Consider the following 56,111-nt stretch of genomic DNA (forward strand, 5'->3'; position numbering starts at 1 on the left):
CGGGTGGTCGAGCGGGAAGCCGTAGGAGCGCGGGTGGTCGCCGACGTCGTCCAGGCGCAGCGGTCTCGGGTCGTTGATCAGCACGCCCAGCACGCCGCGCCCGCGCGGCAGTGCGCCGATCGCGCCATGCGCCTCGGGCGGGATCCCGACCGTCAGGAAGCGCTCCAGTTCGGTGCGGTCGTCGTCGAGGATCCCGAGCGCCGCGTATCTCGCGCCCGTCAGCGCTCGCGACTCCTCCAGCACGCGTTGCAGCAGCGTCTCCAGATCCAGCTCGGAGACCACCGAGCGGCCGACTTCGAGGATCCGCCGCAGGCGCTGTTCGTCGAGCATCGTCGCTCACTCTACGCGCGTGCACGCGGCGATCAAGCCGCTTCACCGAACGTTCGCGCGGTGATCGCGCCGCGGCTGCGTAGTTCACCGGATCGCATGCGGATCGTTGCGGATGTGCGGGGCGGCGGCGCGCGGCGAGACTTGCCGTGATGCCGGAGACCGGAGCTTCTTCAACCCGCATTCGCCGGGCCGCACCGGAATCGGCTGCAGCGGCCGCGCTGGTCGGTACCGTGGCGGGAGGCCTCTGCCATCTCGCAAACGCGTCCGACGCCGGCGACGCGCTGTGGACGGTCACGATCGCCGCGACGCTCGTGCCGCTGACGTGGTCCGTCGCGCGGGCACTGCTGCACGGCGACGCGGGCGTTGACGTGATCGCGCTGCTGGCGATGGCCGGCGCGCTGATCGGCGGTGAGCTGCTCGCCGGCGCCGTCATCGCGGTGATGCTGGCCGGTGGCAACGCGCTGGAGGCCGATGCCGACGGCCGTGCGCGGCGGGAGCTGACAGCGCTGCTGCGGCGCGCGCCGCAGATCGCACACCGTCACGACGGCGAGCGGTGGGTCGAGATCCCGGTCGAGACGGTCGCTCCCGCTGACGTGCTGCTCGTGCGCGCGGGCGAGCTGGTCCCGGTCGACGGGGTCGTGCAGAGCGAGCGCGCGTCGATCGACGCCGCCGCGATCACGGGCGAGGCGCTGCCGATCGCGGTGGCGCGCGGCCAGGCCGTTCGCAGCGGCACGGCGAACGCCGGCGACGCATTCGAGTTGCGCGCGACCCGCGGCGCGGCCGACAGCTCGTACGCCGCGCTGGTGAGACTGGTGCGCGCGGCGGAGCGCGAGAAGCCGCCGTTCACACGGCTGGCGGACAGGTACGCGCTGATCTTCCTGCCCGTGGCGCTGACGCTGGCGGGGCTGGCGTGGGCGCTGAGCGGGGAGGCGGTGCGCGCGCTCGCCGTGCTCGTCGTGGCGACGCCGTGTCCGCTGATCCTGGCGGCGCCGATCGCGCTCGTCTCGGGTCTCTCGCGCGCCGCCGCCGAAGGAATCGTGCTGAAGGGCGGGACCGCGTTGGAGCGGCTCGGCAGCGCGCGCACCGTGCTGCTCGACAAGACCGGGACGCTGACGCGCGGCCAGCCGGCGGTGGAGCGGGTGCTCGCGTATGACGGCCGCTCCGACGACGAGCTGCTGACGCTCGCCGCGTCGGTCGATCAGCTCTCGGCGCACGTGCTCGCGGACGGGATCGTGCACGACGCCGAGCGGCGCGGCCTGACGCTGCCGGCGCCGCACGATGCGCGTGAGCAACCCGGCGACGGGATCGTCGCGCAGGTGGACGGCCGACGCGTCGGTGTCGGCGGCCGCGCCTGGCTCGTCGCACAGGGCTTTCATGCGACGAACGGCTCCGCTGCCGTTGGCACCGCTGCCGCGAGCTCCGCTGCCGCATCGGCTCGGAGCGTCGCGCGCGCCGCGTCGGTGCGGGAGCCGCCGCACGCCCCGCCCGGCCGCGCGCTCGTGCACGTCGGCGTCGGCGACCAGCTCGCCGGGGTGCTCGTGATGGCCGACCGGCTGCGACCGGATGCGGCGAGACTCGTGCAGGACCTGCACGCGGCGGGCGTGCGACAGGTGGCGATGGTCACCGGCGACGTCGCTGCCGTCGCCGAGGCGGTCGCCGAGCAGGTCGGGCTGGACCGCGTCTACGCCGAACAGTCGCCGCAGCAGAAGCTCGCGGTCGTGCGCGCGGCGCGCGAGCGGCCCGAGCTGCGGCCGGTCGTGATGGTCGGCGACGGCGTCAACGACGCGCCCGCGCTGGCGCTCGCGGACGTCGGGATCGCGCTGGCGGGGGAGAGCCGCACGGTCTCCAGCGAGGCGGCCGATGCCGTCATCACCGTCGACCGGATCGACCGCGTGGCGGAGGCGGTGCGGATCGGCCGGCGCACCATGCGGATCGCGCGCCAGAGCGTGATCGCCGGGATCGGGCTGAGCGTCGCCGCGATGGTCGTCGCGGCGTTCGGCTATCTGCCGCCGGTCGCCGGAGCGCTGCTGCAGGAGGCGATCGACGTCGCCGTGATCCTCAACGCGCTGCGGGCGCTGCGGCCATGACGGCCACCGCGCAGCCGTTGCCTGCGGCGGTGCGGGCGCTGCTCGATCCCACGCTGCACGGCTGCGATCCCGCCTCGGTCGCGCTGCGCGAGACGCACGCCTCGTGGGTCGTGCTCGCCGGCGAGCGGGCGTACAAGGTCAAGAAGCCGATCCGTTTCGCGTTCCTGGACCAGAGCACGCTCGCCCGGCGGCGAGCCGCCTGCGAGGCCGAGCTGGCGCTGAACCGCGCGCTGGCGCCGGACGTCTACCTCGGCGTGTGTTCGCTCGCGCCGACCGGTGACGGGGAACGGCTGGGGCTCGGGCCCGCCGCGCAACCCGCAGCGGTCGAGTACGCGATCGAGATGCGGCGCTTCGACGAGTCCGCCACGCTCGCGGGACTCATCGACGGCGGCCGGCTGGAGGAGCACCACGTGCGCGCCGTCGCCGAACGACTCGCCGCATTCCATCGCGCAGCGCCAGTCGCGGCTGACCTCCCCGCGACGCCGGCCGACGCAGCCGTCGCGGCGCTGCGGCTCCTGGACGGCAACGCCGAGGAGCTGATCGAGGCGCTCGGCGACGAGCGCTCCGGCGTGCGCGGACGCGGGATGGTGGTGGCGCAATGGCGCTGCGCCTCCGCATGGGCGAGCGCCCACGCCGCGACGCTCGCCGCGCGGGCGGTCGACGGCCACGTGCGCGAGCTGCACGGCGACCTGCGCGCCGAGCACGTCCTTCCGGGGCCGCCGGTGCGGATCGTCGATCGGCTCGAGTTCAACCGCGACTGGCGCCAGATCGACGTCGCGGACGAGCTCGCGTTCCTCGCGATGGACCTGACCGCGCTCGGCCGCCCGGACGCGGCACGCGCGCTGCTCGACGCCTACCGCGGCGCTGGGGGAGACCTCGGCGCGCCCGGTCTCGTCGCCTTCCACGCGATCCACAAGGCTCACGTGCGCGCGAAGGTCGCGCTGCTGCGCGCGGCGCAGTCCCGGCCGCCGGAGGCCGTCGCGGCACGCGCGTTGGCCGAAGCCCTGCTGGCGGTCGCGGAGCGGTTCGCGTGGCGGCTGCGACTCCCGCAGGTCCTCGTGGTCTGCGGGCCGTCGGCGAGCGGGAAGAGCTGCCTTGCGAGCGAGCTGGCGCGACGCAGCGGCCGGCCGGTGCTGTCCGCCGACGTCGTGCGCAAGCAGCTCGCCGGCATCCCCGCGACGTCGCGGGCCGACGACGCGGCCTACACACCGGAGATGAACCGCCGCACCCACCGTGCGCTCGCACGTGCTGCGACGGCGGCCTCGGAGGGCGCGATCGTCGATGCGACCTTCCGCAACCGCGTCGACCGGGCTGCGTTCGCCGAGGCGCTGGGCGGCGACACCGGCACCGTCGTCCACATCGAGCTGACGGCGCCCGCGGCGGTCGTGCGCGAGCGCGCGCAGCGACGGCTCGCCGATCCCGGCCGCATCTCCGACGCGACGCCCGCGCGTGCGCTGTCGCAACTGGCCGAGTTCGAGCCGCTCGCCGAGGTCACGCCGGAGCGTCACCACCTGCTGCGCAGCGATCGTCCACCGGCGCAGATCGCTGACGCGCTGGCCGCGGCGCTCGACGGCGCGGCAACGTGACGACGCCGTCCTCGTCTTGCCAGCGCGCTCCGTAGATTCCCGCGTCGGTACGGGCTGTCGCTGCGGATGGCGGGGATCGGCGGACGGCTTAGCGTGCGAGCGGTTACGTGATCGATGCGGGATGTCGGCGACCTGCGGCGTCCGCACATCCGCCCGACCCGCAAGGAGGAGCCATGCTGAGAGTGATCGTGACGGGCGTCGACGGAGCCGAGGGCGGGCGCGACGCGGCTGTTCTGGCGACCGCGTTGGCGTCCGCCGACGACCCGCTGGTGCTGCTGACCGGCGTGTGGCGCGAGTCGCTGCTGCCGCTGCCGTTGCTGCTCGGTCCGCAGGTGAAGCCGCTGGAGGACGTCGAGCGGACGCTGCTCGCGGTCCGCGACGAGTATGCGCCGCGCGCGGTCACGCGTCCGCTGAGCGACCTCTCGCCGGCGCGCGCGCTGCGTCGCGCCGCGCGCGAGGAACACGCCGACCTGCTGGTGCTCGGCTCGGCGCCGTCCGCCGCGCGCGGCCACGCGCGCGCCGGTCGTGACGCTCGTCAGGCGATCGACGACGCGACGTGCCCGGTGGCGCTCGCGGCCCACGGGCTGGCGCACCTGCCGCTCGTCGTGCGGCGGATCGTCGTCGGAATCGACGGCGGCCCGGAGGCGGACGCGGCGCTTGCGCTCGCCAGCCGGCTGGCGGCATCGCTGGGCGCGCACCTGAAGGCGGTCGCGGTCGTCGACGACAAGCTGCCGCTGCGCTTCGGCCGCTTCAGCGAAGGACTCGAGCTGCTCGAATGGGACGAGCTGATCGCACGCCAGCGTGAGCGCGCCGACGAGGTCGTCGCGCGCGCGTCGCAGTCCGACGAGGTCGCGGCGGCCGAGGTGCGAACCGGGGATCCCGACGCCGAGCTGGCGCACGCCGCAGCGGACGCCGATCTGCTGGTGATCGGCTCGCGGCACTGGGGTCGCTTCTCGCGCGTGGTGATCGGGAGCGTCGCGGAGTCGCTGCTGCGCGACGCACCGTGCTCGCTGCTGCTGGTGCCGCGTCCGGCGGACGAGTCCGAGAAGGCGCGATGACCGCGGCGCCGCACCCGGCTCCGGTACCCCCGCGGCCGTCGTCGTCGGCTCCACCGGCCGTGCCCGCGATCGAGCTGCGCGGCGTGAGCAAGCGCTACGGGCGCCAGCAGGCGCTCGCCGCGATCGACCTGCGGGTCGAGTGCGGGGAGGTGTTCGGCTTCATCGGTCCCAACGGGGCGGGCAAGACGACGACGATCCGGCTGCTGCTGGACCTGATTCGGCCCAGTGGCGGCGACGTGCGCGTGCTGGGGCTGGACGCGCGCCGCGACGGGGTCGAGGTGCGCCGTCGCGTCGGCTACCTGCCGGGCGAGCTGGCGTTGTACGAGGACCTGACCGCGGCGCAGCTGCTCGGTCACCTCGCCGCACTGCGCGGCGCCGGCGCGGCTGCGATCGCGCCGCTGGCCGAGCGGTTGTCGCTGGAGCTGGAGCGGCCGATCCGCACGCTCTCGAAGGGCAACAAGCAGAAGGTCGGGCTGGTGCAGGCGTTCATGCACCGACCCGAGCTGCTGATCCTCGACGAGCCGACCGGCGGCCTGGACCCGCTCGTGCAGCGCGAGTTCGGGCGGATGCTGGAGGAGGCGCGCGAGCGCGGGCAGACCGTCTTCCTCTCCTCGCACGTGCTGAGCGAGGTCGACCGGCTCGCCGACCGCGTCGCGCTGGTGCGCGAGGGGCGGGTCGCGCTGGTGGACGACGTCGCGGCGCTGAAGGCGCGGCTGACGCGCCGCCTGGAGCTGCGCTTCGAGCAGCCGCCGCCGGCAGGCGCCTTCGAGCGGCTGCCCGGCGTCGCCGGCGTCGAGCATGCCGGCGCGCACGTGACGCTGACGCTCGACGGCCCGGCGGACGCGGTCGTCAAGGAGGCGGCGCGCCATCGCGTGCTGACGCTCGCCAGCCGCGAGCCCGACCTCGACGACCTGTTCCTGCAACTGCTCGACGACAGCGGAGGATCCGATGCTCGCTAGCGTGTTCGCCAAGACGCTGCACGACCGTCGCCGCAGCCTCGCCGGATGGAGCGCCGGGCTCGTGGTGCTGACTGCGACGATCGTCGCCTACTGGCCGTCGGTGCGCGACAACCCGCAGCTGCAGTCGTTCTTCGACGACCTGCCCGAGGCGGCGCGCGCGCTGACCGGCGGGGCCGGCTACAGCACCCCGGCCGGCTATCTCAACACCGAGCTGTTCGCGTTGATGATGCCGCTGCTGTTCCTCGTCGTCGCGATCGGAATGGGATCGCGCGCGGTCGCCGCGGAGGAGGAGCGCGGCACGATCGACCTGCTGATGTCGATGCCGCTCACGCGCCGGCGGATGCTGCTGGAGAAGGTCGCCGGCGGCGTCGCCGTGCTGTTCGCGCTCGGGCTGGTGCTGTTCGCGTCGCTCGCGCTCGGCTCGCTGCTGAGCACGCTCGACGTCCCGCTCGGGCGCCTCGCGCAGATCTCGCTCGCGACGGTGCTTGTCGCGCTGCCGTTCGGGGCGCTCGCGCTGGCGATCGGCTGCGCGACCGGGGCGCGTGGGCTTGCGCTCGGCCTGACGTCGGCTGCGGCTGTCGCCGCGTACATGCTGAACGCGCTCGCGCCGCTGGTCGACAGCCTCTCCTCGCTGCGCGACCTGTCGCCGTTCGCCTGGTACGCCAGCGACAGCGTGCTCGTCGGCGCCGGACTGCAGCTGTGGCGGGCGGCGCTGCTGGTAGGCGTCGCGCTGCTGCTGGCGGGCGTGGCCGCGCTCGCGCTCGAACGCCGTGACCTGCGTAGCTGAGCGCCGGCTCGGCATCCGTCGTTTCTACGGATCGGGTCTGCGGCGGGCGGCTGATGGAGCGGCGCGAGTGCGGGCGTAGCGTCGTCGTCACACATGCTGCCGACCCGCGAACCCGGAGACGAACGATGCACAAGATCCTGATCGGCTACGACGGCTCCTCCCGTGGGGAGGACGCGCTGGCGCTCGGACGCGTGCTCGCGGACGCGGTCGAGACGCCCACCGTCGTCGTCGCGAACGTGTACGACGCGCTGATCCCCAAGAACGGGCGCGGCGAGCCGAGCCTGCGCGAGCAGCGCCTGCAGGCTGAGGCCGAGGAGCTGCTCGACGGGGTTCGCCGGAGGCTCCCGGACGCCGCCGAGTGGGGCTTGCGCGCGGTCCGCGGGACATCGCCGAGCGCCGGTCTGCACCGTCTTGCGAGCGAGGGCGACTTCGACGTGATCGTCGTCGGGGCGAGCCATCGGCACGGGCTCGGGCGCATCTTCGGGGGCAGCGCGACGGAGCAGACGCTGATGGGCTCGCCGCGCGCGGTCGCGGTGGCGCCGCCCGGGTACGCCGACCGCGCGGGCGAGGGCGCGCTGCGCCGCATCGGCCTCGCCTACGACGGCTCGACCGAAGCCCGCCAAGCGCTTGCGCTCGCGGCGGAGCTCGCACGCGGCAGCGCGGCGATGGTCGTCGCGATCGACGTCGCCGACACCGTCGGCCCGCCGCTGGTCGACGCCTACGGCTACGGCAGCTACGCCGACGACATGCTCGAGCTCGCCAGCCAGCACCTCGACGGCGCGGAGCGCGAGCTGTGGCGGCACGGCATCGAGCGGATCGAGATCAAGCGTCCGGAGGGTCGCGCCGCGCACGAGCTGATCGCGGCGACCGAGCAGCTCGACCTGCTCGTGCTCGGCTCGCGCAGCCATGGGCCGTCGCTGCGCGTGCTGCTGGGAAGCGTCAGCACGGCGGTCGTGCGCGACGCGGCCTGCCCGGTGCTGCTGCACCCGCGCTCCGCCGCCCCCGACGAGCCCGCGGCGGCATCCGACCACGCGCACTCCGCGATTGCCGCCGGCGAGCGCTCGACGGCGCCCGACGGCGCGCGGTCGGTGCCAGACGTCGCGGCGACGACATGAGCGTCGCGCCGGCGAGACGGATCGTCGTCGCCGGCGGCGGCGTCGGCGCGATCGAGGCGCTGCTGGCGCTGCACCGCCTGCTCGCCGGCGCGGTCGAGTTGACGCTGCTCGCGCCCGAGCGGGCGTTCGTCTACCGCCCGCTCGCGGTCGCCGAGCCGTTCACGGGCGCCGCGCCGCCGTCGCTGCCGCTGGCCGAGATCGCCGCCGAGCACGGCGCGGCGTTCGTCCACGACGCGCTTGAGGAGGTCGACCCGCAGCATCGCATCGTGACGACGCGCGACGGCGCGCGGCTGCCGTACGACGCGCTGGTGCTCGCGCTCGGCGCCCGTCCGCAGCCGGTGCCGCGCGGCGCGATCCGCTTCGGCGACCCGCGCGACGTCCCGGCGGTGGCCGCGGTGGTCGAGGGCGTGCGCGCCGGCCGTGTCCGGCGCATCGCGCTGACGGCCGCGGGCGGGGAGGGCTGGACGCTGCCGCTGTACGAGCTGGCGCTCGGCCTGGCCGCGGAGCACGACCGCCAGGGCCGCGCGCCGGCCGTCTTCGTCGTCACGCCGGAGGAACAGCCGCTCGGCGTCTTCGGCGCCGACGCTGCGCAGCGCGTGACGGAGCTGCTCGACGAGCACGGGGTGCAGGTGCTGACCGCAGGGGTCGTCGAGCGCTTCGACGAGGGCGTCCTGTGGATCGAGTTCGAGGGTGCGCTGGACGTCGACGCGGCGATCGCGCTGCCGCGGCTGCACGGCCCCGCGCCGTTCGGGATCGTCCACGACGGCGCCGGCTTCGTGCCGGTCGACGAGCACAGCCGCGCGCGCGGCCAGCAGCACGTCTACGCCGTCGGCGACATGTGCGCCGATCCCGTCAAGCAGGGCGGGCTCGCCGCGCAGCGGGCGGACGCCGCGGCCGCGCACATCGCCTGGCGCCATGGCGCGGCGCCCGCGCCCGCGCCGTTTCACCCGATCCTGCGCTCCGTGCTGCTGACCGGAGGGCGGCCCCGCTACCTGCGCGCCGACCTGACCGGTGCCGCGCCCGAGGACGGCGTCTTCGAGCAGCCGCCATGGTGGCCGCCCGCGAAGATCGCCGCTCGCGAGCTGGCGCCGTACCTCGCTGAGCGGCTGCTCGAACGGAGCGCGTAGCGGCTTGCGAGCGGCTCCCCGAGCTGCGTGCGTACTTTCGCGCAACAGCCATGCGGGCCAGTGCCGAAGACTGCGCCACCGCGTCGGCGTAGCGTGCTTCTCAACCTCTTCCCACGCGCCGCGGCCGACCGATCGGCGCGGCGTGTGACGACACCGGAGCCGATGACGATGACCCTGATCCGCGCCGCCGAACCGAACGACCCCAACTGCTCCTCCCACGTCCGCAAGGCGATGCCGGGAGATCCGCTCGAGCAGCCCACGTCGACCCGCCCGCTCTCGCAGCTGTCGTTCGCCGACGGGGCCTTCGCCGGTGGCCTCGGAGCGCGACTGAGCGAGCGCGCGCGCACCGGCATCGACCGGACGCCCGGCTTCGTCGTCGGCACGCCGGCATACGCCGCGCTGTGCGATGCGGGCGACCTGAGCCGGCGGCTCGCCGCCGCGCTCGCCGATGTATGCATCGAGGAGCCCGAGCGGCTGATGGCGGCCGCGGCCGTCGCCCGCAGCCTGATCGCGTGCGAGCCGACTCCGAGCTGGATCGACGCCGAGATCCATCAGGCGTACCACGCGTTGACACCGAGCGCTGCCGAAGGCGCCCGCGTCACCGTAAGCGCCTCGTTCGTCGAGCACGAGCTGTCAGACCTGGAGCCCGGCAACGACGACGTCGCCTGTGACGTCCAGGGCACCGGCGCGGTCATCCAAGCCGTCCGGCACTGCTGGTCGGCGCTCTACGATCCGCGGCGCGTCTACGAACGCGCCAAGCTCGGCCTGCCGCAGCTCGGCCTCGACGTCGCGGTCGTCGTGCAGCTGCAGGCCGAGAGGTAGCCGCCGCCCAGCACATGCCTCCTGGGCGGCGGGGCTCGGACCTACAAGCCCGGCACGACGCGCGGCATCAGGCCCGCTGCGTCGTCATGTTGAGCGTTCTGATCCCGCGCATCGTGCCGAAGTCGACGTAGTCGATCTGGTCCTCCGTCACCTCGTAGGCGGAGAACCAGTCGAGGAATCTGTTCATCACGGTCGTCGCCTCCAGGCGCGCGAGCATCGCGCCGATGCAGAGGTGCATCCCCTGCGAGAAGCCGAGATGGCGGATGTCGCGGCGCTCGAAGTCGACGGTGTCGGGGTCTGGGAACTGCTCCGGGTCGCGGTTGGCGCCCGGCACCGAGGTCCAGACGACGTCGCCGACCGGGACCTCGTAGCCGTCGAGCTGCAGCGGTCTCTCCATCACCAGCCGCGGCTGCGCGTAGTGGACGGGACCGGAGTGGCGGATCATCTCCTCCAGCGCATCTGGCATCAGCGCGCGGTCGGCCCGCAGCTTCGCCTGCTCGGCGGGGAAGCGCGAGAGCGTGTAGGCGGCGCTGGTGACGAGCTGCGTCGTCGTGTCCGAGCCGGCCGACAGCGCGAAGATCGCGAGCGCGATCAGCTCCTCCGAGCTGAGCACCGCCTCGTCGCCCTCGGAGGCGCGGATCATGACGCTCAGCAGGTCGTGCTCGCCGGGTGCCTTGCGACGCTCGGCCACCAGCCCCGTCATGTAGTCGCGCAGGCCGACGAACGCCAGCTCGATGTCCTTCGCGTCGTCCTCGTTGACGACAGCTCCGGTCGCAGGCGCGCTGCGGCGCGTCCAGTCGCGGAAGATCGGCACGTCCTCGCGCGGCACGCCGAGCACGCTGCACATCACCGCGACCGGGATGTGGTCGGCGAAGTCGTTCATGAAGTCGAACGAGCCCATCTCGGCGCATCTCGCCAGCACGTCGTCGACGAGCGCGTCCAGTTCCGGCTGGCGGTGGACGACCGCCTGGCGCGTGAAAGCGCCGCGCATCAGCCGCCGCTGACGCATCGTGTCAACCGGATCCTCGAAGTAGAGCATCGTCGGCGCCATCAACTGGGCGGCGACCACGCCGGCCGCCGCGTCGGCGCGCATGCGGAAGCCGAGGTCCATCGTCGGGTGACGCAGCGTCGCGAGACAGTCGCGATAGCGCGTCACCACCGTGACGCCGTGTCTGCTCTTGAAGATCGGCGCCTGATCGCGCAGCGCGCGATACATCTCCCACGGTGTGTCGTCGCCGGGAAGCGCAAGCGGCGCGCGATGCATCATCGCGTCGACGATGTCCTCGGGATCGCTCAGGTCGACGGCTTCCGCGAGCGCAGGGATCGTCGTGCTCATTCGGTCGGTTCCTCTCCTCGACGTTGGTATTCAGGATAACAGTTATCCTGGGCCGCGTCGAGGGTCTCAGACGACTCCCGACGCGTCATCTCACAGCCGTTGGCGCTGGTGTCAGGTCTGGCGCTCGGGCAGTCGCACGACCAGCCCGTCGATCGCGTCGGAGACACGCAGCTGGCACGACAGCCGGCTCGTCGGCTGCCGCGGCAGGACCGTCTCGTCGAGCATCGCGTCCTCGTCGTCGTCGGCCTCGGGGATCCGCTCGGCCCACGCTTCGTCGACGTAGACGTGACAGGTCGCGCACTGCATGTTGCCGCCGCACTCCGCGACGATCTCGGGCACTTCGCCGGCGACCGCGGTCTCCATCACCGAGTCGCCGACGACGCCGTCGAGCGTCGTCGTGCGCGCGTCCGGGTGGACGTAGGTGATCTTCGGCATCGTCAGTCCTCTCCGCTCTTGCGCTGTCCGGCGAGCTGCAGGAAGCGCTCCTGCCGCACGACCTTCACGCGCGGGCGTCCGGCCGGCGCGCCCGCCTCGCGCTCGTGCGCGTCGATCAGCTCCCAGCCGGCGTAGTCGACGACGTCCGGGTTGCGCGCGTGCAGCAGGTCGAGCAGCTCTTGTGCGCCGGCCTGCGGCGTCGGCAGTAGGCCGGCGGCGTGGTCGGCGAGCAGCTCGGTGACCGTCTCCTGGGCGCACTTCTTGTTCGTCCCGATGATCCCCGACGGCCCGCGCTTGATCCAGCCGGCGGTGTAGGCGCCCGCAACCGGCGCGCCGCTGGCGGGGTCGACGACGCGGCCGCGCTCGTTGGCGATCGTCGCGCGCCGCTCGTCGAAGGGGAGACCGGGGACCGGCTCGCCGCGGTAGCCGACCGAGCGCAGCACGAGCCCGGCCGCGAGCGTCTCCTCCCAGCCGATCGGTTGCGCGCGCTGCTGCGCGTCGAGCGCGTTGCGGCTGATCCGCACGCCCTCGACGCGCCCGTCGCCGACGATCTCCAGCGGCGAGGCGAGGAAGCGCAGCTCGATCCGCTTGCGCCGGCCCTGCGGCACGCGACCGGCCAGCTCACGCAGCAGGGCGACGTTTCTGCGCGCCGTCTCGGAGGCCGCGTCGGAGTCGAGCCAGGCGGCGCTGGCCGGGTCGAGCGCCAGCTCCTCGGGGCGCACGATCAGGTCGACGTCCGCGAGCGCGCCGAGCTCCTCCAGCTCGGGATCGGTGAAGGCCGCCTGCGCGGGACCGCGGCGGCCGAGCACGACGACCTCTTCGACGGCCGAGCGGCCGAGCAGCTCCAGCGCGTGATCGGCGACGTCGGTGACGCCGAGCGCCTCGCGGCCGAGCACGAGCATCCGCGCGACGTCGAGCGCGACGTTGCCGTTGCCGACGACGACCGCGCGTCTGCACGAGAGGTCGGGATCGAGGTCGGCGTAGTCCGGGTGGCCGTTGTACCAGCCGACGAACGCGGTCGCCGCGAGCGAGCCGGGCAGCTCCTCGCCGGGGATGCCCAGACGCCGATCTGCGGGCGCGCCGACCGCGTAGAGGACGGCATGGCAGTGCGCGGCCAGCTCGGCGTGCGAGACGTCGCGGCCGACGGTGACGTTGCCGTGGAAGCGGAAGCCCGGCTGGCTCGCGGTCTTCTCGAAGACGCGCGTGACCGCCTTGATGTTCGGGTGGTCGGGGGCGACGCCGGCGCGCACGAGCCCCCACGGCGTCGGCAGCCGGTCGAACATCTCGACCTCGGCTCCGGGCAGCGCTCTCAGCAGCTGTCCGGCGGCGTAGAAGCCGGCCGGACCCGATCCGACGACGGCGACGCGCAGCGGGGCGACAGGGCGCTCCATCTCAGCGTTTCCTCCTCAATTACCTGATAACCAATACTAGGTTTGTGGCCTGTCAGGTGTATCACACCGCCGCCCGGAGCGGGAGGTGCGATGAGGGAAATCATTGACATTCATGCGAAGGGTAATAGGCTCTCGTCCGAGCCATCGAAGGAGAGCGATGTCCAGCCTTTACCGCATGCCCGTGGGCTTTGGCCCCTCCCTGGGTCCGCGGCAGGGACCCGACGGGAAGCGCTTCACGGGGGAGGTCTCGCGCTCGACGCTGATGTCGAACGCGTTCGTGACCGAACCCGCGGCGCTCGCCGCTGTGCTGCCCGCCGGCTTCCGCCCCGCGGAGGTCCCGCTCGTCACCGTGCGGATGCACTACAACCACAACATGCCGTGGCTGGCCGGCCGCGCCTACCACTTCGTCGAGGTCGACTTCGCGGTCGTCTTCGAGGGCGAGCGCGACCGTGTCGAGGGCGACTTCGTCGCCGTGATGTGGGAGAACATGGCCGACCCGATCATCGTCGGGCGCGAGGAGTGCGGTCACCCGAAGCTGTTCGCCGACATCCCCGACCCGATCGCGCACGGCGGGTCGAGCTACGGCTCGGCGTCCTGGGAGGGATTCAGATTCCTCGACATGACGTGGGAGGGGCTGGAGCTGACCGCATTCCCCGACGGCATCGAGCGCGACAGCGAGGCGACGACGAACGCCGGCGGGCGACCGCGCTTCAACTACCAGTACCAACCGAGCACGGCGGGCCTGGAGCAGGCCGACATCGCGCGCGTCGTGATGTTCCCGCCCGGCCAGAGCGAGCAGCGCGTGCTGCAGACGTGGAGCGGCGAGGGCCGCTGCGCCTTCACGCCCGCGCGCTGGGAGGACCTGCCGACCTTCGCCCAGATCGTCAACGCGCTGCACGCGCTGCCGGTCGCCGAGTGGCGCCCCGCGCAGATGGTCCACGTCGCGCGCGGCTTCAACGACCTGCGCGACACGATGCAGGTGCTCGCATGACCGTGGCGCCGCCGCAGCCCGACCTGCGCGATCCCGAGGCGGTCGTGGACGTGCTGCTGCACGGCCAGCCGCTGGCGCGCGACGACGTCTTCGAGCTGTACGCCGCCGTCCGCCGCGAGGCGCCGTTGTTCCGCAGCGAGCACGGCATGTGGGTGATCAGCCGCTTTCAGGACGTGCACAGAGCGCTGCGCTTCGCCGGCGCGAGCACCGGCGCGACCTCGCGCTCGGACCCGCGCTACGCGACCAGCCCGACGCTGCAGACGTTCGCCGAGTCGATGCTCCACTTCGACGAGCCGGCCGACCACGCGCGCCAGCGGCGGTTGGTGCGCCAGGCGTTCACGCAGCAGACGGTGCAGGGGCTGCGCCCGTTCGTCGAGGGCCTGGTCGGCCAGCTGCTCGACGAATGCGCCGAACGCGGTGAGTTCGACGCGATCGCCGACTACGCGGATCGCATCCCGGTCGCCGTGATCTGCCACATGCTCGGGGTGCCGGCCGCTGACGTCGAGGTCTTCCACGAGTGGAACTTCGCGATCACCTCGACCAGCGCCGCCTCGGTGCCGCCGGAGCGAATGGCGGCCGCCGACGCGGCGATGCTGAAGCTGCGCGCCTACATCACCGACCTGCTCGACGCGCGCCGCTCGACACCGTCGGACGACCTGCTCAGCAAGCTGATCACCGCACGCGACGAGGACGACCAGCTGAGCGATTCGGAGACGATCGCGCTCGCGGTGCTGCTGCTGGCGGCAGGCTCGGACACGACGACCGCCTTCCTCGGCGCCGCGCTCGCGGCGCTCTACGAGCATCCCGACCAGCTCGCGCTGCTGCGCGCCGAGCCCGCGCGGATCCGCGGCTCGGTCGAGGAGCTGATGCGCTATGCGGCGCCGGTCCACTTCGGCATCACGCGCCTCACGAGAGCGCCGCTGCAACTCGGCGGCGTCGAGATCCCGGCCGGGGAGCGGCTGTGGACGCTGCTCGCAGGCGCCAATCGCGACCCGGACGAGTTCGAACGGCCCGAGCAGCTCGACCTGACGCGCGAGCACGTCCGTCACCTCGGCTTCGCGCAGGGCATGCACATGTGCCTCGGCGCGATGCTCGCGCGGATGGAGACCGGCACCGCGCTGGAAGGGCTGCTGCTGCGCTTCCCGCGCCTGCAGCTGCGCGAGTCGTCGACCCCGTGGTACGACCACGGCAACCTGCGCGGCGTGCGCCGCCTGGCGGTCGCCGGGTGAGCGGCTGGGCGGCGCTGAGGTCGGGCGCCGACCCGCGCGCCCATGCCCGCGCGCTCGCTCGCACCCGCGAGCACGTGCTCGCCGGCGGTACCGCGCCCGCGACCGTGCGCCCGGTGATCGCCGCATCGTGGCGGCGCGCGCTGCGGCGCGGCATCGACGCCGACGGCGGCCTGCCGACCGACGCCGTGGGGTCGGAGGAGGCCGCCGCGCGCTGGGAACGGCACCGGCTCGCGCCCGCGCTGCCGGCGATCCGCGCCGTGCTGTCGGAGGCGCGCCGCCAGACCGGCCACGTCGCGCTCGTCTGCGATCGCGACGGGACGCTGCTGTGGCTGGAGGGCGAGGCGCAGGCGCTGGAGATCGCGCGCGCCGTGCGGCTGGAGCCCGGGACCAGCTGGAGCGAGCGCTCCGCCGGCACCAACGCGATGGGCACGGCGCTCGTCGCCGGCCACCCGCTGCAGGTCTTCTCCTCCGAGCACTTCCTGCGCGCCGCCGGCAGCTGGGTCTGCAGCGCGGCGCCGATCCACGACCCTGCCGACGGCGCGCTGCTGGGCGTCGTGGACCTCTCCGGGGATGCCCGCACCGCCCACCCGCTGACGCTCGCGATCGTGCGCGCGGCGGCCGCGGCCGCCGCGGCGGACCTGCGGCGGCTGGATGCGCTGCGGGCAGCGGAGCCGGAGCGTCGCGGCGTCGTCCCCGAGGCCGCCGACGGGCGCGCGCGCCGCCTGCGCGGCGAGTCGCCGGGCGAGGCGCACGCGGCCGCGGTCGCGGGTGAGCTCCGCATCGAGGCGCTCGGACGCGATCGCGTCCGCCTCGGCGGCGCCGTCGCGCCGCTCGAGCTGTCCCCGCGCCAGGGCGAGCTGCTGATGCTGCTGTTGCTGCGGCCCGGCGGATGGTCGGCGGAGCAGCTGGCGCTCGAGCTGCTCGGCGAGGGCGGCAGACCGGTCTCCGTGCGCGCGGGGCTGTCACGCCTGCGCCGCCTGCTCGGCGAGCGGCTCGGCGCGCGTCCCTATCGGCTGCGCGGCGGCGCGTCGGTGGATCTGTTCGAGGTCGAGGCGGCGATCGAGCGGGGCGACCTCGAGACGGCCCGCGCCCGCTGCGCCGGCCGGCTGCTGCTGCCGCAGTCGCACGTGCCGGCGATCGTCGCGGCGCGACGGCGGCTGGAGCTGCGCCTGGGTGTCGCGACGGACGGCGATCGATCTTGACAAACATACAAATCATAGGCAGGGTTATCTGATGGAACAACATGATGGTGGGACGACCGCGACGGCGACGAAGCCGATCTACCGGATGCCGTACGGGTTCGGGCCCTCGGTCGGCCCGCGCCAGGGCCCGGGCGGCCGCAGCTTCAACGGCGAGTGGGCGCGCACGACGACCGTCGGCGTCGCCTATCGCACCGAGCACGACGCGCTCGTGCCGCTGATGCCGCCGGGCTTCGAGCCGACCGCCGACCCGATCGTGCGCGTCCAGTGTCACTTCAACACGGACTTCGCGTGGCTCGCCGGGCGCGGCTACAACTTCGCCGAGGTGCTGTTCTCGGCCGTCTACCGCGGCGAGGAGGACGAGGTCGAGGGCGATTTCGTCGCGGTCATGTGGGAGAGCAAGGCCGACCCGTGCATACCGGGCCGCGAGGAGATCGGGCTGCCGAAGCTGTACGCCGACATCCCGGACCTCGAGACGGGCCAGCCGTCGACGAGATTCCACTGCAGCTGGGAGGGCTTCAGATTCCTCGACCTCGAGGTCGAGGGGCTCTCGCTCAACCCGTGGCCGTACGACAGGGAGGCCAGCGCCGAATCGGCCAAGCTCGGGATCGGCGGCTCCGCCGGCCGCAGCCGCATGTACTACAAGTACATCCCCAAGACCGGCGACTGGGGCGAGGCCGACGCCGCCTACGCGACCGTCTCGCCCCCCGGCAACTACGACATGAGAGTGCTCGAGGGCTTCTCGGGCACCGGCAGCGTCGAGTTCCACAGAGCGCGCTGGGAGGACCTGCCGACGTTCGTCAACGTCGTCAACAAGCTCGCCGACCTGCCGGTGCTCGAAGTGACCGACGCGATGATGGGCCGCGCGATGGTCGCCTTCAACGACCTGCGCGACCAGCGCATCATGCGCTAGGAGGGCGAGACGATGGGTGAGCGCTCCAACGACGAGCTCGGCCGGCGCCTGCGCCGGCTCGAGGACCGCGCCGAGCTGCACGACCTCGTCGTGCGCTACTTCTTCGCGTGCGACGACGACGACTGGGACGCGCTCTCGGAGGTCTTCTCCAACGACGCCGAGTTCGCGGGCGCCTTCGGCCGCGACCAGGTCGTCGAGGTGATGGCCGAGAGCCGTTCCGAGATGGGTCCCACGATCCACACGCCGGACGGGATCCTGTTCACCTTCGACGAGGGCGACGACGACGTCGCTCACGGCGTGATCGGCGCCCACTGGGAGCTGTCGGTCGACGGCAGAACGCTCTACGGCGCCGTCCGCTACGAGGACGAGTACGTGCGCGAACGCGGGAGCTGGCGGATTCGCCGCCGCTCGCACCGCGTGGCGCACATCGGGCCGTGGGAGGAGGTCGCCACGTCGCTGACGACCGAGACGCCCGTGCGCTGGCCGGGCAGAGCGCCCGCAGCCGCCGATCTGCCGGTGTCGGGCTGACCACAGCCCTCCGCCGGTGGGCGGTGTCGGTCGCCGGGCGCAGCCTCGCCCGGCGGCCGGCGCCTCTAGCGGCGCTGGTCGAAGGAGCGGCCGAGCGTCTCGGCCACGATGCGCGTGCGCTGCATGCTCGGGGTGCCGCCTGCGAGCGCCCAGCCGTGCGCGTCGCGGTGCAGGCGCTCGATCCCGTAGTCCTCGGTGTAGCCGTTGCCGCCGTGCAGCTGCATCGCCAGGTCGCTGACGCGCTTGGCCATCTCGTTGGCGGTGCACTTCGCGAGCGAGACCTCGAGCGGGTCCGGCAGCCCGGTCCCGGCCGAGATCGCGGCGCGGTAGAGCAGCAGCCGCGCGGCCTCGACCTGCAGGATCATGTCGGCGAGCGTCATCTGCACGCTCTGGAACTCGATCAGCGGCTTGCCGAACTGCTCGCGCTCGAGCACGTACTCCTTCGTGCGGTCGAGCGCCGCCTGGCCGATCGCGAGGCTCATCGTCGCGTTGCCCAGCCGCTCGACCGAGAAGCCGGTGAACAGCTCGCGGAAGCGGCCGGGGCCGACCAGCACGTTCTCCGCCGGCACGACGACGTCGTCGAAGATCAGGTCGCACGAGGGGATCCCGCGGAAGCCCATCAGCTTCTCCTGGATCCCGTACGTGAAGCCGGGCGTGCCGGCGTCGACGACGATCGCGCCGATCCCCTTGGCGCCGGGCACGTCGCTCATGCGCGCGTAGACGAGGTAGTGGTCGGCGTGGCCGCCGTTGGAGATCCACCGCTTCGTCCCGTTGACGAGGTAGCCGCCGTCGTGGGGGACCGCGGAGGTCGTCATGTCGGTCGCGCCCGAGCCGGCGTCCGGCTCGGAGATCGCGACGGCGATCGTCGCGTCGCCGGCGATCACGGCGGGCAGCCAGCGCTCACGCTGCTCCTCGCTGCCGAGCAGGTTGACGACCTGCGCCGGCCCGGTGTTCGCCTCGAACACCTGGAACGCCGCCGGCCGGCATTCCTTCGCCAGCTCCTCGATCACGATCAGCGCGTCCAACAGCGGCAGGTCGGTGCCGCCGAAGCGCTCGGGCAGCGAGATGCCGAGCATGCCGAGCGCGCCGAGCCGCCGCCGCTCCTCGAGCGGGAAGGACGCGCGCTGCTCGTCCCACTCGGCTGCGCGCGGCCGGTACCGCTCGCGCGCGAGCCGCGACGCGGTCTCGCGCATCTGTCGTTGCTCGTCTGTCAGCTCGAAGGCTGACCGGGGCGCCGCGGATGCGTCCGGCGCCGGGGTTGTGGATGCCAAGGCCTCGTCCTAGCTGGTGGGTACTGCGGTCGGTAGGTGCTCACGACACGCACTATTGTTTATACAGTTATACTAGTTGTCATGGCCGGCGGCAAGCTTGCGCTCCGGGCCTAGCGCTGATAATGGTAAGACGGATCTCTACGGAGAGACGGAGGAGAGAGCACGATGTCGGCAGTGAAACCAGCCGTCGATCTGGCGGATCCCGAGAGCGTCGTCACCGCGCTGCTGTACGGCCAGCCGCTCGCGCTGGACGATCCGTATGCGCTCTACGGCGCGCTGCGCGAACAGGCGCCGATCCACGAGAGCCGCGAGCACGACCTGTGGGTGCTCTCGCGCTACACGGACGTGATGGCGGCGCTGCGCCATCCTGGCATGAGCATGTCGGCCGGGCTGACGAGCGATCCGCGCTACGCGTCCAGCGCGACGCTGCAGATGTTCGGCGGCTCGATGCTGTTCTGCGACGATCCGGCCAGTCATGCGCGCGAGCGCCGGCTCGTGCGCCAGGCGTTCACGCGCCAGACGGTCCAGGGGCTGCGCGAGACGACGCAGCAGCTCGTCGACGAGCTGCTGGCGCAGTGCGCCGAGCGCGGCTCGTTCGACTACATGGGCGACTTCGTCGAGCACGTCCCGGTCGCGGTGATCTGCCGGATGCTCGGCGTCCCGGAGGCGGACATCCCGACCTTCGCGGAGTGGAACTTCCTGATCACGACCGGCACCGGCGCGGTCGTCACCGACGAGCACATGGCGCGCGTCGACGAGGCCGCGCTGAGCCTCAGAGCGTATCTCGCCGACCTGCTGGAGGAGCGCAGAAAGACGCCCGGGGAGGACCTGCTCAGCAAGCTGATCCAGGCGCGCGACGGCGGCGATCAGCTGTCGAGCGAGGAGACCGCCGCGATGGCCTTCCTGCTGCTCGCGGCCGGCTCGGACACGACCGCCGCCTTCCTCGGCGCCGCGCTCGTCGCGCTGCTGCGCAACCCCGACCAGCTGCGGCTGCTGCGCGAGCGGCGCGAGCTGCTGCCGGGGGCGCTCGAAGAGCTGCTGCGGTTCGAGGCGCCGGTCCACTTCGGGATCATGCGGACGGTCACCGCGCCGTTCGCGCTGGAGCAGGTCGAGATCCCGGTCGGTGCGCGCGTCTGGACGATCCTGTCCGGCGGCAACCGCGACCCGCGCCGCTTCGAGGCGCCCGACCGGCTCGACATCACGCGCGAGAACGTCCGTCACCTCGGCTTCGCGCAGGGAATGCACATGTGCCTGGGCGCGATGCTCGCGCGGATGGAGTCGGAGGTCGTGATGACGAGTGTGCTGGATCGCTTCTCCGACCTGCAGCTCGAGCAGGACCCGGTCCCGTGGGTCAACCACGGCAACCTGCGCGGGATCGCCCGCCTCGACGTCGCCGCGACGGTGGCCTGAGGTGGCCTCCGGAGGATCGTTGGAGGGGCGCGTCGCGCTCGTGACCGGCGCCGCGCGCGGCATCGGCCGCGCGAGCGCCGTGCGGCTCGCGCGCGAGGGCGCCGACGTCGTGCTGCTCGACCTCTGCCGGGACCTCGCCGCCAGCCCGTATCGGCTGGCGGTCGACGAGGACCTGAGCGAGACGGCGCGGCTGGTCGAGGCGGCCGGCGGGCGCGCGCTCGCGCGCCGCGCCGACGTGCGCGAGCAGGGCGAGCTCGACGCCGCCGTCGCCGACGCGCTGCAGACGTTCGGCCGCCTCGACGTCGTCGTGCCGAACGCCGGCGTCGCCTCGTTCGGCAGAGCGTGGGAGCTGACCGAGGAGCAGTGGAGGACCGTGATCGACGTCGTCCTGACCGGCGTCTGGCACACGCTCAAGGCTGTGGTCCCGACGTTGATCGAGGCTGGCCGCGGCGGCTCGATCGTCATCGTCGGCTCAGCCGTCGGCACGCGGCCGGCGCAGAACCACGCCCACTACGTCGCCGCCAAGCACGGCGTCGTCGGCCTGGCGCGCGCGTTCGCGCTGGAGGTCGCCGAGCACAGCATCCGCGTCAACGTCGTCGCGCCCGGATCGGTTCGCACCGAGCTGGCCGGCAGCGACGCGATCGCGAAGCTGATGCGCCCCGATCTGGAGGCGCCGAGAATCTCCGACGCGAGCGAGATCATGCGGGCCAACCACGCGCTCCCGGTGCAGTGGGCCGAGCCCGACGACGTCGCCGCCGCCGTCGCGTGGCTGGCCGGCGAGCAGTCGCGCTACGTCACCGGCGCGGTCCTGCCGGTCGACGCCGGCTGGGTCATTAATTGAGAGAGGTGTTGCTGTGACGTACGTGATCACCGAGCTGTGCGCGTCGATGAAGGACACCTCCTGCGTGGAGGTCTGCCCGGTCGACTGCATCCACCCGACGCCGGACGAGCCGGGGTACGAGGAGGCCGAGCAGCTGCACATCGACCCGACGGAGTGCATCGACTGCGACGCATGCGCGCAGTCGTGCCCGGTCGGCGCGATCTTCGCGGAGAAGAACGTGCCGGCGGAGTGGTCGCTGGCGACCGCGGCGAACGCCGACTACTTCAGCGGCTGAGGCCTCGGAGACCCGTCGCAGCGGCCCGCTGGCGAATGCTCGCGGGCCGCTGCCGCCTGTTCGCGGCGGGTCCCCGCTGCCCGCCAGGCCCCGTCTGGACTGAGGTCGGGACAGCACCCCGCTTGCCGGTGCCAAGACGTTGACAAGCATTGCAACTATGACTATCGTAACCACTGTATGAGCGAACGCCTCGCGCCCGCCTCCGACGGCGGTGCAGCGGGACGATCCGTACAGCAATCCTGAGGAGGAGAGCGATGGCAGGACGGATGACCTGGCGCTTCGCTGCGCTGTTGGCTGCGCTGTGCCTGCTTGCGGCGGGCGTCGCAGCCTGCGGCAGCAGCAGCGACGACAGCGGTGGCGGCGGCAGCACCAGCAGCAGCGGCAGTACCAGCAGCAGTTCGTCCGGTGGTGACGACGCGGCTGCGGAAGCGGCGAGACTCGTCGAGCCGTTCAAGACGCGGCCGACCAGAATCGAGGTCAGCGAGCCGATCACGAGACCGATCCCGGAGGGCAAGAAGATCGACTTCCTGACGTGCTCCTCGCCGGGCTGCGCGAGAATAGCCGACTACTTCGAGCAGGCCGTCGAGAAGCTCGGCTGGAGCGCGAAGGTGATCGAGGTCGACGCGACCGCGGACGCGATCAACAGAGCGTACGACACGGCGATCCGCGACAAGCCCGACGGCCTCGTCGTCGTCGCGGTCTCGTCACAGGTCGCGAGAAACAAGCTCGCCGAGATCGAGCGGATGAGAATCCCGGTCGTCACGGTCCAGGATCCCGACGTCCCGTTCGGGCCGATCATCGCGAGCATCTACACGCACGACTCGTCGCTGCGCGTCGGCAGAGCCCACGCCGACGACCTGATCGCCGCCGGCTGCGGCGACGGCACGACCGTCTACATCGACGTCGGCGGCTTCATCGTCCTGGAGTACATGCGCAGAGGCTTCGAGGAGGAGGTCAAGCGGCTGGCGCCCGACATGAAGATCAAGCGCGTCGACATCGCCGCGACCAAGGAGGGCAACGCGCAGGACGCCGTCATCGGCGCGATCCGCTCCTCGCCGGACACGAAGTGCGTCTTCGGCGCCTCCGATCCGCTCATCACCGGCTTGCCGCAGGCGGTCAGAAGCGCCGGCGTGTCGAGACCGCTGCAGTACTTCAGCGACTTCGGCGGCGACACGACGCTGCAGTACATCAACGACGGCATCGCGACGTCGACCAACCAGGGCGACCCGAGCTCGTGGGCGTACCTGCTGACCGACACGCTCGCGCGGCACTTCGCCGGGCAGTCGGTCCAGCCCGACCAGGACGCGCTCCAGAACATCTGGATCGTCGACAAGGACAACGCGCTCGACAGAATCCCCGAGTCCAACGTCGAGGACATGGTCCAGCAGTACGAGAGACTCTGGGGCAAGGGCTGAGCGCGAAGGCGATCGAGAGGTGGCTCCAGTGATCGACGCAGCCCAACGGCCCGAGCCGCGACTCGTGCTGGGGAACGTCGCCAAGACGTTCGCCGGCACGACCGTGCTGCACGGCGTCGACTTCGACGTACGGCCCGGCGAGATCCACGGTCTCGTCGGGCAGAACGGCTCAGGAAAGTCGACGTTGATCAAGATCCTCGCCGGCTATCACCAGCCGGACGAGGGCAGCCGCGCCGCGCTCAACGGCGAGGAGTTCCAGCTCGGCTCGGTGCACGACGCGGCCTTCGGGCTGCGCTTCGTGCACCAGGACCTGGCGCTGGTGCGCGAGCTGAGCGCGATCGACAACGTCGCGCTCGGCGGCGGCTACGCGCGCGGCCGCCTCGGCACGATCAACTGGGGCGAGCAGCGCGAGTTCACCGCTCGCGCGCTCGCCCGCTTCGGCATCGCGATCGACATGGAGGAGCCGCTCGCGCGGCTTCCCCAGGTCGAGCGCACGGCGATCGCGATCGTGCGCGCGCTCGCGGGCTGGGAGGAGGCCTCGGGCGTGCTCGTGCTCGACGAGCCGACGGCGTCGCTGCCGGCGGCCGAGGTCGAGCGCCTGCACGAGATCGTCGCCGGCGTCGTGAAGGAGGGTGCGAGCGTCGTCTACGTCTCGCACCGCCTCGACGACGTCGTCGCGGTCGCCGACCGCGTCAGCGTCCTGCGCGAGGGCCACATGGTCGGCACGCAGGACGTCTCCGGCGATCTCGACGCCGGCACGCTCGCGACGATGATGGTCGGGCGGGCGGTCACGAGCGGCCGCAGACTGCCGGCGGCGCAGCCGTCCGACGACGACGTCGTCGTGCGCACGCGCGGCCTGCGCGGGCGACGCCTCGCCGGTGTCGACCTGCGCGTGATGCGCGGCGAGACCGTCGGCGTGGCCGGCGTGCTCGGCTCCGGGCGCGAGGAGCTGCCGTATGCGCTCGCCGGCGCGGCCGGACCCGCGATCGAGGGCGAGATCGAGATCGGCGGACAGGCGCTGACGCACGGCTCGCCGCGCCGCGCGCAGCTGCTCGGCGTCGGCTTCGTGCCGGCCGATCGCAACCGCGAGGCGATCCTCGGCCCGATGAACCTGCGCGAGAACCTGACGATGTCGGGCCTCGGCGGCTTGCCCGACCGCTCGGTCGTCAACGCGGCGCGCGAGCGCCGCTCGGTCGCGGGCTGGATGGACAAGGTCGACGTCGTCCCGCGCGACGCCGAGCGGATGCTGCCGAAGTTCAGCGGCGGCAACCAGCAGAAGGTGATCCTCGCGCGCGTGCTCTGCCGCGAGCCGCAGCTGCTGGTGATGTCGGAGCCGACCGCCGGCGTCGACATCGGCGCGCGCGAGCAGCTCTACCAGCTGATCCGCGACGAGGTCGACGAGCGCGGCCTGACCGTCCTCGTGGCCTCCTCCGACACGCAGGACCTCGTCGCGATGTGCAGCCGCGTCGTCGTGCTGAAGGACGGCGTCGTCGTCGCCGAGCTGATCGGCGACGAGGTGACCGAGCCGGCGATCCTCGACGCCGCCGAGGGCGTCTCCCGAACCCACACCCGACAGACGGATGGCCTCTCACATGAGCGTTGACGAAGCTTCGACCCGAATGGCGCCCGCGCTGGGCGGGGCGCCGCCGCCGCCGACGAGCACGACGCCCTCGGCCGCGACGCGTTGGCGCCGCGCGTTGTCGTTTCGCAACGTCGGCGCGCTCTACGTCTGGCTGATCCTGATCGTCGTCTTCTCGTTCTGGGCGCCGGAGACCTTCCCGCACTGGGACACGGTGCGCCAGGTGCTGAACGGCAACGCGGTCACCGCGCTCGTCGCGCTCAGCCTCGTGATCCCGCTGTCGGCCGGCGTCTTCGACCTCTCGATCGGCTACGCGCTCGGACTCTGCAACGTCCTGCTCGCCTACCTGATCGTGCGCGCCGGGATGGGCGTCGACCTGGCGCTGCTGCTGACGCTGGTGGCCGCGCTGGCAATCGGCGTCGTCAACGCCGTGGTGGTGGTCGTGTTCAGAATCGACTCCTTCATCGGCACGCTCGCGACCGGCTCGCTGCTGCTGGCGGGCGTGACGTTCGTGTCGGGCAACTCGGAGATCGTCGGCAGCGAGCTGACGCACGGCTTCTTCTCCGACATCGCCAACACCCAGATAGGCGGCATCTCGCTGTCGGTCCTGTACATGCTGATCGTCGCGGTCGTGATCTGGTTCGTGCTCGAGCACACCGTCTCGGGCCGATGGCTGTACGCGTCGGGCTTCAACGCCGACGCCGCGCGGCTGGCCGGCATCCCGGTGCGGCGGCTGCGCTTCATCGGCCTCGTCGTCTCCGCGATCATCGCGGGCGGCATCGCCGGCATCACGGTCTCCTCGCAGATCGGCTCGGGCTCGACGACCGTCGGCCCGCCATACCTGCTGAACGCCTTCGCGGCGGCGTTCCTCGGCGCCACGCAGCTGCGTCAGGGCCGCTTCAACGCGTGGGGGACGCTGATCGCCGTGCTGATGCTCGGCACCGGCACGGCCGGGCTCGGCCTCGCCGGCGCGCCGGTCTGGGCGCCGGACGTCTTCACCGGGGTCGTGCTGCTGGCGGCGCTCGCCGTCACGCGCGCCGAGCGCAATGCGGCGATGGGATAGGCGGGGCACAATGCACGCAACGCGAGAGAGAGGGACGCCAGCGTGAGCGAGCGTTTTTACCGTGAGCTGCGGCTCACGCTGCCCGACCGGGCCACCTGGACGCTGCCGTGGGTGCTGGAGGAGCGCGCGCGGACACACGGCGAGCGCGTCTTCCTCGACGTGCCCGACCACGGCCGCGCACTCACGTTCCGCGAGCTGCGCGACGCCGCGCACGCGATCGGGCGGGCGCTGCTGGCGACCGGGTCGCAGCCGGGCGAGCGGGTGCTGATCATGGCGCCCAACAGCGCCGAGGTCGTGCTCGCCTGGTTCGGCGCGAGCGTCGCCGGGATGGTCGAGGTGCCGATCAACACGGCCTACACGGGTGCCTTCCTGGAGCATCAGGTGCGCACGACCGGGCCGCGGATCGCCGTCGTCGACGCCGACTTCGCCGAGCGCTTCACCAGCGGCGAGGTCGCGGCGTACGCCACGATCGAGCGCTTCTACGTGCTCGGCGAGGGCGCCGCGCGCGAGCGCGCGATCGCCCATCTGAACGGCGCCGGCCGCAGCGCCGCGCCGTTCGCCGAGCTGGAACAGGGCGCCGAGGGGGTCGAGTTGCCCGCGGTCGCGCCGCAGGACACCGGCGCGATCTTCTTCACCTCCGGCACGACGGGGCTGTCGAAGGGCGTGACGATGTCGCACGCCCATCTCAGCTTCTTCGCGCAGGAGCTGATCTCGCTCGTGCGCCTGACCGACGCCGACACGCACATGACGGTCGGGCCGCTGTTCCACGGCAACGCCCAGTTCCTGGCGATCTACCCGGCGCTGATCGCCGGCGCTCGCTCGGTCCTGCGCGAGCGCTACAGCGCCAGCCGCTGGATCGACCAGATCCGCGAGAGCGGCGCGACCGTGACGAACTTCATCGGCGTGATGATGGACTGGACCTACAAGCAGCCCGAGCGTCCCGACGACGGCGACAACGACCTGCGCTGCATCTACACGGTTCCGACGCCGACGTCGATCCTGAGGGACTTCGCCGACCGCTTCGGCGTCGAGGCGTTCGTCGAGAACTACGGCATGACCGAGATCTCGATGCCGATCCTGTCGCCCTACGGCGTCCCGCGCCCGGCCGGCGCAGCCGGGCTGCTGGTCGACGAGTTCTTCGAGGCGAAGATCGTCGACCCCGTCACCGACCTGGAGGTCCCCGTCGGCGAGGTCGGCGAGTTCACGGTCCGCGCGAAGGAGCCGTGGATCATGCTGACCGACTACTGGAACATGCCGGACCGCACCGCAGAGGCGATGCGCAACCTGTGGTTCCACACCGGCGACGGCATCAGACGCGACGCCGACGGCTGGTACTACTTCGTCGACCGGCTCAAGGACGCGATCCGCCGCCGCGGCGAGAACATCAGCTCCTACGAGGTCGAGCAGGCGGTCCTGGTGCACGAGCGGATCGCCGACTGCGCCGCGGTCGCGGCCCCGGCCGCGAGCGAGGCGGGCGAGGACGAGGTCGCGCTGTTCGTCGTCGTCGACCCGGCGGCGCCGATGACCGTCGAGCAGGTGCGCGAGTGGTGCGAACGGCAGCTGCCTGCGTTCGCGCGGCCGGCCTACGTCGAGTTGCTGGAGACGTTGCCGCAGACGCCGTCGGGCAAGGTCCGCAAGGTGCTCCTGCGCGAGCTCGCCGGCGAGGCGGCCGAGCGGGCGGCGAGCGGCACGACCGCATGACGCTCGCCGGCCAGGTCGCGCTCGTGACCGGCGCCGGCCGCGGGATCGGTCGCGCGATCGCCGAGCGGTTCCTCGCGGCGGGCGCGACCGTCGTCGCGCTCGACCGCGACGAGGACGCGGCGGCCGCGGTCGGCCGCGGCACGGACGCCGCGAGCGCAAACGGCGACGGCGCGGGCGGCGCTCGCGCGGCGCTCGCCGCGACGAGCGCCCGCGTGCTCGCGATCGGCGCCGACGTCGGCGACGCGCGCGAGGTCGCCGCGGCGATGGCGCGCGTCGACCGCGAGCTGGGACGGCTCGACGCGCTCGTCAACAACGCCGGCATCGTCGCCTTCAGAGCGGTCGCGGACATGGCCGACGAGGAGTGGGACAGCGTCCTGCGCGTCAACCTGACCGGCACGTTCAACACCTGCCGCGAGGCGGCGCGGCGGTTTCGCGAGCAGCGCTCGGGCGCGATCGTCAACGTCGCGTCGGTGTCGGCCTCGATCGGCTCGCACGGGCGCGGCGCCTACTCGGCCTCCAAGGGCGGCGTGCTCGGCCTGACGCGCGTGCTGGCGGCCGAGCTGGGCCCGGTCGGCGCGCGCGCGAACGCGATCCTGCCGGGCACGACCGAGACCGCGCTCGCGAACGCCGCGCTCGACGAGCAGCTGCTGGCGGCGTTCGTCGACCGCACGCCCGCCGGCCGGCGCGGGCAGCCGGACGAGATCGCGCAGGCGGCGCTGTTCCTCGCCTCGCCGGCGGCGTCGTACGTCAACGGCGTCGCGCTGCCGGTCGACGGCGGATATCTGATCGGCGGCCTGCTCGTGGACGAGCGCGGCCGTCCACGCTGACGCGGCCGCTGCAGGCGGCCGCACGATGACGAGAGGAGTTGCGACCCGTGACGCAGCACAACGGATCGACCACCGCATGGGAGGTCGGCGTCGACATCGGCGGCACCTTCACCGACCTGGTCTTCTACGACCGCCGCAGCGAGCGCCTGACGGTGCGCAAGGTCTCCTCCACGCGCGAGGACCCGTCGCGCGCGATGCTCGCCGGACTGGAGCAGATCGAGCTGCCGTCGCTCGGCCGGCTCGTGCACGCGAGCACCGTCGTGCTCAACGCGCTGCTGCAGCGGCGCGGGGCGGAGATCGCGATGATCACGACGCTCGGCTTTCGCGACCACGTCGAGATCGGCGACACGCGCCGCTACACCGGCGGCCTCTTCGACGCTCGCTGGCGGCGCGAGCAGCCGCTGGCGCTGCCGCGCTCGCGCCGCTTCACGATCGCCGAGCGCACCGCCCCGGACGGCACCGTCCTGCACGCGCCGGACGCGGCCGAGCTGGACGCGGTCTGCGACCAGCTGGAGGCGGCCGGCGTGGAGGCGGTCGCGATCTGCCTGCTCAACTCCTACGCCGACGGCGCCAACGAGGAGCTGGTGCGCGCGCACCTGGAGCGGCGGCTGCCGGACGTGCTCGCGATCCCTTCCTCGCAGATCCCCGAGTTCCGCGAGTACCCGCGCTTCACGACCGCGATCCTGAACGCCTTCTGCGCGCCGATCGCCTCGCGCTACGTCGCGCGGCTCGGCGCCGAGCTGGAGCGCGCCGGCTATGACCGCGGCGTCGCCTACATGGGCTCGGCCGGCGGGATCGTGAGCGGGCCGCACATCGTTGCCAGCCCGACGACGATGCTGTGGGGCGGGGTCGTCGGCGGCGTCACCGCGAGCACGAACCTCGGCCATCTGATCGGCGTGCCGCACATGGTCACGTTCGACATGGGCGGCACCTCGACCGACGTCGCGCTGATCCGCGACCACGCGCCGTCGGTCGTCGCCGAGCGCACGCTCGGCGCCTACCCGCTCGCGATCCCGCAGGTCGACGTCCACAGCATCGGCGCCGGCGGCGGCAGCATCGCGTACATGGAGGAGGGCGTGCTGAAGGTCGGGCCCAGAAGCGCGGGCGCCGAGCCCGGCCCGGCCTGCTACGGGCGCGGCGGCGAACAGCTGACCGTCACCGACGCGAACCTGCTGCTGGGGCGCCTGCCGGCCTCCTCCAAGCTCGCCGGCGACATGCCGCTGGACGCGGCCGCCGCGCGCGCCGCGGCCGAGCGGCTGCTGCCGGCGTCGGGCCTGGCGAGCGTCGAGGAGCTGGCCGCGGGCGTGATCGAGATCGCCGACACGCACATGATGGGCGCGATCCGCGAGGTCTCGGTCGAGCGCGGCGAGGACCCGGCGGAGCTGGCGCTCGTCGCCTTCGGCGGCGCCGGCCCGATGCACGCCTGCGCGATCGCCGACAAGCTCGGGATCGCGACCGTCGTCGTGCCGCGCGAGGCCGGCGACTTCTCCGCGCTCGGGCTGCTGCTGTCCGACCACCGCCACGACCTCGTGCGCGGCTTCCTGCGGGCGCTGCCGGAGACCGAGCCGGAGGACCTCGAGCACGTCTTCGAGGAGCTCGAGCGTGAGGGCTGCGCGCTGCTCGTCGAGGAGGGCTTCACGGCCGAGGAGATCCGCCTCACGCGGCTGGTCGACATGCGCTATCGCGGCCAGTCCTACGAGGAGCAGATCGTCGCGCGCGAGCTCGGCGCCGACTGGCTGGCGCAAACCTTCCAGGATCGCTACCGGCGCCGCTACGGCTACCAGCGCGACGCCTCGATGTGCGAGCTCGTCAGCCTCCGCGTGACCGCGACCGGGATCGTCGGCAAGCCCTCGTTGGTCGACCGCGGCGCCGTCTCCGACGACGGGCCGCCGCCGCGCACCGAGGTGATCTTCGGCGGCGAGCGCATGCAGGCGCCGATCCTGCGGCGCGAGCAGCTGCCGGCCGGCGCGGCCGTGAGCGGCCCGGCGGTGTTGGAGGAGTACAGCTCGACGATGGCGGTCCCGCCCGGTTGGGCGGGCCACGTCAACGAGCTGGGATGCCTGATGCTCGAACGGAAGGCGTGAGCGATGACCCAGACGACGACCCCCGTCAACGCGATCACGGGCGAGGTGATCGACGCCGGCCTGCGCTACGTCGTGCGCGAGATGCGCGCGACGCTGATCCGCCTCTCCTACTCGCCGATCCTCTACGAGACGCACGACTTCTCCTGCGCGCTGCTGGACCCGGCCGGCGAGGTCGTGGCGATGCACGTCGACGTGCCGATGCACATCTTCCCGGTGTCGTTCGCGGTGCGCGAGCTGCACGAGCGCTTCGGCGAGGAGATGGAGGCGGGTGACGTGTTCCTCGTCAACGACCCCTCGACCGCCGGCACGCACCTCAACGACGTGCTGATGATCCGGCCGATCTTCCTCGACGGCAGACTGGAGCTGTACGCGGCGGTGCGCGCCCACTACGGCGACGTCGGCGGGACCGTCCCCGGCTCGGTCAGCGGCGCCAGCACCGAGATCTTCCACGAGGGGATCCGGATCCCGCTCGTGCGCGTCTACCGCCGCGGCGAGCTGGAGGAGGGGATGCTGCAGCTGTTCCTCGCCAACGTCCGCACGCCGTTCGAGGCAGAGGGCGTGTTCCATGCGCAGGCGGCCGTCAACCGGCTCGCGGAGCAGCGCGTGCAGGCGCTCGGCGAGCGCTACGGCGCCGGCGCGCTGCATGACGCGGTCGCGCAGAAGCTGGAGGCGACGCGGCGGCGCACGGCGGCGGCGATCGCGGCGCTGCCGGACGGCGAGTACCACTACGAGGACTACCTCGAGAACTCCGGCACCAGCGGCGAGAACCTCAGAGCGATCTTCGTGCGCGGGCGGATGCGGATCGAGGGGGAGACGCTGACGTTCGACTTCTCCGACTGCTCGCCACAGCGCGCCGGCGTCGGCAACGCGCCGTACGCGACGACTTGGGCCGGCGCCTACACCGTCCTGGAGACGGTCCTCTCCGACGTCGCCTCGACGACGACCGGCGCCGCGCGCCAGTTGAACGTGGTGACGCGTCCGGGCACCGTCGTCGACGCGCGCCACCCGGTTCCGATCGGCGGCTTCGCCGACATGCTGTTCGGGCCGGTTCACGGCTGCTGCATGGCGCTGCTGGCGCAGGTCGTGCCCGAGCGCGCGTCCGCGGTGCCGGGCTCGTCGGCCAACCAGACCAACCTCAACGGACCGTCGAACCCGCAGCGGCCCGGCGAGCCGTGGTCGATCTTCGAGTTCCCCTACGAGGGCTGGCCGGCCGTCCACGACCTCGACGGCAACATCGCGGGCGCGCAGTGGTGCATGGGCGACCTGCCGATGCTGTGGCCGGTCGAGCGCGGCGAGTTCGCCAACCCGATCCGCGGCGTCTTCAACGGCCTGCACTGCGACAGCGGCGGCCCGGGCTACCGGCGCGGGGGGATCGGCATCGTGCGCGCCTGGGAGATGCGCGCCGACGGGCAGTTCTCGTTCCTCGGCTCGGAGGGGATCCTGCCGCGGCCCGGCATGGCGGGCGGCTACGGCGGCGCGCTCAACCAGCTGATCGTGCTGCGCGACGGCAGACGGCTGCCGGTCTCCGAGGTGCCGCTGAAGGTCGGCCAGTTCGCGGTCCGGCCGGGCGACCTCTTCATCACGCTCGTCGCCGGCGGCGCCGGCTACGGCGACCCGCTCACGCGCGAGCCCGAGCGGGTGCTGCAGGACGTCGCCGACGGCTACGTCAGCGTCGCCGGGGCGCGCGCCGACTACGGCGTCGTGCTCGACGCCGCCGGGACGGCCGTCGAGCAGGAGGCGACGCGCGCGCTGCGCGCCGAGCTGGAGGCGGCGCGGCTGCGGCCCGCCGTGCTCGCAGGCGACGCGGACGACTACGACGCGGATGGCCGCCGGCTGGCGCGGATGTCACCGGCGACGGCGGCACGGCTGGGCGTCGTGGACGGCGGAGTGGTCGAGTACGCGCCGGCCGGCCGGCCGGCGCTGCGGGCGTGGGCGGCGCTCGACGAGCGCGTCGCCGACGACGAGATCCCGCTCGGGCCGTCGGGCCGGCGGATCTGCGCGGCCGGCGCCGGCGAGCGGCTGTGGCTGCGCACGCCCTGGACCCACGTCGCAGGGGTGACGGCGCTGCCGCGGGAGTTGGAGCGCTCCGCGGAGCTGCTGCGCAGCCTGGGGTAGGCGGGCGTGCCGCGGCTGCCCGGGTCGGGCGGCCCGCCGGCCGCGGCGGCGGCCGCGTCCACGCGGCCGCGGGCCGCCTACCGCTCGTCCTCGAGGTAGTGGTGGGCGAGCGGCTCGACGGTGCAGCTCAGCCACGGCCAGACCGGCAGCGAGGCGAGCAGCTCGTGCAGGTGGGTCGCGTCGCGCGCCTCGTAGATCGCGACGCTGTCGCGGCGGCCCGGGGCGCGCCAGATCCGCACGATCGCACCGCTGGCGCGCAGCTCCAGGCCGCGCTCGCGCTCCTGCGCGATCGTCTCCTGCAGTTGCTCGGGCGAGACGCTCGCGGGCACGTGCAGCTCGGATCGGACGAGAAACTCCATCTGCTCCTCCAGGTCACCGCGTTTGGCAGGATCCTCAACTGTGATAACCATATCGACGAGTCGTGCGATGGGTCGAACGACCCGCGGGAGGTGAGGACGATCGCTTCGAGCGGACCGCTGTTCGCGGCCGGCGGTCAGACGGTCGAGCTGGAGCGGCGCGGGCGCCGGATCGTCTCGATGCCGACGGCCTACCACGTAGACGCGGGCAACCGCGCGCGCGACGTCGTCGTGACGGCCTCCTACCTCGGCGTCTGGCCGGCGCGCGTGATGGCGCCGCACCGGCCGCGCGCGATCATCGGGGTGGACTGCGGGATCGGCTACGACGGCGCCGGCATCGCGGGCCTCTGGTTCCTGGAGGCGCTCGGGATCCCGGCGGTCGCGGCCGCGGTCGCCGGCGTCGAGTTGATGAACGGCGCCGACGTGCTCTGCAACGGGATCGTCAGCCGCCGCAACGCAGCGGCCGCCGCGTGCGGCGTCGCAGAGGGCATGACGATCGCCGACGCCGCGCTGCTGCTGCTCGGGCGCGAGCCGCGCGGGCCGGCTGACGGCGAGGACGCCGACGACGCCGCGCAGTGTGGGCACGCCGGGCCGCGCGGGCACGCCGACGACGCCGAGCGCGCGGTCGTCGCCGAGCACCCGAGCGGGCGGGCGGTCGTGTGCCTCTCGACGATCGCGCTGGCGCAGCCGCAGGATCGCGGCCGCAACGTCCTCTGCACCGGCGGCTTCGCCGGCCCGCCGAACATCCGCAGAGCGGCGCCCTACGGCTTCGTCTGCTCCGACGGCGGGCGCGGGCGCGGGGACTCGGGGCTCGCGGGCCTCGCGATCGGGATCCCGGGCGCGACCGTCGACGTGATGACGGCGCGCCTGGGCGACGGGCGCAGCACGTGGGAGGACGGGGTGATCAGCGCCTGCAACGAGTTGGCGGCGGCCCGCGGCGTGCGCGTCGGCCAGGCGGCGCGCGATGCGGCGTGGCTGCTCGCGGCCGGACCGTCGCCGGCGCCGGCGCGCGGCGCGCCTTCCGCGTCCGATGGCTAATCAGTATAATTGTTCGGCTGGTAATCGGCGAGGGAGAGAACGATGAAGGTGACGATCCTGGGAGCGGGAACGATGGGCGCGAGCATCGCCCAGCTGGCCGCGACCGCCGGCGACGACGTCGTCGTGCGCGACATCGGCGCCGAGCAGCTGCAGCGAGGGCGCGACGCGGCGCAGCGCAGCCTCGCGCGCTTCGTCAAGGCGGGGCGGCTGAGCGACGACGAGGCCGCCGCGGCGCTGGGCCGGATCGCGTTCACGACCGAGGTCGCGCAGGCGGTCGACGGCGCCGACGTCGTGATCGAGTCGATCACCGAGGTGCGCGCGCTGAAGGAGGAGCTGCTCTCCGAGGTCGCCGAGCGGGCGCCGGCCGGCGCGCTGCTGGGCACCAACACCTCGCAGCTGTCGATCACGTCGCTGGCCGCGTCGATGGGCGATCAGGCCCACCGCCTCGTCGGGATCCACTTCTTCAACCCGCCGGTGATGATGAGACTGGTGGAGGTGATCGCCGGGCTGCTGACGCCGCCGGAGGTCGTCGAGCGAGCGAAGGCGTTCGGCGAGCACGTCGGCCGTCAGGTTGTCGTCTGCCGCAAGGACAGCCCCGGCTTCATCACGAGTCGCGCCTACGCGATCCTGCGGCTGGAGTGCATGCGGATGCTGGAGGAGGGCGTCGCGACGCCCGAGGACATCGACACCGCGATGAAGCTCGGCTTCAACTTCCCGATGGGCCCGCTGGAGCTCGGCGACATGAACGGTCTCGACACGTTCCTGAATGCGCTCAACGGTCTCAGCGACGCCTACGGCGACCGCTTCCAGCCGACCGTCGGCCTGAAGAACATGGTCGCCGCCGGCCGGATCGGCCGCAAGGCCGGCGGCGGCTTCTACGACTACGACGCCGACGGCAGACGGGCGCAGTGATGGCGGGGGAGGGGAGCCCGCTGCGGCTGGAGCGCGACGGCGCCGTCGCGCTGGTCACGCTCGACGACCCGGCGCGCCGCAACGCGCTGACCGACGAGCTGCTCGGCGAGCTGGCGCCGCTGCTCGCGCGGCTGGACGACGACGGCGCCGTCCGCTGCATCGTGATCGCCGGCGCCGACAAGGTCTTCGCCTCCGGCGCGGACGTCCGCGCGCTGCTGGAGCGGACGCCGCACGAGCTGTACGACGGCGACCGCGCGCGCCACTGGGAGGCGCTGCGCACGCTGCGCACGCCGACCGTCGCCGCCGTCTCCGGCTACTGCCTCGGCGGCGGCTGCGAGCTGGCGATGACGTGCGACCTCGTGGTCGCCGCGCCGAGCGTCCGCTTCGGGCTGCCCGAGACGCAGCTCGGGCTGATCCCGGGCGCCGGCGGCACACAGCTGCTGCCGCGCGCGATCGGCAGGGCGCTGGCGATGGACATGATCCTCACGGGGCGGCTGCTCGATGCCGCCGAGGCCGAGCGCGCCGGGCTCGTCTCGCGGATCGCGCCCGAGGGCGAGTGGCGCGCGCTCGCGCTGGAGGTCGCGCAGACGATCGCCGGCCGGCCCGCGACCGCGCAGCGGCTGGCGCGCGAGGCGGTCGCGACCGCCCACGAGGTCGGCCTCAGAGCCGGGATCGGCGTCGAGCGGCGCGCCTTCGCGCTCGCCTTCGGCCACGCGGACGCGCGCGAGGGCCTCACGGCGTTCCTGGAGAAGCGCAGACCGCGCTGGGAGCAGGACGACTGAGGCCGGCGCGCGCTCAGGCGTCGAGCATCAGCGCCGCCGCCTCGCGCGCCGGCTGGCCGACGGCGACGCCGAGGGCCTCGGCGACCGCGTTGACGGCGCTGATCGTGCCGTCGGCGTAGGTGCTGTGGCCGTCGCCCATCCGCGCCGTGCGGGCGTCGACGGTCGCGACCGCGAGGCCGTCCGGCTCGACCGCGTAGATCCCGGCCATCCCCGAGTCGTCGCGGCCGCGGCCGCCGTCGGAGCCGATGAAGCCGAGCGGGGCGACGTGGCGCAGGTAGATCGCCGCGCTGCGGCCGCAGTGGCCGGCGCCGCACAGCACGTTGCGGCCGCGGTCCTCGGGTCTGCCGAGCGCGATCGAGTCGAGGCAGACGACCTGGCGGCCGTCGCGGCCGTCGGCGACGACCTCGCGGTTGTCGATCTCGTCCGGCGAGCGGGGCGGCGCGTCGCGCTCCAGCATCAGGTGCGCCGCCTCGCGCACGCTCATCCCCTCGCGCACGCCGCGGCCGCGCGCGTCCTCGTTGAGGCGGCTGACGACGCCGGTCTCGTAGAGGCTCTCGCCGCGGCCCAGCTCGACCGTGAAGACGTCCGCGGCAGCGGCCGGCACGCCGAGCGCCTCGAGGTACCAGAGACCGGAGATCCCGGCCGCCTCCAGGCCGATCGCGCAGTCGACGCCGATCGCGCCGCGCGGGACGTGCCGGCCGACGTAGCGGGCCGGCAGGACGCCGCTGTAGGAGGCGTTCAGCATCACGTCGCGGCCGCGGTTGAAGGCGCGCACGTCGTACGCCGAGTCGCACGCGACGATCTTGCCGCGGGCGCTCTCGGCGACCGTCCGCTGCAGCTCCTCGTCGGGGCGCAGGGCCGGCATCACGCCTCCCGGGCCGCGTCGCCGGGCTGCGGGAACTGCGGTCTGCGCTTCTCCATGAAGGCGCTCGCGCCCTCCAGCATGTCGGCCGAGCCGACCGCCTGCGTCAACATCCCCAGGCCCGACAGGAACGAGTCGTAGAGCTGGTTCCACCACACGTTCGACGAGATCTTCGCGATCTCCAGGTAGCGCGGGCTGAGCGCGCCGAGCTCCGCGCACCATCTGTCGACCTCCGCCTCCAGTTCGGCGTCGGGGACGACCGCGTTGACCCAGCCGAGCTCGAGCGCCTCGTGCGCGGGGTAGCGGCGGCACAACATCGAGACCTCCTTCGCGCGCTTCTCGCCGATCGACATCGCGAGCATGTTCGTGCCGCCGACGACCGGCGCGCTGCCGACGCGCGGGCCGGTCTGCCCGAACCAGGCGCTCTCGGCCGCGATCGCGAAGTCGCAGGCGATCACCAGCTCGTTGCCGCCGCCCGCGGCGACGCCGTTGACGGCGGCGATCACCGGCCGCGGGCTGCGGCGGATCTCGTCGAACAGCCGCAGCGAGCCGCTGAACAGCGAGCGCAGCTGGAGCGGGTCGGCCTCCTGCAGGTTGGCGAGGAAGCCGCCGGCGCAGAACGCCGCCTCGCTGCCGGTGATCACGATCACGTTGGATCCGACGGCGTCGCGGACGCCCTCGGTGAGCGTGGCGCACATCGCCTCGTCGTAGGCGTTGCGGCGCTCTGGACGGTTGAGTCGCAGCCACGTCGCGTTGCCGCGGCGCTCGATCAGCACGTCGTCGGACATGGGCCAGCTCTCCTCGCTAACGATGACATTGGTTATACTAACTGACGGGATGCTGACACGCTTCGGACTCGCTCCGCGCCGCCCTGGGATGACCGTCGCGGCCTTCCAGCGGCACTGGCGCACGCACCACGCGCAGGCGATGCGCGCACTGCCGGAGCTGACGCGCTACTGGCAGAACCACCGCCTCCCCGGCGCCGGCGCGCTGCTGCCGTGGCCGGGCTTCGACGCCTGCTCGGAGATGGACGCGCCGGACCGGGCGGCGTTCGCGCGCGCCTTCGCCGCGCCCGCCTTCGACGCCGTCCGCGCCGATCAGCCGCTGCTCTGCGCGATGGACGGCCACGGCGTGCTGACGACCGAGCGGATCGTCGGCGAGGGCGAGCGCGGGGGAGTGGAGCGCGGCACGGGTCTCGCCGCGGGTGCGGACTCTCGCGCGGGCGCGGGCGCGGGCGTCGGCGAGCCCGCCGGCATCGTGCGGCTGCTCGTCTTCCTGCGGCTCGCGCCGGGCGCGGGGCGCGCGCAGCTCGCCGAGGCGCTGGCCGACGGCGCGCGCGGCGCCGGTACGCGCGGGCGCGAGGCGTTCCTCGCGGTCGAGGACGAGCCGGCCGCCTTCGAGGCGGTCGAGATCCTCTGGTTCGGCGGCGAGCGCGCGGCCGAGGCCTACCTCGCGGGCGGCATCGACCGCGACGCCGAGCGGCTCGCCGGACTCGTGCGCGGCAGCGAGCGGCTGCTGGCCGCGCCGCTGCCGGTCATCTGAGGCGCGTCAGGCGCGCGCGAGCGAGTCCCAGGTGACCGGCTGCGTCAGCACCTCGGGGAACTTGCGCTTGGCGTAGTTGAAGTACTCGCCGATGTGCAGCCGCATCGCCTCTTCGGCGCCGGCGCGGTCGTGCGCCTCGAGCGCTCTGAGGATCGCGCGGTGCGCCTTGATGATCGCGGCGCGGCGGTGTCTGGGGTAGTCGATCCCGAGCGCGGTGCCGTCGAGGATCCCGAGCAGCGCGTCGACGACGAGCCCGAACAGCTCGTTGCCGGACTCCCACGCGATGATGTCGTGGAAGCGCTTGTTCGCCTCCAGGAAGGCGCCGCTGCGCTCCAGCCCCTCCTCCATCGCGGCGATCGTCTCACGCAGCTCGTCCAGCGACGCGTCGCTGATCCGCTCCGCCGCCATCCCCGCCATGATCGGCTCCAGCAGGTCGCGCGCCTCGGCGATCGTGCGGTAGGTGCCGTGCGAGAACTGCAGCAGCAGCACGAGCGTCGTCGCGAGGTTGGAGGCGTCGGGCCGCTCGACGACGGGACCGCCGCCCGGGCCGGCCTTGATCGACAGCACGCCCTGCAGCTCGAGGAAGCGCAGCGACTCGCGCAGCGTGCCGCGGCCGACGGCGTATTCCTCCAGCATCACGCGCTCGGGCGGAAGCCGGTCGCCGACGCCGAGGTCGAGCCGGTCGATGTCGGCGACGATCCGCTGAGCGACGATCATCGCCGTCTTCTGCGGCCGCGAGCGCGGCGCGCCGCGCCCGTTGCGCATGCTCACGGGCGCGTGCCCGTCCTGCGTCGCTCTGGCTCTGGCTCTGGTGTTCGCGGTGGCTCTGGTCGACGTCCGCGCTGGCGTCATCTGGCTCCTCCAAACGTGCCCATCGGAACAGTGTCCTCATTGGTGAGGACGTTGGGATCCGGCGTGCTGGGCAACATGACAACGATGCTACTGATAGTTCGAGATTCTCGGCGCACCTGCGTCCGCGTCGCCGCAGTTGCCTTGTCGCCCACGAAGCGATGATAATGGTATGACGGTTTCCGGAGAAGGGTTGAGATGAGCGAAGACGCGAACACCGCGCCCCGGCCCCTGCGGCTCGACTGCCCGTGCGGCGAGCGCCTCGTCGGCAGAGACGAGGACGAGCTGGTCGAGCGCGCCTACGAGCACCTGCGCGCGGACCACCCGCAACTGGCCGACGAGTACACGCGCGACCACATCCTGGCGATGGCGTTCTGAACGCCGGGGGCGGGCCTGCGGCCGCTGCGCGGCCCGCACCCCGGCGCCTGTGCCGCGCCGTCTATTCCAGCCGCAGCAGCCGCGCCGCGTTGCCGCCGAGCACCGCCGCGGTGTCGTCGTCGGAGAGGCCGAGCGCTTCGATCGCCGCGACGCATCTGGCCGGGTCGGCCATCGGCCAGTCGGAGCCGAACAGCACGCGCTCGGGGCCGTGGCGCTCGACGATCGCGCGCACGCGCGCGCGGTCGAGGCTCCACAACCCGGGCGGCCACGAGGTGTCGACGTAGACGGGGAGGCCGACGATCGTGCGCTCGACCTCGTCGAGCAGCCGGTAGCCGCCGAAGTGGCAGGCGACGACGTCGAGCCGCGGGAACCGCTGCACGAGCGCCTTCAGCATCGCCGGCGTGCAGCGCGTGTTGCTCTCGCCGCTGTCGCCCTCGCCGACGTGGGCGATGATCGCGAACTCGCCCTGCATCGCGTCGAGCGTCGCCCACAGGCCGGGGTCGTCGAGCGCGTAGCCCTGGAACAGCGGATGGACCTTCGCGCCCTTGAGCCCGTTGCGGCGCAGGCTCTCGACGTTCTGCTCCGGCGACAGCCGCGCGTGGATCGAGCCGAAGCCGACGAAGTGCGCGGGGTCGAGCGAGCCGGCGTATCTGTTGGCGGCTTCGACCCGCTTCGGATCCGGCGCGACGCCGAGGCAGACGCAGCGGTCGATCCCGGCGCTCGCCATCGCGGCGATCGCGCCGCGCTCGGTGCCGTCGCCCTGGCGCTGGAGGTCCTCCTGCGGTCGCGCGAGCGCGGCTCTGGCGATCTTGTCGGGCCAGACGTGGACGTGCGTGTCGACGATCACAGCTTCGCCACCTCGCCGCCGTCGATCACGTAGGTCGCGCCGGTGATGAACTCGGCCAGCGGCGAAGCGAGGAAGGCGACCAGCGGTCCGAACTCGCCGACCTCGCCCATGCGCCGCGCCGGGATCTTGCGCACGCGCTTCTCCAACACCTCCGGCGAGCCGGTGACGGCCGCCTGCGCGACGGTGTCGAAGGCGCCCGGAGCGATCGTGTTGACCTGGATCCCGTGTCTGGCCCATTCCCCGGAGAGCGCCTCGGTGAAGCGCACCAGCGCGCCCTTCGAGGTCGAGTAGGCGACGAGCGACGGCTTGCCGCGGACGCCGGAGGTCGAGGCGATGTTGATCACCTTTCCGGATCTCTGTGCGATGAAGTGGCGCCCGGCCGCCTGCGCGAGCACCGCGGGCGCGGTCACATTGACGGCCAGCACCTCGTTCCACACCTGCCAGTCCTGCTCGGCGAAGCTGGCCGCCGGTGCGATCCCGGCGTTGTTCACGACGACGTCGACGCGACCGAAGCGCTCGATCGCCTGCGCCGGCAGCGCGGCGACCTGCGCCGTGTCGCGCATGTCGCAGGCGGCGACCGCGATCCGTTGCGGATCGCTCGCCGCGAGGCTGGCGAGGTCGCCGGTCGTGCGCGCGACGCCGAGCACGTGCGCGCCCTCCGCCGCGAGCGCGACGGCCGCTGCGCGGCCGAGTCCGCGGCTGGCGCCGGTCACGATCGCGACCCTGCCCTCAAGGCCCAGGTCCATCTCTCCTCCGATCCGGATCGCCGGCCGCCGCGAGCGGTCCGCACGACGACCCCGTCGTCTCCACGAGTCTGACTAGTATAGTAATAGTTATACTGACTGTCGCCGTCGGGACGGCAGCGGAGGAGAACGGGAGAGCCGAATGTCGCTCAGCAGTGAGCCCGCCGCCGAGGGCGGCGCCCAGCTCGACGACGCCCAGAAGCAGGCGATCGTCGATGCCGTCGGTGAGTTCGCGCGCCGCGAGATCGCGCCGCGCGTGGCCGAGTACGACCTCGCCGAGACGCTCCCGCTCGACCTGCTGCAGCGGATGTCCGAGCTGCAGTTCTTCGGTGGCGTCGTGCCGGTCTCCGAGGGCGGGCTGGGGCTCGACTTCGTCACCTACGCGCGGCTGATCGAGGAGCTGTCGAAGACCTGCCACATCATGGGCACGCTCGCCTCGCTGCCGTCGGGCCTGGTCGGCGCCAGCCTGCTGCGCTACGGCACGCCCGAGCAGCGCGAGCGGTGGCTGCGCCCGCTCGCGCAGGGCCGCATCTTCGGCGCCGCGGGGGTCACCGAGCCGCAGTCCGGCAGCGACGTCGCGAGCATGCGCACGACCTACCGGCGCGACGGCTCGGACTTCGTCATCAACGGCGCCAAGGCATGGATCTCGGGGCTGAACGTCGCCTCCTTCGTGCTGACCTTCGCGACGCGCGACCGCGACCTGCGCCACGGCGGCGTGAGCGCCTTCGTGATCCCGCGCGACACACCCGGGATGAGCCTGCACCCGTACAAGAACAAGCTCGGCTTCCGCCCGCTGTCGACCGGCGAGGTGGTGCTCGACGAGGTGCGCGTCCCGGCCGACGCGCTGCTGGGGGAGGAGGGCTCCGGCTTCGACGTGGCGATGACAGCCGTCGAGCGCGGGCGCCTGGGCGTCGCGGCGCGCGGCGTCGGCGTCACGGCCGCCTGCCTGGAGGACACGATCGCCTACGCGAACGAGCGCGAGGCGTTCTCGCACCCGATCTCCGAGTTCCAGATCGTGCAGTCGAAGATCACCGACATGGAGGTCGGGGCGACGACGTCGCGGCTGCTCGTCGAGCACTGCGCGCGGGCGCTGCAGGCGGGCCAGCGGGCGCGCAAGCTGACGAGCATGGCGAAGATGCACGCGACCGACGTCGCGATGCGCAGCGCCACCGACGCGCTCCAGGTCCACGGCGCCGCCGGCGTCTCGCCCGACCACCGCGTCGGCCGCCTGTTCCGCGACGCGAAGGTGCTGCAGATCGTCGAGGGCTCCAACGACCTGCACCGCGCGCTGATCGGCGAGATCGCCGTCGGGCTGCGCAGAGACAAGGCGGCGCCGGCCGTGCGCTAGGCGCGCACGGCGGGGCCGCCGCCTTCCGCCGCCGCCGCTCAGGCGGTGGCGGGGGCGTCGTCGGCCAGCTCGCGCACGAGCGCGCGGGCGATCCCGAGCCGCAGGACCTCGGAGCCGCCCTCGTAGATCCGCATCGGCCGCGCCTGGCGGTAGAGGCGCTCGACCTTCGCATCGCGGATCAGGCCCCAGCGGCCCATCACCTGCACGCAGCGGTCGACGACTCTGCCCGCGGTCTCGCTCGCCAGCAGCTTCGCCATCGAGCAGCGCTCGAGCGCTGCGAGCGGATCCGCCGCGGCCTGCTCGGCGGCGGCGTAGGTCAGCAGCCGCGCCGCCTCCAGCTCGCTCCAGGAGTCGGCGAGCATCGAGGCGACCGCGCCGAGGCGCGCCATCGGGCGGCCGAACTGCTCGCGCCGCGCGGCATGACGGGTCGCTTCCTCCAGCGCCGCCTGTGCGACGCCGAGCGCCGCGCCGGCGACCGACACGCGGAACATCGACAGCGTCGCGAGCACGAGGTCGAAGCCGCGTCCGGGCTCGCCGAGGCGCGCGTCGCCGGGCAGCGCGACGGCGTCGAAGGCGAGGTCGCCGATCACGTGCGGTGAGATCAGCTGCGGGCCGGGCGTGACGCTCAGCCCGGGCGCGTCGGCGGGCACGAGCACCATCGAGTAGCCGTCGCCGTCGCGCGCGAGCACGGTGTAGAAGGCGGCCGCGCCGGCGTTGGAGATGAACGCCTTGGCGCCGTCGAGCACGAGGCCGTCGCCGTCGGCGCGCAGCGCGGTCGTGATCGCCTTCAGGTCCGAGCCGGCCTCCGGCTCGGTCAGCGCGAGCGCCGCGATCGCCTCGCCGGTGACGACGCGCGGGAGCCACGCGTCGCGCTGCTGCGGGGTGCCGCCGGCGGTGATCGCGTAGCTGCCGACGCCCTGCAGCGCGAACAGCGAGTCGAGGTGCGCCGAGGTGCCCATCAGCACCTCGCGCACGACCGTGACGGCGAGCGGGTCGACCGTCTCGAAGCGCCCGCCGTGGGCGGCGGGGACGAGCACCTGCCACAGCTCGCTGGCGGCGAGCGCGTCGCGGACGCCGGGATGGACGGTCTGCAGCTCGTCGGCCTCGGCCGCGAACGGCGCGACGACGGCGGCGACGGCGCGCGCCTCGTCGATCAGCGCGAGGTGGGTGTCAGCGAGGTGGAAGGGCATGGGGGAGCCTCGTCGTCGTGATGGTCGGTGCGGTGTCGCTCACAGGCGCTGGATCAGCGTCGCGGTTCCGATCCCGCCGGCGCAGCACATCGTGACGAGGCCGAGCTCGCCGTCGAGGTCCTCCAGCTCGTGCAGCAGCGTGGTGATCAGGCGGGCTCCGGTCGAGCCGAGCGGATGGCCGATCGCGATCGCGCCGCCGCGCGGGTTGACGCGCGCCATGTCGGGCCGGTGCTCGCGCTCCCACGCCAGCACGACCGAGGCGAACGCCTCGTTGATCTCGATCGCGTCGAGGTCGCCGATCGTCAGGCCGTTGCGCTCGAGGATCTTCGCGGTCGCGGGGATCGGGCCCGTCAGCATCGTGATCGGGTCGACGCCGAGCACGACCTGGTCGACGATCCGCGCGCGCGGGCGCACGCCCAGCGCGCGGGCCTTCGCCGCGGAGGTCAGCAGCAGCGCGGCGGCGCCGTCGGAGATCTGCGACGAGTTGCCGGCGGTGACGCGGCCGTCGGGCCGGAACGCGGGCTTCAGCCCGGCCAGGATCTCGGGCGTCGTGCTGGGCCGGATCCCCTGGTCGGCCGTCTGCGTCGCGCCGCTGCCGACGGTCGGCAGCAGCTCACGCGCGAAGGCGCCCGAGTCGGTCGCGGCGGCGGCGCGGCGGTGGGATTCAGCCGACAGCGCGTCCATCTCCTCGCGGCTGATGCCCCATCTGTCGGCGATCAGCTCGGCGCCCTCGCCCTGCGGAACGAGCGCGTAGCGCTCCAGCAGCTGGGGCGTGAACGCCTGGCCCCACTGCTCCTGGGCGCCGAGGTTGACCGGAAAGCCGACGCGGCCCATGTGCTCGACGCCGCCGGCGACGACCACGTCGTCGACGCCCGTCGCGATCCGCAGCGCCGCAAGGTTGACGGCCTGCTGGCCCGATCCGCAGCGCACGTCGACGGTCGTCGCGGCGGTCCGCTCGGGCAGGCCCTCCTGCAGCCACGCGTTGCGCGTGATCCCGGCCGACTGCTCCGCGATCTGGTAGACGCAGCCGCAGATCGCGTGGTCGACCGTCTCAGGGTCGACTCCCGAACGCGCGAACAGCGCCGAATAGCAGCCGCCGAGCAGCACCGCGGGATGGACGTCGCGGAAGATTCCCTTCTCGCGATGGCCGCGGCCGACCGGCGTCCGCACGGCCTCGACGATCACCGCCTCCTGTAGGCCCTGTGCCATTGCGCTCCTCTCCTCATGTGCGCGCGCACCCCTGCCAAAAACAATGGCATTGATGATAACAGTAATGTGAGGTGGCAGCCGTCGGTCGGCAGGTCGTCGTCGCCGGGGATCGCGTCGGCGCTTCTCGGAATGCTCGCGGCAGGCGGGGCAGCTGCCAGCTCGGCGTCGAACGGCGGGGGTGCGGGGGCACGCGCGCGTGCTCGGCTTCCGCCGATCCCTCGCTGCCGCTGGAAGTCGGCGCCGCGGTCGTACCTCGTCAGCAGGCGCCGTCGATCGGGGCCTGGCGCTTTGCCGAGCTGCAGTACGTCGCGCAGTTGCAGTGAGGATGTCCGCCGACGGCTTCACTGGTGAGAGCGGCTGTGCAGATGCGGTCACTGATCATTTCAGGACGCGTACCGGGTAGTCGGGAGCAGCGCGCAAATGCCAGTTCCCGACCGGTCGGTTGGGACTAGATCGCCAGCTATAGAAGGAAATCTCACGACGAGATACATCCCGACCGTCCAGTCGGGTTGCATTCTCGAATCGACCCCGTTAGTGTGAGACTCGCATCGGAGAGGTGTGTCAAACGGAGTGATCGCAGGGCGCGTCATCGCGTGAATTCACCTGCCGCTCCGCGAACGGAGGAGAGTCGAGATGCGGGCGAGAGCCTGGCGGTTGTGCGTGGCCGCATTCGCATGCGTGGCGGTGCTGGCGCTGGCGGCGTGCGGCAGCAGCAGTGACGACGACGGGTCGAGCACCGGCGCCGCGAGCGGCGCGGGCGCGGACTCGGGCAGCACGAGCGGGTCCAGCGACCCGTCGAACAAGAGCATCGTCGTCTTCACCCCGGCGACGAGCAACAACTACGTCGCGATGTGGACGGCGGCGGCGAAGGACACCCTCGAGAGAGCCGGCTACGAGCCGAGATTCTACGAGAACAACTTCGACCAGTCGGAGGAGGACCAGCAGGTCCAGCAGGTGATCGCCAGCGGCGACAGACCGGCCGGCTTCATCTGGTGGCCGTCGGACAACCCGGCCGGCATCGCGTCCGTGCGGCGCCTCTCGCAGATCGCACCGGTCGTGCAGACCAACAACAAGGTGCTGCCCGAGGCGCAGAGATACGTGAAGGCGTTCGGCGGCGTCAACGACTACGCCGACGGCGTCGCGACCGGCAGACTCGCGCTGAGAATGCGCGACGCCTTCAGAGCGGCCGGCCTGAGATTCCACTCGCCCGAGGGCAACGCGCTGATCGTCACCTACGTGCCCGGCTACCAGGCCGGCATCGACCGCGTCAGAGGGATCGAAGACGCGACCAGAGACGATCCGTTCAACGTCGTCGGCACGGTCGTCACCAGATTCACCTCCGAGGAGTCCTACAGAGACGTCTCCCAGGCGCTGCCGGGGCTGAAGGACAGAGGGATCGACTTCGTCATCGCAGTCAGCGAGTTCCCGGCGATCGGCGCGATCAAGGCGCTGAGAGAGTCCGGCCTCACCCCGGGCAGAGACGTCGGCGTCGTGACCGGCAACTGTCAGACGAACTTCGACCTGATCAATTCGGGTGCGGAGTACGGGACGATCCTGCAGAGCCCGTCGATCGAGGGGCAGACTGCGGCGCAGGTGCTCGCGAAGGTGCTGGAGAACGGCGGCAGAACGACCGGCACCGACACCGAGTACACGCTCCCGGCCGACCCCGACACGGTCCCCGAGCTGCCGGCCGAGTTGGCCTACTACAACTACATGCCGCTGCCGGCGATCGAGGCCGGCAAGAGCCCGGCCGAGAACAAGAGAATCGTCGCCGAGTCCAGACTGTGGGGACAGACGGCGGACGAGCTCTGCGCCAGATGAGCGACTGACTCATGACCGGCATGCTCGTTGAGATCAGAGGCGTGCAGAAGTCCTACGGCGCGGTCAGAGCGCTGAGAGCGGTGGACTTCGAATTGAGCGCCGGCGAGGTGATGGCCTTCCTCGGTGAGAACGGCGGCGGCAAGAGCACGCTGGTGAAGATCCTCGCCGGCCTCGTCGACCGCGACGCGGGCAGCGTCGCGATCGACGGGCAGGCGGAGGCGCTCGGCAGCGCCGCCCGCTCGCGCGCGGCGGGCATCGCCGTCGTCACCCAGGAGTTCAGCCTCGTCCCCGCGCTGACCGCTCCCGAGAACGTCTTTCTCGGGAGCGGCCTGAAGGGGCCGTGGACGCAGAGCCGGCTGCGGCGCCTGGCCGCGCCCCACCTCGACGAGGTCGGGCTCGATCCAGTGCGCCGCAACCTGCCGGTCGGCGAGCTGTCGGTCGGCGAGCGCCAGCTCGTCGAGATCGCGCGCGTGCTGGCGCGCGACGCGCGCATCCTGATCTTCGACGAACCGACGGCGGCGCTGTCGGACGTCGAGATCGCGGGCGTGCTGGCGCTGGTGCGCCGGCTCGTCACGCGCGGTCGCGGCGTCATCTACGTCACCCATCGCCTCGGCGAGGTGTTCGAGATCGCCGACCGCGCGACCGTCATCCGCGACGGCGTCACGCAGCCGCCGGTGACGGTCGCCGAGACCGACGTCGACGGGCTGATCGAGCGGATGCTCGGCCGCTCGCTGCAGACGATGTATCCGCCGCGAGCAAGCGAGCGCGGCGCGCCGCTGCTGGAGGTCACCGGCCTGCTCGCGGACGGGATCGCGCAGCCGGTCGACCTCGTCGTCGGCCACGGCGAGATCGTCGGCCTGGCCGGGCAGATCGGCAGCGGCGTCGGCAACGTGCTGCAGGCGATCGCGGGCGCGCGGCCGATCACCGACGGGACCGTCGAGGTCGCCGGCAACGACGTCAGCGGGGCCTCGCTGGCACACGCGATGCGCGCCGGGATCGCCTACTGCTCGGCGGACCGCAAGCGCGACGGGATCTTCGCCCGCCGCTCGGTCGCGGACAACCTGACCGCGCCGGCGCTCGACGAGGTCACGCCGCACGGCTGGTTCTCGCGGACACGCTCGCGCGAGCTGTCGGACAGACTTGCCGGCAGCTTCCAGATCAACGCGGACAAGCTGTCGGCGCTGGTCGCGAACCTGTCCGGCGGCAACCAGCAGAAGGTCGCCGTCGGCAAGTGGCTCGGGATCGCGCCGGCCGTGCTGCTGGTCGAGGAGCCGACGCGCGGCGTCGACGTCGGCGCGCGCGCGGAGATCTACGGCCACCTGCGGCGCCTGGCGCAGGAGGGGATGGGGATCGTCTTCGCCTCCTCGGACCTGTCGGAGGTGCTCGGCCTGTCCGACACCGTGATGACCTTCTACCGCGGCCGGATGGTGCGGCGGATCGACGCGGCGCAGCTGCGCGAGGAGGAGCTGATGGCGGACGTGACGCACGGCCCGCGGGCGGTGGCGGCATGAGCGCGACCGGCATGCAGCGCACGCCCGGATCGCCCTCGCCCGGCGCCGTTCCAGCGGCCCCGCGCCGCGCGCTGCGGCTCGGCGCGTTCGCGAGCCCGGAGACGATGACGCTGCTGGTGCTGCTGGCGGTCCTCGTCGTGCTCAGCATCGCGACGACCGACAACTTCCTCGACGTCGACAACCTGCGCGCGATCGTGCGTGCGGCGGCGCTGACCGCGATCGTCGCGATCGGGCTCACGTTCGTGACGCTGTCGGGCAACTTCTTCTCGCTGTCGCTCGGCCAGACGGCCGCCGCCTGCGGCGTCGTCTTCGCGATGATGCTGCGCGACGGCTGGCCCGCCGGCCTCGCGCTGCTGGTCGTGCTGGCGCTGGCGGTGGCGATCGGCTGCGCGCAGGGGGTCGTCGTCGCGGCCGGCGCCAACCCGATCATCGTGACGCTCGGCGCCGGCGGCGCGCTCGCCGGCCTGACCGGGATCATCGCCGGCGGCAAGGGGATCGCGACCGGCTCGACGTCGCTGGACTGGCTCGGCGACTCGCGCCCGCTCGGCTTCCCGATCCCGACCTACGCGTTCGTCGTGATCGCGATCCTGGCGGTCGTCTTCCTCGCCCGTCACCGCGCCGGCCGCGCGCTGATGCTGGTCGGCTCCAACCGCCTGACGGCGGCCGCGACCGGCCTCAGCTTCCGCCGCGCGACCGTGCTCGCGTTCTCGATCTCGGCCGCCTGCTGCGCGGTCGTCGCGGTCCTCACCGTGACGCAGTTCAACCGCGCCGACGGCGGCCAGTTCGACGACCTCACGTTCGACGCGCTCGCCGCGGTGCTCGTCGGCGGCGCCGCGCTGCAGGGCGGCGAAGGGTCGCCGGCCGGCACCGCGCTCGGCGCGCTGTTCATCGCGACGCTGGCCAACTTCATGGTGCTGCACGACTACTCCTACGGCGTGCGCCTGACGATCCAGGGCGTCGTCGTCGTGCTCGCCGTCACCGCCTTCCACATCATGCGACAGCGGAGGAACGCCCGATGAACGGCTCGCTTCACGCGCTGCGCCGGACGCTCGGCACGGTCGACGTCGCGGCGCGGATCGCCATGCTGGCGATCGTCTGGATCGTCTTCTCGCTGCTGGACTCCGGCTTCGCGAACGAGGACTCGCTCTTCAGCGTGCTGCAGGGCTTCGCCTTCCTCGGCCTCGTCGCGGTCGGCGTCGGCGTCGCGATGATCGCGGGCGAGCTGGACCTGTCGGCCGCTTCCGTCGCGACCGTCGCCGGCATCATCGCGGTCAAGCTGGCCGGGCTCGGGCTGGTCCCGGCGATCGTCCTGACGACGATCTTCGGCGGCATCTACGGCGCCCTGCAGGGGACCGCGATCGCGTGGCTGAGAATCAACTCGGTCGTCTTCACGATCGGGATGCTGTTCGCGCTGCGCGGCGTCGCCAACGTGCTGACCGACAGCCAGGCGGTGCTGCTGCCGATCGACAGACTCGACCAGTCCGACACGCTGATCGAGCGCTTCGGGATCTTCTCGCCCTACAGCCTGATCACGATCGGCGTGATGATCATCGTCGGCGGCGCGCTCGCCGTCAGCCGCTACGGCCGCGAGATCTACGCGATCGGCGGGGCACGGCAGGAGTCGGCCGCGGCCGGCGTCGCGCAGAGACGGCCGCTGATCCTCGCCTTCGCGCTGTCGGGCGCGACCGCCAGCCTCGCGGGCGCGATCTCCTCGATCGTCGCCGGCTCCGGCAGCTCGCAGGCGTTCTCGAGCCTGCTGCTGCTCGCCGTCACCGCGGCGCTGATCGGCGGGATCGGCCTCTACGGCGGGCGCGGAACGATGCTGAACGTCGCGCTCGGCGTGCTGATCCTGGAGTCGTTCGTCGTCGGCCTCACCAACGAGGGCGCGGCGGAGGACACGCAGCAGCTGGCGACCGGCGGCCTGCTGCTGCTGGCGATCGTGATCGAGTTCGCGATCGACAGGGAGGCGCGCGCCAGAACGCGTGCGCTGCTGGGCGGCTTCTGGCGCCCGCGCGGCCGCAGACCGCAGCCCGCCACCACCACTTGAACCGAACCATCGCTGTGCACGTCACAGAGGGAGGAGAACGCATGAAGCTGTCCGGGAAGATCGCCATCGTCACCGGCGCGGGGTCCGGCATCGGCCGCGCGACCGCGCAGCGCTGCGCCGCCGAGGGCGCGCAGGTGCTGTGCTGCGACGTCGCCAACGCCGACGCGACCGCGTCGGGCATCGGCGACGCGGCCGCCGCCTACGCGATGGACGTGCGCGAGCCCGCGGCCTGGGAGGGCGCGGTCGCCGAGGCGAAGCAGCGCTTCGGCGACGTCGACCTGCTCGCCAACATCGCCGGCGTCGTCGCGAAGGGCGACGACACCGCGCTCGGGCAGGACCTGGAGGATTGGGAGCGGATCATCTCGATCAACCTGAAGGGACCATGGCTCGGCATGAGAGCGGTCCTCCCGACGATGCTCCAGCGCGGCAGCGGCGTGATCGTCAACATCGCCTCGGAGGCGGCGATCATCGGCATCCCCGGCCTGCTCGCCTACACCGCCTCCAAGGGCGGCATCGCGGCGCTCACGCGCCAGGTCGCGATCGAGTACGTCAGACAGGGCGTCACGGTGAACGCGATCGCCCCGGGCTTCATCCGCACCGCGATCCAGGACGGGATCGAGCAGTCGCTGCTGGACGACATGGCGGCGGGGATCCCGATCGGCCGCTTCGGCGCACCGGAGGACATCGCGGCGTCGATCGCGCACCTGTTCTCCGCGGATGGGCAATACATCACTGGCCAGGTGATCGCCGTCGACGGCGGCTGGGGCGTCGCCTGACGCCGCTCGCGCGGTGCAGACGGCTGGTTCAAGGTTCGTAAACGGGCAAGCGGAGAGAGAGGCGAACGCGATGGCGACAGCATTCGAGTCGTACGAGGACAAGTACGAGAACTACAGATTCGAGCGCACCGACGACGGCATCCTCACGATGACGATGCACTCGGAGGGCAGAGACCTGATCTGGGGGATGAGACCGGACGACGAGCTCGGCAAGGCGTTCGTCGACATCGGCAACGATCCCGAGAACCAGGTGATCGTGCTCACCGGCACAGGTGACACCTTCATTCACCACGAGGACCTCGGCGCCGACTTCGACGCGCTGCCGGCGCAGACGTGGGGCGGCTACATCCTGCCGTACGTGCTGCGGCTGATCTACAACCACATCGACATCGACGCGCCGATGATCGCGGCCGTCAACGGCCCGGCGACGATCCACGCCGAGATGGCGCTGCTGTGCGACGTCGTGCTGGCGTCCGACAGATCCGCCTTCGCCGACCAACCGCACTTCCCCAACGGTCTCGTCCCCGGCGACGGCGTGCAGGTGATCTGGCCGCTGCTGCTGGGCATGAACCGCGCGCGCTATCTGATGTACACCGGCCAGGTGCTGAGCGCGCAGGAGGCGAAGGACCTCGGCCTCGTCGCCGAGCTGATGCCGAAGGAGGACCTGCTGCCGCGCGCCTACGAGATCGCGCAGGGGATCCTCGAGAAGCCGGAGCTGACCCGCCGCCTCACGCGCCGCGCGTTCGGCGCCGTCTGGAAGGACCACCTCAACAACGTGCTGCCCTATGGCGCGGCGCTGGAGGGGCTCGCCGCCGCGAACTACTGGCCGCGCGAGTTCAAGGGAGCGGTGCTCCCGTCGTGACGGCGCAGGAGGAGACCGTGGCGGGCGCCGGCACCGGGAGCGCCGTCGGCAGCGCGCGGCTGAGCGACGATCAGGCGATCTCGACGTACCGCCTGATGTCGACGTCGCGCGAGCTGGAGGTGCAGCTCGCGAGAACGTACGCGGACGGCGGGCTGCCGGGGTGGATCCACTCGTGCGAAGGGCACGAGGCGCTCGCCGGCGCGGTCGCGCTGGCGCTGCGCGAGGACGACCACCTCGTGCCGCACTACCGCTCGCGCCCCGAGCAGCTCGGCAAGGGGATGAGCGTGCGCGCGATCGTCGCCGAGGTGTTCGGGACCGTCGACGCCGCCAGCAGAGGGCGCGGCGGCGAGACGCACGTCTCCTCCGTCGCGCACCGCATCTATGGCATGACCGGCGTGCTGGGGTCGAACATCCCGCTCGGCGCGGGCGTCGCGTACGCGTCGAAGATGCGCGGTGTCGACGAGGTCACGCTCGTCAGCTTCGGCGACGGCACCGCCAACCGCGGCGCCTTCCACGAGGCGCTGAACCTCGCCGCGATCTGGCGGCTGCCGGTCGTCTTCCTGTGCGACAACAACCAGTACGTCGAGCTGTCGCGCATCAGCGACTTCATCGGCGTCGAGAACATCGCCGACCGGGCGGCCGGCTACGGGATGCCGGGCGAGGTCGTCGACGGGCACGACCCCGAGGCGCTGACGGACGCCCTGACCCGCGCGGTCGCGCTCGCCCGCGGCGGGCAGCCGTCGCTGGTGGAGGCGAAGATGATCCGCCGCCGCGGCCACTGGGAGGGCGACCCGCAGGACTACCGGCCCGACGACGAGCCGGCGCTGCTGGCGGCGACCGATCCCGTCCCGGCGTACCGGCGGCGGCTGAGCGCGCAGCGCGGCGTCACCGACGACGTGCTGGCGGCGATCGACGCGTCCGCGCGCGAGGTCGTCTCCGACGCGCTGACGTGGGCCGCGTCGCGTCCGCTGCCGACTGCCGAGGACGTGCTCGGCGGCGTCTACCACGAGGAGGCCGGGGATGCCTGAGGCGACTGCGGCGAAGCGCCCCACCGACACGCTCAACATGCGCTGGGCGATCACGCAAGCGCTCGACGAGGAGCTGGAGCGCGACGAGCGCGTCTGCCTGCTGGGCCAGGACATCGGCCGCTCCGGCGGCGTCTTCGGGCTCACGCGCGGGCTGTGGGACAGATACGGCGGCGAGCGCGTGCGCGACGCGCCGATCTCCGAGGAGGGCCTCGCGAACCTCGCCGTCGGCGCCGCGATCAACGGCATGCGGCCGGTGCTGGAGATCATGTTCATGGACTTCATGGCGCTCGTCGTGGATGCGCTCGCCAACCAGGCGGCGAAGACGCGCTACCTGTCCGGCGGCGCGATCGGCGTGCCGCTCGTCGTGCGCACGCTCGGCGGCGCCGGCTTCAGAATCGGCGCGCATCACGAGCAGTCGCTGGAGGCGTGGTTCACGCACGTGCCCGGCCTGAAGGTGATCCAGCCGTCGACGCCGGCCGATGCGAAGGGGCTGCTGAAGGCGGCGATCCGCGACGAGGACCCGGTCGTGTTCGTCGAGACGAAGTCGCTGTTGGGCGACAAGGGGCCGATCCCTGCGGCCGGCGAGGTGCTGCCGATCGGCAAGGCCGACGTCAAGCGCGGCGGCGGCGACGCGACGATCGTCGCGACCGGACGGATGGTCGGCGAGAGCCTGCGGGCGGCCGAGCTGCTGGCGCGCGACGGGATCTCCGTCGAGGTCGTCGACCCGCGCACGCTGCTGCCGCTCGACACCGAGACGATCCTCACGTCGGTCGCGAAGACGGGCAACGTCGTGATCGTCCACGAGGCGCCGAAGCTGTCGGGCTTCGGTGCGGAGATCGCGGCGACGATCGCGGAGGAGTGCCTCTACGAGCTGGACGCGCCGGTGCGCCGGCTCGGCGGCGCCTGGGCGCCGATCCCGCTCGGTCGCGCCGAGCAGTTCCTGTTCCCGAGCGCCGACTCGATCGCGAGCACGGTGCGCGAGCTGGTCGAGGGCTAGGCGATGGCTGTCGAACTGACGCTGCCCAAGCTCGGGCCGGAGATGGAGAGCGGCCTGCTGACCGACTGGCTGGTCGCCGACGGCGACGAGGTCGACGCCGGCCAGCCGGTCGCGACGATCGAGACCGACAAGGTCACGACCGACCTCGAAGCCCCCGCCGCCGGCGCGATCGCGTTGGTCGCGGCGGCTGGGGAGGAGCATGCGGTCGGCGCGGTGCTGGCGCGGATCGGTGGGGATGCCGCAGCGGCGGCCGCTCCCGCCGCGCCCGCGGCCGCCGCCGCTTCCGCCAGCGAGCCGGCCGGCGCCGCCGCGAGCGGCTCGGCCGATCGCGCCGCATCCGCGGCCGCCGCGAGCGGCTCGGCCGACCGCGGCGTGCTCGCAGAACGCCGTCGCGGCGAGCCGCTCGCGACGCCGGTCGCCCGGCGGATGGCGCGCGCACACGGCATCGAGCTGTCCGAGCTGGTCGCGCTCGCGCCCGGCAGAGCGATCCGCAAGCGACATGTCGAGGCGGCGATGGCGACGCGCGCCGCAAACGGGAACGGTGCGGCGCCCGCCGCGCCACCGGTCGCGGCCGCCCCCGCGACGGCCGCCGCGGCGACGACGGCGCCCACCGTTCCCCCGCAGGACGCCCCGCTCTCCCCGATGCGCCGCCGGATCGCGTTGCGGATGCAGGCGAGCCTGCAGGAGACGGCGCAGATCACCGACGTGCGCGAGCACGACGTGACCGACCTCGTCGCGCTGCGCAAGGCCGGCGTGCGCTGGGCCGGGGCGCTCGGGTTCCGGCCGAGCTTCACCGACCTGTTCGTGCGCGCCAGCGCGCTGGCGCTGCGGGCAGTACCGCAGCTCAACGCGTCGCTGACCGCTGACGACAGGCTCGTCACGCACACCTCCGTCAACATCGGCATCGCGGTCGCGATCGCGGACGGCCTGATGGTGCCGGTCGTGCACGACGCCGACAGGCTGTCACTGGCCGGGCTGCATGCCCGCGTGGATGCGCTCGTCAAGCGAGCGCGCGCAGGTGAATTGACGCTGGAGGAGCTGTCCGGCGGCACCTTCACGGTGACGAACATCGGCAGTTACGGCTCGCACTTCGCGACGCCGATCCTCGTGCAGGGCCAGGTCGGCATCGTCGGCACCGGCGCCTTCATCGAGCGCCCCGTCGTGCGCAACGGCGAGCTGGCCGTCGGCACCGTCATGTACTCCAGCCTGACGATCGACCACCGCGTCGTCGACGGCGAGACCGCCGGGCGCTTCCAGACCGCCTTCGGCGAGCTGTTGAGCGAACCCGAGCGGCTGCTGGACGCAGCGGCCGGGGGAGGAGGGAGCGCGCGATGAGCGTCTACACGATCTCCGAGATCGTCTCCAAGCCGACGCAGCGCGAGCGCGACCGCACCGCCGTGCGCTACGGCGAGCAGTCGCTCACGTTCGGCGAGCTGGAGGGGCGCGCCGAGCGGCTCGCCGCCGGGCTCTCCGCCGCCGGCTTCCAGCAGGGCGACCGCTGCTGCGTGCTGATGCACAACCGGCTGGAGTGGTTCGAGCTGTTCTTCGCGCTCGCGCGCCTGGGCGGCGTGCTGGTGCCGGTCAACCACCTGCTGACCCCGCACGAGATCAAGTACATCGTCGAGGACTCCGGCGCGACCTGGTTCGTCGCCGAAGAGCAGCTGTGGGAGCGCGCCGAGGGCGTGCGCGAGCTGCTGGCGAGCGACGGCGACGCCGGCGACCTCCGCTACGTCGCGATCGGCGGCGTGCGGCCGGCGGGCGGCGAGCGGTTCGGCGCGATCGGCGACACGCGCGCGGACACGACGCCCTACGAGCGCCTGCTCGCGCCCGCGCCGCTGGCGGTGCGGCCCGACGTGGGCGCCGACGACCTCTTCCTGCTGCAGTACACCTCCGGCACGACCGGCTTCCCGAAGGGCGCCGAGCACACCCACTCGACGGTGATGTGGAACGCGATCTCCCAGCGTCAGCACTTCATGCTGGACGAGACGGCGGTCTACCTCTGCCTGCCGGCGCTGAGCTGGGTCGCGGGCTTCCACTCGCTCTGCCTGGAGACGCTGTGGTCGGGCGGCACGGCGGTCGTCAACCCGACCGACGAGCCGTTCAGCGCCGAGCGCTTCTGCGACCTGGTCGAGCGTCACGGCGCGACCCACGTCGCGCTCGTGCCGACCGTGATGGCGCGGATCCTCGCGCTGGAGGGGATCGAGCGGCGCGACCTCAGCTCGCTGCGCGTCGCGATCGCCGGTGGCGCCGCCGTGCCGGTCCACCTGATGGAGGAGATGGGCGAGCGGCTGCCGGGTGTCACGGTCCTGCAGGTCTACGGGATGAGCGAGTTCCCGTCGCTGGTGACGCTGCTGGAGCCGCAGGACGTGGTCGCCAAGATGGGCTCGGCGGGCAAGGCGAACTGCGTTTCGCAGGTGCGCGTCGTGGACGCCGAGGACCGCGATCTGCCAGCGGGCGAGGTCGGCGAGATCCTGACCCGCTCACCGGCGACGATGATCGGCTACCACGGCCTGCCCGACGCGACGGCGGCGACGCTGAGA

At 72.7% G+C, this 56,111-nt stretch carries 53 protein-coding genes (1 of these 53 running past the window's edge); 40 read left to right on the forward strand and 13 right to left on the reverse strand.

What is annotated here, in order from left to right:
* Positions 1-330 (reverse strand): GAF domain-containing protein (locus Q7L65_RS19125; RefSeq protein ID WP_304723574.1); only part of this gene is annotated, 330 nt, incomplete at its 3' end.
* A gap of 230 nt (positions 331-560) precedes the next feature.
* Here Q7L65_RS19125 and Q7L65_RS19130 point away from each other — a divergent pair.
* The 8 genes from Q7L65_RS19130 (at position 561) to Q7L65_RS19165 (ending at position 9,871) form a co-directional block, all read left to right on the forward strand.
* On the forward strand, positions 561-2,417 hold the full coding sequence (locus tag Q7L65_RS19130; protein ID WP_304723576.1) for a heavy metal translocating P-type ATPase: 1,857 nt from the start codon (positions 561-563) through the stop codon (positions 2,415-2,417).
* Positions 2,414-4,003: an AAA family ATPase gene (locus Q7L65_RS19135; RefSeq protein WP_304723578.1), complete on the forward strand. Its 1,590-nt coding sequence runs from the start codon at positions 2,414-2,416 to the stop codon at positions 4,001-4,003. The genes Q7L65_RS19130 and Q7L65_RS19135 overlap by 4 nt, the downstream gene beginning before the upstream one ends.
* Before the next feature lie 173 nt (positions 4,004-4,176).
* Positions 4,177-5,061, forward strand: coding sequence for a universal stress protein (locus Q7L65_RS19140; RefSeq protein WP_304723579.1), 885 nt, complete (start codon positions 4,177-4,179; stop codon positions 5,059-5,061).
* 59 nt (positions 5,062-5,120) lie between these two features.
* On the forward strand, positions 5,121-6,020 hold the full coding sequence (locus Q7L65_RS19145; protein WP_304723583.1) for an ABC transporter ATP-binding protein: 900 nt from the start codon (positions 5,121-5,123) through the stop codon (positions 6,018-6,020).
* The gene (locus tag Q7L65_RS19150; RefSeq protein ID WP_304723585.1) at positions 6,010-6,807 is read left to right on the forward strand and encodes an ABC transporter permease; all 798 of its coding nucleotides are present in this window, start codon (positions 6,010-6,012) and stop codon (positions 6,805-6,807) included. The genes Q7L65_RS19145 and Q7L65_RS19150 overlap by 11 nt, the downstream gene beginning before the upstream one ends.
* 125 nt (positions 6,808-6,932) lie before the next feature.
* On the forward strand, positions 6,933-7,922 hold the full coding sequence (locus Q7L65_RS19155) for a universal stress protein (RefSeq protein WP_304723587.1): 990 nt from the start codon (positions 6,933-6,935) through the stop codon (positions 7,920-7,922).
* Positions 7,919-9,049: an FAD-dependent oxidoreductase gene (locus Q7L65_RS19160; protein ID WP_304723589.1), complete on the forward strand. Its 1,131-nt coding sequence runs from the start codon at positions 7,919-7,921 to the stop codon at positions 9,047-9,049. The genes Q7L65_RS19155 and Q7L65_RS19160 overlap by 4 nt, the downstream gene beginning before the upstream one ends.
* Before the next feature lie 162 nt (positions 9,050-9,211).
* Positions 9,212-9,871, forward strand: a complete 660-nt coding sequence (locus Q7L65_RS19165; RefSeq protein ID WP_304723591.1) for a PEP/pyruvate-binding domain-containing protein — start codon at positions 9,212-9,214, stop codon at positions 9,869-9,871.
* A 67-nt stretch (positions 9,872-9,938) separates the two neighbouring features.
* Here the strand turns inward: Q7L65_RS19165 and Q7L65_RS19170 are convergent, their stop codons facing one another.
* From Q7L65_RS19170 to Q7L65_RS19180, 3 genes are all read right to left on the reverse strand, one after another.
* Positions 9,939-11,207 (reverse strand): cytochrome P450, encoded by a 1,269-nt coding sequence (locus tag Q7L65_RS19170; RefSeq protein WP_304723593.1) that lies wholly within the window; start codon positions 11,205-11,207, stop codon positions 9,939-9,941.
* Between the two features lie 111 nt (positions 11,208-11,318).
* Positions 11,319-11,642, reverse strand: a complete 324-nt coding sequence (locus tag Q7L65_RS19175) for a 2Fe-2S iron-sulfur cluster-binding protein (protein ID WP_304723595.1) — start codon at positions 11,640-11,642, stop codon at positions 11,319-11,321.
* A gap of 2 nt (positions 11,643-11,644) precedes the next feature.
* On the reverse strand, positions 11,645-13,033 hold the full coding sequence (locus tag Q7L65_RS19180; protein WP_304723597.1) for an FAD-dependent oxidoreductase: 1,389 nt from the start codon (positions 13,031-13,033) through the stop codon (positions 11,645-11,647).
* Between the two features lie 175 nt (positions 13,034-13,208).
* Between Q7L65_RS19180 and Q7L65_RS19185 the strand changes: the two genes are divergently transcribed.
* Genes Q7L65_RS19185 through Q7L65_RS19205 form a run of 5 tightly spaced genes read left to right on the forward strand, consistent with a single transcriptional unit; the run spans position 13,209 to position 17,893 of the window.
* Positions 13,209-14,024 (forward strand): acetoacetate decarboxylase family protein, encoded by an 816-nt coding sequence (locus Q7L65_RS19185; protein ID WP_304723599.1) that lies wholly within the window; start codon positions 13,209-13,211, stop codon positions 14,022-14,024.
* Entirely contained in the window at positions 14,021-15,253 is a 1,233-nt protein-coding gene (locus Q7L65_RS19190; RefSeq protein WP_304723600.1) for a cytochrome P450, read from the forward strand. The genes Q7L65_RS19185 and Q7L65_RS19190 overlap by 4 nt, the downstream gene beginning before the upstream one ends.
* On the forward strand, positions 15,250-16,455 hold the full coding sequence (locus Q7L65_RS19195; protein ID WP_304723602.1) for a GAF domain-containing protein: 1,206 nt from the start codon (positions 15,250-15,252) through the stop codon (positions 16,453-16,455). The genes Q7L65_RS19190 and Q7L65_RS19195 overlap by 4 nt, the downstream gene beginning before the upstream one ends.
* A 31-nt stretch (positions 16,456-16,486) precedes the next feature.
* Positions 16,487-17,365 carry an acetoacetate decarboxylase family protein gene (locus Q7L65_RS19200; RefSeq protein WP_304723604.1) on the forward strand — a complete coding sequence of 293 codons (879 nt, stop codon included), beginning with the start codon at positions 16,487-16,489 and terminating at the stop codon, positions 17,363-17,365.
* A gap of 12 nt (positions 17,366-17,377) precedes the next feature.
* Positions 17,378-17,893, forward strand: a complete 516-nt coding sequence (locus tag Q7L65_RS19205) for a nuclear transport factor 2 family protein (RefSeq protein WP_304723607.1) — start codon at positions 17,378-17,380, stop codon at positions 17,891-17,893.
* A 65-nt stretch (positions 17,894-17,958) separates the two neighbouring features.
* Here the strand turns inward: Q7L65_RS19205 and Q7L65_RS19210 are convergent, their stop codons facing one another.
* Complete coding sequence (locus Q7L65_RS19210) at positions 17,959-19,107, reverse strand: acyl-CoA dehydrogenase family protein (RefSeq protein WP_370552603.1); 1,149 nt, start codon at positions 19,105-19,107, stop codon at positions 17,959-17,961.
* 222 nt (positions 19,108-19,329) lie between these two features.
* Between Q7L65_RS19210 and Q7L65_RS19215 the strand changes: the two genes are divergently transcribed.
* The 10 genes from Q7L65_RS19215 to Q7L65_RS19260 all read left to right on the forward strand — a co-directional run bounded on the left by Q7L65_RS19215 (position 19,330) and on the right by Q7L65_RS19260 (position 32,473).
* Entirely contained in the window at positions 19,330-20,574 is a 1,245-nt protein-coding gene (locus Q7L65_RS19215) for a cytochrome P450 (protein WP_304723613.1), read from the forward strand.
* Position 20,575: 1 nt separating this feature from the next.
* Positions 20,576-21,415, forward strand: a complete 840-nt coding sequence (locus Q7L65_RS19220; protein ID WP_304723615.1) for a mycofactocin-coupled SDR family oxidoreductase — start codon at positions 20,576-20,578, stop codon at positions 21,413-21,415.
* 13 nt (positions 21,416-21,428) lie between these two features.
* Complete coding sequence (locus Q7L65_RS19225; protein ID WP_304723617.1) at positions 21,429-21,689, forward strand: ferredoxin family protein; 261 nt, start codon at positions 21,429-21,431, stop codon at positions 21,687-21,689.
* Positions 21,690-21,943: 254 nt separating this feature from the next.
* Positions 21,944-23,104, forward strand: coding sequence for a substrate-binding domain-containing protein (locus tag Q7L65_RS19230; protein ID WP_304723619.1), 1,161 nt, complete (start codon positions 21,944-21,946; stop codon positions 23,102-23,104).
* 28 nt (positions 23,105-23,132) lie between these two features.
* The gene (locus tag Q7L65_RS19235) at positions 23,133-24,707 is read left to right on the forward strand and encodes a sugar ABC transporter ATP-binding protein (RefSeq protein ID WP_304723621.1); all 1,575 of its coding nucleotides are present in this window, start codon (positions 23,133-23,135) and stop codon (positions 24,705-24,707) included.
* Positions 24,697-25,746, forward strand: coding sequence for an ABC transporter permease (locus Q7L65_RS19240; protein ID WP_304723623.1), 1,050 nt, complete (start codon positions 24,697-24,699; stop codon positions 25,744-25,746). Before Q7L65_RS19235 ends, Q7L65_RS19240 begins: the two co-directional genes overlap by 11 nt.
* Positions 25,747-25,788: 42 nt before the next feature.
* Positions 25,789-27,447 (forward strand): AMP-binding protein, encoded by a 1,659-nt coding sequence (locus tag Q7L65_RS19245; RefSeq protein WP_304723625.1) that lies wholly within the window; start codon positions 25,789-25,791, stop codon positions 27,445-27,447.
* Entirely contained in the window at positions 27,444-28,274 is an 831-nt protein-coding gene (locus tag Q7L65_RS19250) for an SDR family NAD(P)-dependent oxidoreductase (RefSeq protein ID WP_304723628.1), read from the forward strand. The genes Q7L65_RS19245 and Q7L65_RS19250 overlap by 4 nt, the downstream gene beginning before the upstream one ends.
* Before the next feature lie 47 nt (positions 28,275-28,321).
* Positions 28,322-30,358: a hydantoinase/oxoprolinase family protein gene (locus Q7L65_RS19255; protein WP_304723630.1), complete on the forward strand. Its 2,037-nt coding sequence runs from the start codon at positions 28,322-28,324 to the stop codon at positions 30,356-30,358.
* A 3-nt stretch (positions 30,359-30,361) separates the two neighbouring features.
* Complete coding sequence (locus tag Q7L65_RS19260; RefSeq protein ID WP_304723632.1) at positions 30,362-32,473, forward strand: hydantoinase B/oxoprolinase family protein; 2,112 nt, start codon at positions 30,362-30,364, stop codon at positions 32,471-32,473.
* 77 nt (positions 32,474-32,550) lie between these two features.
* Here the strand turns inward: Q7L65_RS19260 and Q7L65_RS19265 are convergent, their stop codons facing one another.
* Positions 32,551-32,832, reverse strand: coding sequence for a muconolactone Delta-isomerase (locus tag Q7L65_RS19265; protein ID WP_304723634.1), 282 nt, complete (start codon positions 32,830-32,832; stop codon positions 32,551-32,553).
* Positions 32,833-32,922: 90 nt separating this feature from the next.
* Here Q7L65_RS19265 and Q7L65_RS19270 point away from each other — a divergent pair, with 90 nt between their 5' ends.
* The 3 genes from Q7L65_RS19270 to Q7L65_RS19280 are packed head-to-tail and all read left to right on the forward strand — an operon-like array spanning position 32,923 to position 35,561.
* Positions 32,923-33,867, forward strand: coding sequence for a hypothetical protein (locus Q7L65_RS19270; RefSeq protein WP_304723635.1), 945 nt, complete (start codon positions 32,923-32,925; stop codon positions 33,865-33,867).
* Positions 33,868-33,909: 42 nt separating this feature from the next.
* Positions 33,910-34,779 (forward strand): 3-hydroxyacyl-CoA dehydrogenase family protein, encoded by an 870-nt coding sequence (locus Q7L65_RS19275; protein WP_304723638.1) that lies wholly within the window; start codon positions 33,910-33,912, stop codon positions 34,777-34,779.
* Positions 34,779-35,561 (forward strand): enoyl-CoA hydratase-related protein, encoded by a 783-nt coding sequence (locus tag Q7L65_RS19280; RefSeq protein WP_304723640.1) that lies wholly within the window; start codon positions 34,779-34,781, stop codon positions 35,559-35,561. The genes Q7L65_RS19275 and Q7L65_RS19280 overlap by 1 nt, the downstream gene beginning before the upstream one ends.
* A 13-nt stretch (positions 35,562-35,574) precedes the next feature.
* Here the strand turns inward: Q7L65_RS19280 and Q7L65_RS19285 are convergent, their stop codons facing one another.
* Both Q7L65_RS19285 and Q7L65_RS19290 read right to left on the reverse strand, forming a co-directional pair.
* Entirely contained in the window at positions 35,575-36,426 is an 852-nt protein-coding gene (locus Q7L65_RS19285) for a hypothetical protein (RefSeq protein ID WP_304723641.1), read from the reverse strand.
* Entirely contained in the window at positions 36,426-37,211 is a 786-nt protein-coding gene (locus Q7L65_RS19290) for an enoyl-CoA hydratase/isomerase family protein (RefSeq protein WP_304723642.1), read from the reverse strand. Before Q7L65_RS19290 ends, Q7L65_RS19285 begins: the two co-directional genes overlap by 1 nt.
* A 49-nt stretch (positions 37,212-37,260) precedes the next feature.
* On the opposite strand from Q7L65_RS19290, the gene Q7L65_RS19295 reads away from it, so the two are divergent.
* A complete protein-coding gene (locus Q7L65_RS19295; protein ID WP_304723644.1) occupies positions 37,261-37,965 on the forward strand; it encodes an EthD domain-containing protein in 705 nt (234 codons plus the stop codon).
* 6 nt (positions 37,966-37,971) lie between these two features.
* On the opposite strand, the gene Q7L65_RS19300 is transcribed toward Q7L65_RS19295, so the two are convergent.
* Positions 37,972-38,682, reverse strand: coding sequence for a FadR/GntR family transcriptional regulator (locus tag Q7L65_RS19300; protein ID WP_370552604.1), 711 nt, complete (start codon positions 38,680-38,682; stop codon positions 37,972-37,974).
* A 330-nt stretch (positions 38,683-39,012) separates the two neighbouring features.
* Between Q7L65_RS19300 and Q7L65_RS19305 the strand changes: the two genes are divergently transcribed.
* Complete coding sequence (locus Q7L65_RS19305; protein WP_304723646.1) at positions 39,013-39,192, forward strand: hypothetical protein; 180 nt, start codon at positions 39,013-39,015, stop codon at positions 39,190-39,192.
* A gap of 61 nt (positions 39,193-39,253) precedes the next feature.
* Here the strand turns inward: Q7L65_RS19305 and Q7L65_RS19310 are convergent, their stop codons facing one another.
* Positions 39,254-40,039 carry an amidohydrolase family protein gene (locus Q7L65_RS19310; RefSeq protein ID WP_304723647.1) on the reverse strand — a complete coding sequence of 262 codons (786 nt, stop codon included), beginning with the start codon at positions 40,037-40,039 and terminating at the stop codon, positions 39,254-39,256.
* Entirely contained in the window at positions 40,036-40,785 is a 750-nt protein-coding gene (locus Q7L65_RS19315) for an SDR family NAD(P)-dependent oxidoreductase (RefSeq protein ID WP_304723648.1), read from the reverse strand. Before Q7L65_RS19315 ends, Q7L65_RS19310 begins: the two co-directional genes overlap by 4 nt.
* Before the next feature lie 139 nt (positions 40,786-40,924).
* Here Q7L65_RS19315 and Q7L65_RS19320 point away from each other — a divergent pair, with 139 nt between their 5' ends.
* Complete coding sequence (locus tag Q7L65_RS19320; protein WP_304723650.1) at positions 40,925-42,130, forward strand: acyl-CoA dehydrogenase family protein; 1,206 nt, start codon at positions 40,925-40,927, stop codon at positions 42,128-42,130.
* Between the two features lie 38 nt (positions 42,131-42,168).
* Here Q7L65_RS19320 and Q7L65_RS19325 read toward each other — a convergent pair whose 3' ends face one another.
* The gene (locus Q7L65_RS19325; RefSeq protein ID WP_304723655.1) at positions 42,169-43,320 is read right to left on the reverse strand and encodes an acyl-CoA dehydrogenase family protein; all 1,152 of its coding nucleotides are present in this window, start codon (positions 43,318-43,320) and stop codon (positions 42,169-42,171) included.
* A gap of 39 nt (positions 43,321-43,359) precedes the next feature.
* Positions 43,360-44,529 (reverse strand): thiolase family protein, encoded by a 1,170-nt coding sequence (locus Q7L65_RS19330; RefSeq protein WP_304723657.1) that lies wholly within the window; start codon positions 44,527-44,529, stop codon positions 43,360-43,362.
* A 71-nt stretch (positions 44,530-44,600) separates the two neighbouring features.
* Between Q7L65_RS19330 and Q7L65_RS19335 the strand changes: the two genes are divergently transcribed.
* The 11 genes from Q7L65_RS19335 to Q7L65_RS19385 form a co-directional block, all read left to right on the forward strand.
* Positions 44,601-44,852, forward strand: a complete 252-nt coding sequence (locus tag Q7L65_RS19335; protein WP_304723659.1) for a hypothetical protein — start codon at positions 44,601-44,603, stop codon at positions 44,850-44,852.
* Positions 44,853-45,189: 337 nt separating this feature from the next.
* On the forward strand, positions 45,190-46,350 hold the full coding sequence (locus Q7L65_RS19340) for a sugar ABC transporter substrate-binding protein (RefSeq protein WP_304723661.1): 1,161 nt from the start codon (positions 45,190-45,192) through the stop codon (positions 46,348-46,350).
* Positions 46,351-46,370: 20 nt separating this feature from the next.
* Entirely contained in the window at positions 46,371-47,861 is a 1,491-nt protein-coding gene (locus Q7L65_RS19345; RefSeq protein ID WP_304723663.1) for a sugar ABC transporter ATP-binding protein, read from the forward strand.
* On the forward strand, positions 47,858-48,880 hold the full coding sequence (locus Q7L65_RS19350) for an ABC transporter permease (RefSeq protein WP_304723664.1): 1,023 nt from the start codon (positions 47,858-47,860) through the stop codon (positions 48,878-48,880). Before Q7L65_RS19345 ends, Q7L65_RS19350 begins: the two co-directional genes overlap by 4 nt.
* A complete protein-coding gene (locus Q7L65_RS19355; protein ID WP_304723665.1) occupies positions 48,877-49,908 on the forward strand; it encodes an ABC transporter permease in 1,032 nt (343 codons plus the stop codon). The genes Q7L65_RS19350 and Q7L65_RS19355 overlap by 4 nt, the downstream gene beginning before the upstream one ends.
* 41 nt (positions 49,909-49,949) lie before the next feature.
* On the forward strand, positions 49,950-50,684 hold the full coding sequence (locus Q7L65_RS19360; RefSeq protein WP_304723666.1) for an SDR family NAD(P)-dependent oxidoreductase: 735 nt from the start codon (positions 49,950-49,952) through the stop codon (positions 50,682-50,684).
* A gap of 70 nt (positions 50,685-50,754) precedes the next feature.
* Positions 50,755-51,546: an enoyl-CoA hydratase/isomerase family protein gene (locus Q7L65_RS19365; RefSeq protein WP_304723667.1), complete on the forward strand. Its 792-nt coding sequence runs from the start codon at positions 50,755-50,757 to the stop codon at positions 51,544-51,546.
* Positions 51,543-52,574: a thiamine pyrophosphate-dependent dehydrogenase E1 component subunit alpha gene (locus Q7L65_RS19370; RefSeq protein ID WP_304723668.1), complete on the forward strand. Its 1,032-nt coding sequence runs from the start codon at positions 51,543-51,545 to the stop codon at positions 52,572-52,574. Before Q7L65_RS19365 ends, Q7L65_RS19370 begins: the two co-directional genes overlap by 4 nt.
* Positions 52,567-53,571 carry an alpha-ketoacid dehydrogenase subunit beta gene (locus tag Q7L65_RS19375; protein ID WP_304723671.1) on the forward strand — a complete coding sequence of 335 codons (1,005 nt, stop codon included), beginning with the start codon at positions 52,567-52,569 and terminating at the stop codon, positions 53,569-53,571. Before Q7L65_RS19370 ends, Q7L65_RS19375 begins: the two co-directional genes overlap by 8 nt.
* Before the next feature lie 3 nt (positions 53,572-53,574).
* The gene (locus Q7L65_RS19380) at positions 53,575-54,906 is read left to right on the forward strand and encodes a dihydrolipoamide acetyltransferase family protein (RefSeq protein WP_304723673.1); all 1,332 of its coding nucleotides are present in this window, start codon (positions 53,575-53,577) and stop codon (positions 54,904-54,906) included.
* Positions 54,903-56,111 carry the 5' portion of a class I adenylate-forming enzyme family protein gene (locus Q7L65_RS19385; RefSeq protein WP_304723676.1) on the forward strand. The gene runs 390 nt beyond the window's last position, so 1,209 of the gene's 1,599 nt are visible here — the first part of the coding sequence; the start codon lies at positions 54,903-54,905; the stop codon falls past the right edge of the window. The genes Q7L65_RS19380 and Q7L65_RS19385 overlap by 4 nt, the downstream gene beginning before the upstream one ends.

The organism is Conexibacter sp. CPCC 206217 (genome assembly GCF_030646165.1).
Classification (GTDB): Bacteria; Actinomycetota; Thermoleophilia; order Solirubrobacterales; family Solirubrobacteraceae; genus Conexibacter.

Bases quoted from the DNA above. Each gene is read 5' to 3' on its own strand.
- Q7L65_RS19135 (WP_304723578.1), top strand. From the start codon at position 2,414: ATGACGGCCACCGCGCAGCCGTTGCCTGCGGCGGTGCGGGCGCTGCTC.
- Q7L65_RS19140 (WP_304723579.1), top strand. From the start codon at position 4,177: ATGCTGAGAGTGATCGTGACGGGCGTCGACGGAGCCGAGGGCGGGCGC.
- Q7L65_RS19150 (WP_304723585.1), top strand. From the start codon at position 6,010: ATGCTCGCTAGCGTGTTCGCCAAGACGCTGCACGACCGTCGCCGCAGC.
- Q7L65_RS19155 (WP_304723587.1), top strand. From the start codon at position 6,933: ATGCACAAGATCCTGATCGGCTACGACGGCTCCTCCCGTGGGGAGGAC.
- Q7L65_RS19160 (WP_304723589.1), top strand. From the start codon at position 7,919: ATGAGCGTCGCGCCGGCGAGACGGATCGTCGTCGCCGGCGGCGGCGTC.
- Q7L65_RS19165 (WP_304723591.1), top strand. From the start codon at position 9,212: ATGACGATGACCCTGATCCGCGCCGCCGAACCGAACGACCCCAACTGC.
- Q7L65_RS19170 (WP_304723593.1), bottom strand. From the start codon at position 11,207: ATGAGCACGACGATCCCTGCGCTCGCGGAAGCCGTCGACCTGAGCGAT.
- Q7L65_RS19175 (WP_304723595.1), bottom strand. From the start codon at position 11,642: ATGCCGAAGATCACCTACGTCCACCCGGACGCGCGCACGACGACGCTC.
- Q7L65_RS19180 (WP_304723597.1), bottom strand. From the start codon at position 13,033: ATGGAGCGCCCTGTCGCCCCGCTGCGCGTCGCCGTCGTCGGATCGGGT.
- Q7L65_RS19185 (WP_304723599.1), top strand. From the start codon at position 13,209: ATGCCCGTGGGCTTTGGCCCCTCCCTGGGTCCGCGGCAGGGACCCGAC.
- Q7L65_RS19190 (WP_304723600.1), top strand. From the start codon at position 14,021: ATGACCGTGGCGCCGCCGCAGCCCGACCTGCGCGATCCCGAGGCGGTC.
- Q7L65_RS19200 (WP_304723604.1), top strand. From the start codon at position 16,487: ATGGAACAACATGATGGTGGGACGACCGCGACGGCGACGAAGCCGATC.
- Q7L65_RS19205 (WP_304723607.1), top strand. From the start codon at position 17,378: ATGGGTGAGCGCTCCAACGACGAGCTCGGCCGGCGCCTGCGCCGGCTC.
- Q7L65_RS19215 (WP_304723613.1), top strand. From the start codon at position 19,330: ATGTCGGCAGTGAAACCAGCCGTCGATCTGGCGGATCCCGAGAGCGTC.
- Q7L65_RS19230 (WP_304723619.1), top strand. From the start codon at position 21,944: ATGGCAGGACGGATGACCTGGCGCTTCGCTGCGCTGTTGGCTGCGCTG.
- Q7L65_RS19240 (WP_304723623.1), top strand. From the start codon at position 24,697: ATGAGCGTTGACGAAGCTTCGACCCGAATGGCGCCCGCGCTGGGCGGG.
- Q7L65_RS19250 (WP_304723628.1), top strand. From the start codon at position 27,444: ATGACGCTCGCCGGCCAGGTCGCGCTCGTGACCGGCGCCGGCCGCGGG.
- Q7L65_RS19260 (WP_304723632.1), top strand. From the start codon at position 30,362: ATGACCCAGACGACGACCCCCGTCAACGCGATCACGGGCGAGGTGATC.
- Q7L65_RS19265 (WP_304723634.1), bottom strand. From the start codon at position 32,832: ATGGAGTTTCTCGTCCGATCCGAGCTGCACGTGCCCGCGAGCGTCTCG.
- Q7L65_RS19275 (WP_304723638.1), top strand. From the start codon at position 33,910: ATGAAGGTGACGATCCTGGGAGCGGGAACGATGGGCGCGAGCATCGCC.
- Q7L65_RS19280 (WP_304723640.1), top strand. From the start codon at position 34,779: ATGGCGGGGGAGGGGAGCCCGCTGCGGCTGGAGCGCGACGGCGCCGTC.
- Q7L65_RS19285 (WP_304723641.1), bottom strand. From the start codon at position 36,426: ATGCCGGCCCTGCGCCCCGACGAGGAGCTGCAGCGGACGGTCGCCGAG.
- Q7L65_RS19290 (WP_304723642.1), bottom strand. From the start codon at position 37,211: ATGTCCGACGACGTGCTGATCGAGCGCCGCGGCAACGCGACGTGGCTG.
- Q7L65_RS19295 (WP_304723644.1), top strand. From the start codon at position 37,261: ATGCTGACACGCTTCGGACTCGCTCCGCGCCGCCCTGGGATGACCGTC.
- Q7L65_RS19300 (WP_370552604.1), bottom strand. From the start codon at position 38,682: ATGATCGTCGCTCAGCGGATCGTCGCCGACATCGACCGGCTCGACCTC.
- Q7L65_RS19305 (WP_304723646.1), top strand. From the start codon at position 39,013: ATGAGCGAAGACGCGAACACCGCGCCCCGGCCCCTGCGGCTCGACTGC.
- Q7L65_RS19315 (WP_304723648.1), bottom strand. From the start codon at position 40,785: ATGGACCTGGGCCTTGAGGGCAGGGTCGCGATCGTGACCGGCGCCAGC.
- Q7L65_RS19320 (WP_304723650.1), top strand. From the start codon at position 40,925: ATGTCGCTCAGCAGTGAGCCCGCCGCCGAGGGCGGCGCCCAGCTCGAC.
- Q7L65_RS19325 (WP_304723655.1), bottom strand. From the start codon at position 43,320: ATGCCCTTCCACCTCGCTGACACCCACCTCGCGCTGATCGACGAGGCG.
- Q7L65_RS19330 (WP_304723657.1), bottom strand. From the start codon at position 44,529: ATGGCACAGGGCCTACAGGAGGCGGTGATCGTCGAGGCCGTGCGGACG.
- Q7L65_RS19345 (WP_304723663.1), top strand. From the start codon at position 46,371: ATGCTCGTTGAGATCAGAGGCGTGCAGAAGTCCTACGGCGCGGTCAGA.
- Q7L65_RS19350 (WP_304723664.1), top strand. From the start codon at position 47,858: ATGAGCGCGACCGGCATGCAGCGCACGCCCGGATCGCCCTCGCCCGGC.
- Q7L65_RS19355 (WP_304723665.1), top strand. From the start codon at position 48,877: ATGAACGGCTCGCTTCACGCGCTGCGCCGGACGCTCGGCACGGTCGAC.
- Q7L65_RS19360 (WP_304723666.1), top strand. From the start codon at position 49,950: ATGAAGCTGTCCGGGAAGATCGCCATCGTCACCGGCGCGGGGTCCGGC.
- Q7L65_RS19365 (WP_304723667.1), top strand. From the start codon at position 50,755: ATGGCGACAGCATTCGAGTCGTACGAGGACAAGTACGAGAACTACAGA.
- Q7L65_RS19375 (WP_304723671.1), top strand. From the start codon at position 52,567: ATGCCTGAGGCGACTGCGGCGAAGCGCCCCACCGACACGCTCAACATG.
- Q7L65_RS19380 (WP_304723673.1), top strand. From the start codon at position 53,575: ATGGCTGTCGAACTGACGCTGCCCAAGCTCGGGCCGGAGATGGAGAGC.